Genomic DNA, 46,582 nt, shown 5'->3' with positions numbered 1-46,582 from the left:
TACGAACCGACCCTCAAGAACACCACGAACTACTTGACGTCAGTTAGGAACTCAATGCGGGCCGGGAGCGGCAATCGGGCTGCCGGGCAAGGCGTTGACCTGGTGGGCAGGGCCGTTTGTCAGTGCCGACCGATAGCCTGAGAAGGGCTTCGGCCCCCGGGAGGGAGGGGACTGTCCGGGGAACGTCCGGGAGCCTCCGGGGAACGCCAGCTCGGCGGACCGCGTCAGCCTTCACCCGGCAGATAAGGATCCCGCGTAGGCAGCCCGACGTCGCCCGGCAGCAGGCCGGCGATCCAGCAGTCCCGGCGGCGGCCCTTGTTCAGCAGGGCCGAGCGCAGGGTGCCCTCCAGTCTGAAGCCGGCCTTCTCGGCCACCGCGCGCGAGGCATGGTTGCCGACCGCGGCCTTCCATTCGATGCGGTCGACGCGCAGTTCTTCGAAGCCCCAGCGGGTCACGGCGCGTACGGCCTCGGTCATGTAGCCCTGGCCGCGGTGTTCCTTCACCGTCCAGAAGCCGATCTCGCGGGCGTTGCCGATGCGCTCCATGAGGCCGGTCACCGCGACGAGGCGGTCCTCCTCGTCGAGGACGGCGAAGCAGTACTCCTTGCCCTCGGTCCACGCCTGCGGGGCTATCGTCCCGGCGAACATCTCAGCGTCCTCGCGGCGGTACGGCGAGGGAACGGTGGTCCAGTGCTGGACCTCGGGGTCCTGGCAGGCGGCGTACACCGCGTCGATGTCCTGGGGGCCGAGGGGGCGCAGGGTCAGTCGGTCGGTGGTGAGTGTTGCGTGGTCCATTGCGGGATTGTCCATGGTTCCGGGCGGGGGCGGCCAGGGGATATCGTTCCGGCTCCGGCGGGCGGGGATGACCGGACTCCGGTGGACGGGGATGACCGGACTGCGGCAGGCGAGGCTGAGTTTCCGGCACCTTCCGGGCCTCCTGTCCGTTGGACCTACAGGTGGACCTCCCGGCGTGACGGTGTCCTCGCATACGATGGCCGTTGCGGTGGGGGGACACCTGCCGTGTCCGTACGACCGCAGAACCGCCAGACCACAGCAGAACAGCCCACCACACTCGACCGTCCCAGGCCCGACCGGCAAGGAGACCAGCCCTCGTGTCCGTCCTCACCAAGCTCATGCGTGCAGGCGAAGGCAAGATCCTGCGCAAGCTGCACCGCATCGCGGACCAGGTCAACTCCATCGAAGAGGACTTCGAGTCCCTCTCCGACGCCGAGCTGCGCGCGCTCACCGAGGAGTACAAGGAGCGCTACCAGGAGTACGTCGACAGTGACGGCAAGTCCGGCGACAGCCTCGACGACCTGCTGCCGGAGGCCTTCGCCACCGTGCGTGAGGCCGCCAAGCGCGTCCTGGGCCAGCGTCACTACGACGTGCAGATCATGGGCGGTGCAGCCCTGCACATGGGATACGTCGCGGAGATGAAGACCGGTGAGGGCAAGACCCTCGTCGGCACGCTGCCCGCGTATCTGAACGCGCTGTCCGGCAAGGGCGTCCACCTGATCACGGTGAACGACTACCTGGCCGAGCGCGACTCCGAGCTGATGGGCCGCGTCCACAAGTTCCTGGGCCTCGAGGTCGGCTGCATCCTCGCCAACATGACCCCGGCCCAGCGCCGCGAGCAGTACGGCTGCGACATCACGTACGGCACGAACAACGAGTTCGGCTTCGACTACCTCCGCGACAACATGGCCTGGAGCCAGGACGAGCTCGTCCAGCGCGGCCACAACTTCGCGATCGTCGACGAGGTCGACTCCATCCTCGTCGACGAGGCCCGTACGCCGCTGATCATCTCCGGCCCCGCCGACCAGGCCACGAAGTGGTACGGCGACTTCGCCAAGCTGGTCACCCGCCTGAAGAAGGGCGAGGCGGGCCAGCCGCTCAAGGGCATCGAGGAGACCGGCGACTACGACGTCGACGAGAAGAAGCGCACCGTCGGCATCCACGAGTCCGGTGTCGCCAAGGTCGAGGACTGGCTGGGCATCGACAACCTCTACGAGTCGGTCAACACCCCGCTCGTCGGTTACCTGAACAACGCCATCAAGGCCAAGGAACTCTTCAAGAAGGACAAGGACTACGTCGTCATCGACGGCGAAGTCATGATCGTCGACGAGCACACCGGCCGTATCCTCGCCGGCCGCCGCTACAACGAGGGCATGCACCAGGCGATCGAGGCGAAGGAAGGGGTGGACATCAAGGACGAGAACCAGACGCTCGCCACGATCACCCTGCAGAACTTCTTCCGCCTGTACAAGCGCCGGGACTACGACAGCGGCCTGTCCGGCATGACCGGTACGGCGATGACCGAGGCCGCCGAGTTCCAGCAGATCTACAAGCTGGGCGTCGTGCCGATCCCGACCAACCGGCCGATGGTCCGCCAGGACCAGTCCGACCTGATCTACCGCACGGAGAAGGCGAAGTTCGACGCGGTCGTCGACGACATCGCCGAGAAGCACGAGCACGGCCAGCCGATCCTGGTCGGCACCGTCTCCGTCGAGAAGTCCGAGTACCTCTCGCAGCAGCTCGCCAAGCGAGGCATCCCGCACGAGGTGCTCAACGCCAAGCAGCACGACCGTGAGGCGAGCATCGTGGCCCAGGCGGGCCGCAAGGGCGCCGTCACCGTCGCCACGAACATGGCGGGCCGCGGTACCGACATCAAGCTCGGCGGCAACCCCGAGGACCTCGCCGAGGCCGAGCTGCGCCAGCAGGGCCTCGACCCCGAGGAGCACATCGAGGAGTGGGCGGCCGCGCTGCCCGCCGCGATGGAGCGCGCCGAGCAGGCCGTCAAGGACGAGCACGACGAGGTCAAGGACCTCGGCGGCCTCTATGTGCTCGGCACCGAGCGCCACGAGTCGCGCCGTATCGACAATCAGCTGCGAGGCCGCTCCGGCCGTCAGGGCGACCCCGGCGAGTCCCGTTTCTACCTCTCGCTCGGCGACGACCTGATGCGGCTGTTCAAGGCGCAGATGGTCGAGCGCGTCATGGCCATGGCCAATGTGCCGGACGATGTCCCGATCGAGAACAAGATGGTCACCCGCGCCATCGCCTCCGCCCAGTCGCAGGTCGAGCAGCAGAACTTCGAGACGCGTAAGAACGTGCTGAAGTACGACGAGGTGCTCAACCGCCAGCGCGAGGTCATCTACGGCGAGCGCCGCCGCGTCCTGGAGGGCGAGGACCTGCACGAGCAGGTGCGCCACTTCATGGACGACACCATCGACGCCTACATCGCGGCCGAGACCGCCGAGGGCTTCGCCGAGGACTGGGACCTCGACCGGCTGTGGGGCGCGTTCAAGCAGCTCTACCCGGTGAAGGTCACCGTCGAGGAGCTGGAGGACGAGGCCGGTGACCGCGCCGGTCTGACCGCCGAGTTCATCACCGACGCGATCAAGGACGACATCCACGCGCAGTACGACGCGCGCGAGGAGCAGCTCGGCTCGGAGATCATGCGTGAGCTGGAGCGCCGGGTCGTGCTGAGCGTCCTCGACCGCAAGTGGCGTGAGCACCTCTACGAGATGGACTACCTCCAGGAGGGCATCGGCCTGCGCGCGATGGCGCAGAAGGATCCCCTGGTCGAGTACCAGCGCGAGGGCTTCGACATGTTCACCGCCATGATGGAGGGCATCAAGGAGGAGTCCGTCGGCTATCTGTTCAACCTGGAGGTCCAGGTCGAGCAGCAGGTCGAGGAGGTCCCGGTCGAGGACGCGAAGCCGTCCCTCGACAAGAAGGAGGACGCTGTGCCGGCTGGTGCCGGCCGTCCCGAGATCCGCGCCAAGGGCCTGGAGGCCCCGCAGCGCCGCGGCGGTCTGCACTTCTCGGCGCCGTCCGTGGACGGCGAGGGCGGTGTCGTCGAGGGCGACCTGGTCGAGGACGCCCCGGCCGGTCCGGTGCGCTCCGCCGCGGACGGGATGACCCGCGCCGAGCGGCGCAAGGCGCAGAGGAGTGGCGGCGGACGACGCCGCAAGAAGTAGTCCGCCGCAGGACGTAGCCCCCTCTGCAGGACGTAGCCCCCTCTGCAGGACGTGGTTCCGTCTGCAAGAAGTGGTTTCGTCTGCTGGTACGTGACCGGGGTCCCGCAGTGGTGCGGGGCCCCGGTCACGTATGTGCGGGCGCGGGGCGGTCCGGGCGCGGGGCGGTCCTGGCAGGCGTCATGCGGGTGCGCCGACCCGGGCGGGGGCGCTGCGCGGGTGGCCGACCTCGACGGCCGCGCACCTCCAGCGCAGGTCGGGGCCCTGTTCCAGACGGAAGGCCATGGCCCGTACCTGTCCGCCGGCCGTGATCCGGGCGAAGGCCTCGATCACACCGTCCTCGGGGCGGTGCTCGCCACAGGCACGCAGGACGGGGCGTGTGCCCGCCGCCCGCAGCGGGGTCAGCGGGGCGAGCACGGTGAGCTGCTCGTAGGCCTCGCCCACGGTGTGGCTCAGCATCCAGTGCACCGGCCGGTGCCCGCTCAGGACGGCGAGGAGCCGTTCGGCGAACCAGTAGCGGGGGAGCGCGGTACGCCGCTGTGCGGGGACGCGGCGGGGTTCGCCGGGGCGGCGGGAGTCCCTGCGGGTGTCCTGGCGTGCGTCTTGCCGTACGCCAGGGCGCGTGTCCCGGCCGGCGTCCCGGCGGGTGGCCGGGCCGCGAGGTGCGGGCACGCGGCGGGAGGCCGGGCGGGTGCTGCTCATGGTCATATCGGATCCCCGTTCTGCCTGGTCGGGCCTGGTTACCCGTCGGTAGCTCTCGGTGAACCTTGTACGGGGAGCGCGGGGGTCGGTGCAATGCGGGGCGCGGCGGCCGAGGGGTGCCGCGGAGGTTCACCTATCAGGGTGGCCGGGTCCTTCCACGGCGGGCGCAACGGCCTCGGTGCGGGGCGCCGGGTTGACGTCGTACGGCAGCCGGGCAGCAACTCGAAAGGGGACGCCCGCACGTATCCTGAGGGCCGTCCCGTACGCCACGGGAACCCCGAACCGATGACGAAAGCGGCGGCTTCATGCGTGTCTACGTCCCCCTGACACTTGCCTCTCTCGCGCAGGCGCACCACGCGGCCGAGCTCGGGCCGGGACCGCTGACGGCGTACGCGGTGACGCCCGCGCTGCGCGAGTGGTACGTCTCCGACGACATCGAGGAACTGGAGTACGCGGCGCTCAACCGGGCCGCGGCGGCCTCCCTGCGGCTGATCGCGGGAGATCCCGCTGCGGTGCCGCGCCGGGTGGTCGTCGCGGTGGACGTGCCGGACGCGGAGGCGGCCGTAGACCCCGACCGCGGGCTCGACCGCGGGGCCCTCGGCGAGGTGCGGCTCGCGCGCGCCGTGCCGCTGCGCAAGGCGGCGGCCGTGCACGTGGACGCGGACGATGCCGTGGGCGACATCGCGGCGGCGGCCTCGGCGCTCGGGGCCGCGGACCTCGGCGACGACGACGCCCAGTTCACCGTGGACGGGGCCGAGGACCACGAGCTGCTGTGGTTCGCCACCCAGGAGATCCCCAACCTGATCGGCTGAGGGCCGCCGCCCTGCACACGCCTCCCGGCCGGATTGTCGGTGGCAGTGGGTACCGTCGAGGGATGGGGAAGCAAGCGCACATCGTCTGGGACTGGAACGGCACGCTGTTCCACGACATCGACGCCGTCATCCAGGCCACCAACGCCTCGTTCGCCGAGATCGGGCTCCCGCCCATCACGCTCGAGCGCTACCGGGACCTGTACTGCGTGCCGGTGCCCAGGTTCTACGAGCGGCTGATGGGCCGGACACCGACACCGGCCGAGTGGGCCGTGATGGACGAGGCCTTCCACCGGCACTACTGGGCGTTCGCCGAGTCCGCCGGGCTCGCCGAGGGCGCCGGGCGGCTGCTCGCCGAGTGGCAGGAGGCCGGGCTGACCCAGTCGATGTGCTCGCTCGCCCCGCATGACCGGCTGCTGCCGATCGTACGGACGCATGGCATCGAGGAGCGTTTCCTGCGCGTGGACGGACGCGTGGGCGGTTCCACGGACGGCAAGGCCGGCCAGATGGCGCGGCACCTGGCGGCGCTCGACGGGGTCGATGCCGGGCGGGCCGTGGTCATCGGGGACGCCGTGGACGATGCGGTGGCGGCCGCGCATGTCGGTGCGCGGGCGGTGCTGTACACCGGAGGTTCGCACAGCCGGGCCAGCCTGGCCGCGGCGGGTGTGCCGGTGGTGGACAGCCTTGCCGAGGCCGTGGCGGAGGCGGAGCGGTGCGTGGCGTGAGGCGGAGCGTCTCGTGGGATGGCAGGAGAGCGGCCGGCGCCCATTACGCCCCCTGTGCTCCCCTCGTCTCTGTCCAGACTGTCAAAGTTCGCCCCCGTCTTTTCGGCCGAACCGTCCCATGACGGTCTCCGGTCCGATCGGGATAGCCTGTAGGGCGTGATCAGTGCGATAAGCCGCGGGGGCAGCGGAGCCCCCCGCCTTCGCCCGGCCGACCGCCGGGCGTGGGAGGCCACCGCCGAGAGCCCGTGCGGTACATCCGCGGGCTCCGAGATCCATGGGGGCGCAACCCGTTCTTCGGCCCATGGCGCCCCACGCTTCCAGGACCACGGCATACCGTCGACAGCAGCCCGGCACCCCGGGACGCGGCGCTCTGCCGTAAGCGTCATCAAGGGCAGTTTTCCCGATTTCTACGTCACGCAACGGCGCGCGACAGGAGCCAGAGGACATGCAGACCAAGCTGGACGAAGCCAAGGCCGAGCTGCTCGCACGGGCCGCCCGGGTCGCTGAGCACAGCCCGGTCGGAGGGCACCTCCCGACCGGCGCCGAAGGTGAGGACGCCCCCGACGGCGACACCGTCCTCACGTATCTCCAGCGCTACTACCTGCACACCGCGCCCGAGGACCTGACCGACCGCGACCCGGTCGATGTCTTCGGCGCCGCACTCTCGCACTACCGCCTGGCCGAGAACCGGCCGCAGGGCACCGCCAGCGTCCGGGTGCAGACCCCGACCGTGGAGGAGAACGGCTGGACCTCCAGCCACTCGGTGGTCGAGGTCGTCACGGACGACATGCCCTTCCTCGTCGACTCGGTGACCAACGAGCTGTCCCGCCAGGGCCGCGGCATCCACGTCGTGATCCACCCGCAGGTGGTCGTACGCCGTGATGTCACCGGCAAGCTGATCGAGGCCATCACCGACAGCGCGGCCGCGCAGAAGGCCTCCGAGGGCGCACACGACACGGTGGTCGAGTCCTGGATCCACGTCGAGATCGACCGTGAGACCGACCGCGCCGACCTCAAGCAGATCACCGCCGACCTGCTGCGCGTCCTGTCCGACGTCCGCGAGGCCGTCGAGGACTGGGAGAAGATGCGCGAGGCCGCGCTGCGCATCGCCGAGGACCTGCCGACCGAGCCGACCGCCGACGACCTGCGCGAGCAGGACATCGAGGAGGCCCGCGAGCTGCTGCGCTGGCTGGCCGACGACCACTTCACCTTCCTCGGCTACCGCGAGTACGACCTCACCGACGAGGACTCGCTCACCGCCGTGCCGGGCACCGGCCTCGGCATCCTGCGCTCCGACCCGCACCACACCGAGGGCGACGAGGCGCACCCGGTCAGCCCCTCCTTCAACCGGCTGCCCGCCGACGCCCGCGCGAAGGCCCGCGAGCACAAGCTCCTGGTGCTCACCAAGGCCAACAGCCGGGCCACCGTGCACCGCCCGAGCTACCTCGACTACGTCGGCGTGAAGAAGTTCGACGCCGAGGGCAACGTCGTCGGCGAGCGCCGCTTCCTCGGCCTGTTCTCCTCGGCCGCGTACACCGAGTCGGTGCGCCGCGTCCCGGTGATCCGCCGCAAGGTCGAGCAGGTACTCAAGGCCGCCGGCTTCTCGCCCAACAGTCACGACGGCCGCGACCTGCTGCAGATCCTCGAGACGTACCCGCGCGACGAGCTCTTCCAGACCCCGGTCGACGAGCTGCGCGAGATCGCCACCAGCGTCCTGTACCTGCAGGAGCGCCGGCGCCTGCGCCTCTACCTGCGCAAGGACGAGTACGGGCGCTACTACTCGGCCCTGGTCTACCTGCCGCGCGACCGCTACACCACCGGCGTCCGGCTGCGCATCATCGACATCCTCAAGGAGGAGCTCGGCGGCACCAGCGTCGACTTCACCGCCTGGAACACCGAGTCGATCCTGTCCCGGCTGCACTTCGTCGTCCGTGTCGCCCCCGGCACCGAGCTGCCGCTGCTCTCCGATGTCGACAAGGACCGTATCGAGGCCCGTCTGGTCGAGGCGGCCCGCTCCTGGGCCGACGGCTTCGCCGAGGCGCTCAACGCCGAACTCGGCGAGGAGCGCGCCGCCGAACTGCTCCGCAAGTACTCCGGCGCCTTCCAGGAGGGGTACAAGGCCGACCACTCGCCGCGCGCCGCGGTCGCCGACCTCGTCCACCTCGAAGCCCTCAACCAGAGCGACCAGGACTTCGCGCTCTCGCTCTACGAGCCGGTCGGCGCGGGCCCCGGCGAGCGCCGCTTCAAGATCTACCGCTCCGGCGAGCAGGTCTCCCTGTCCGCGGTGCTGCCCGTGCTGCAGCGCCTGGGCTGCGAGGTCGTCGACGAGCGCCCGTACGAACTGCGCACCAGCGACCGCAACACCGCCTGGATCTACGACTTCGGCCTGCGCATGCCGAAGCCGAACGGCAACGGCGACTACCTGGCGGACGACGCCCGCGAGCGTTTCCAGCAGGCCTTCGCGGCCGTGTGGACGGGCAAGGCCGAGAACGACGGCTTCAACTCCCTCGTGCTGCGCGCCGGTCTGGGCTGGCGGCAGGCGATGGTGCTGCGCGCGTACGCGAAGTACCTGCGCCAGGCCGGCTCGAAGTTCAGCCAGGACTACATGGAGGACACCCTCCGCAACAACGTCCACACCACCCGCCTCCTCGTCTCCCTCTTCGAGGCGCGGCTGTCCCCCGACCGCCAGCGGGCCGGCACCGAGCTGACCGACGGGCTGCTCGAAGAGGTCGACGGCGCGCTCGACCAGGTGGCGAGCCTCGACGAGGACCGGATCCTGCGGTCCTTCCTCACCGTCATCAAGGCCACCCTGCGCACGAATTTCTTCCAGGAGGCCGCGGGCGGCACCTGGCACTCGTACGTCTCCATGAAGCTCGACCCGCAGGCCATCCCCGACCTGCCCGAGCCGCGTCCCGCCTATGAGATCTGGGTGTACTCGCCGCGCGTCGAGGGTGTGCACCTGCGCTTCGGCAAGGTCGCGCGCGGCGGTCTTCGCTGGTCGGACCGCCGGGAGGACTTCCGTACGGAGATCCTCGGCCTGGTGAAGGCGCAGATGGTGAAGAACACCGTCATCGTGCCGGTCGGCGCGAAGGGCGGCTTCGTCGCCAAGCAGTTGCCCGACCCCGCCAAGGACCGGGACGCGTGGCTCGCCGAGGGTGTGGCCAGCTACAAGACCTTCATCTCGGCGCTGCTCGACATCACCGACAACATGGTGGCCGGCGAGGTCGTGCCCCCGGCCGACGTCGTACGGCACGACGAGGACGACACGTATCTGGTGGTCGCGGCCGACAAGGGCACGGCCACGTTCTCCGACATCGCCAACGAGGTCGCCGAGTCGTACAACTTCTGGCTCGGTGACGCCTTCGCCTCCGGCGGCAGTGCCGGTTACGACCACAAGGGCATGGGCATCACCGCCCGCGGTGCCTGGGAGTCCGTGAAGCGGCACTTCCGCGAGCTGGGCGTCGACACCCAGACCGAGGAGTTCACGGTCGTCGGCGTCGGCGACATGAGCGGTGACGTCTTCGGCAACGGCATGCTGCTCTCCGAGCACATCCGCCTGGTCGCCGCCTTCGACCATCGGCACATCTTCATCGACCCGAACCCGGACGCGGCCGTCTCCTACGCCGAGCGCCGCCGCCTGTTCGAGCTGCCGCGCAGCTCCTGGGCCGACTACAACACCGAGCTGCTCTCCGCGGGCGGCGGGATCTTCCCCCGCTCGGCCAAGTCGATCCCGCTGAACGCGCACATCCGCGAGGCGCTCGGCATCGAGACCGGCGTCGCCAAGATGACCCCGGCCGAGCTGATGCAGGCGATCCTCTCCTCGCCGGTCGACCTGCTGTGGAACGGCGGCATCGGCACCTACGTGAAGTCCTCCGCCGAGTCGAACGCCGACGTCGGCGACAAGGCGAACGACGCCATCCGCGTCAACGGCAGCGGCCTCAGGGTCAAGGTCGTCGGCGAGGGCGGCAACCTGGGCCTGACCCAGCTCGGCCGGATCGAGTTCGCGCAGCACGGCGGACGCGTCAACACCGACGCGATCGACAACAGCGCGGGCGTGGACACCTCCGACCACGAGGTGAACATCAAGATCCTGCTCAACGCGGTCGTCGCCAACGGCGACATGACCGTCAAGCAGCGCAACAAGCTGCTCGCCGAGATGACCGACGAGGTCGGCAGGCTGGTGCTGCGCAACAACTACGCGCAGAACACCGCCCTCGCCAACGCCATCGCCCAGTCCTCCTCGATGCTCCACGCCCAGCAGCGCTTCATGCGCACCCTGGTGCGCGAGGGCAGGCTCGACCGGGCCATCGAGTTCCTGCCGACCGAGCGGCAGATCCGGGAGCGCCTCGCGGGTGAGCACGGTCTGACCCAGCCGGAGACGGCGGTGCTCCTCGCGTACACGAAGATCACCGTGGCGCAGGACCTGATCGCCACCAGCCTCCCCGACGACCCGTATCTGCAGAGCCTCCTGCACGCCTACTTCCCGACGGCGCTGCGCGAGAACTTCACCGAGCAGATCGAGGCGCACGCGCTGCGCCGCGAGATCGTCACTACGGTCCTGGTGAACGACACGGTCAACGCGGGCGGTACGAGCTTCTTGCACCGGATGCGCGAGGAGACCGGCGCCTCGCTCGAAGAGGTCGTACGGGCGCACACCGCGGCCCGGGAGATCTTCGGGCTCTCCGAGGTGTGGGACGCGGTCGAGGCCCTGGACAACACGGTCGCCGCCGACGTCCAGACCCGGATCCGGCTGCACTCGCGCCGCCTCGTGGAGCGCGGCACCCGCTGGATGCTCAACAACCGGCCGCAGCCGCTGGAACTCGCCGGGACCATCACCTTCTTCAGCGAGGGCGTCCACCAGGTGTGGGCCGAGCTGCCGAAGCTGCTGCGCGGCGCGGACCTGGAGTGGTACCAGCAGATCTTCGAGGAGCTGACCGCGGCCGCCGTGCCGGAGGAGCTGGCGCAGCGCGTTGCCGGGTTCTCCTCGGTGTTCCCGACCCTCGACATCGTGCTGATCGCCGACCGGACCGGCAAGGACCCGCTCGCCGTCGCCGAGGTCTACTACGACCTCGCGGACCGGCTCACCATCACCCAGCTGATGGACCGGATCAGCGCCCTGCCGCGCGCCGACCGCTGGTCGTCGATGGCCCGTGCGGCGATCCGCGAGGACCTGTACGCGGCACACGCGGCGCTCACCTCGGAGGTCCTGTCCGTGGGCAACGGCGGCGCGTCGCCGGAGCAGCGCTTCAAGGCCTGGCAGGAGCAGAACGCGGCGATCCTGGGCCGCGCGAAGACGACCCTGGACGAGATCCAGGGCTCGGACTCCTTCGACCTGGCGAACCTGTCGGTGGCGATGCGCACGATGCGGACGCTGCTGAGGTCGCACAGCTGAGACGCCGTCGAGGTCGCACGACCGAGCGGACCGGTGGGAATCCGGTGAGGAGGGGCGGTGCCTTCGGGCGCCGCCCCTTCCGGGTTCACCGTCTCGCCCCGAACCGATGAGCGGTCGATACTGTTCGGGTGATGTACCCCGATGTGTCCGTTGTCGTGATCGTTCACAACGACGAGGCGCGCCTGCCCACCGCCGTGCGCTCCGTCCTCGGCCAGACCCTGCGCGGCGTCGAAGCCGTCATCGTGGACGACTGCAGTACGGACGGCTCGTACGCCGTGGCGCAGCGCCTCGCCGCGGAGCACCCGGGCCGGGTGCGCGCGTACCGGCTGCCGGAGAACAGCGGTGGCTGCGGAGCGCCCCGCAACCACGGCATCGGGCAGGCCCGCGGTGCCTACCTGATGTTCCTGGACAGCGACGACGTCCTGGAACGCAATGCCTGCCGGAACATGCTGGAGGCGGCACGGACCACGGACGCCGACCTCGTCTCCGGCCTGTGCGTACGGGTGTACCTCGACTCGCGGCACGGGAAGCAGTCCGAGTGGTACCCCTGGCTGTACCGGCGCACCCGCACCATCGACTCGGTCACCGAACTGCCGGACCTGCTCGTCTTCGACACGCTCTCCACCAACAAGTGCTACCGCCGCGCGTTCCTGCAGGAGGCGGGGCTGCGCTTCCCGGTGGGCATCCACTACGAGGACCTGCTCTTCTCCGCCCAGGCCTATGTGGCCGCGCGCCGCATCACCCTGATCCCCAACCGGGTGTACGAGTGGCGGGTCGTCGAGAAGGCCACGGCGAAGTCGATCAGCAACCGCCGTCACGAGATCGCCAACTTCGCCCACCGGATGGAGATCCACCGCCGCATCGACGCCCTACTCGCCGAGCGCGGCCTCACGGAGCTGAAGCTGGCCAAGGACGTCAAGTTCCTCAAGCACGATCTCGTACTGCACCTGCGGGACCTGCCGTTCCGTGATGCCGGCTACCGCGAGGAGTTCGCCCGGATCGCCCGCGACTATCTGGACACCGTGGACCCCGCGGCCGCCGAGCAGGTGCAGCCCCTGCAGGCCGTCTGCGCCTATCTGCTGAGCCGGGGCGACTGGGACCGGCTGCTGCCCGCCGTCGACAGCCTCACCAACCGCGACAAGATCTCCTCCCCGCTCGTCGAACGCGAGGGCCGCGTCTACTGGTGCGCCGAACACCTCGACGATCCCCAGGGCCGCAGGATCCTGGATGTCACCGAACTCGGCCACCACACCAAAGCCCTCGACCAGATGTTCCTGCGCAACGAGCTCACCGCCTACGAGGAGCGGGGCGGCGCGGTGCGGATGGCCGGGCGCATCACCAATCCGCTCGGGATCATCGGGCCGGGCGCACGGCTCACCGGCGAGCTCGAATTCCGCGCCCGCCGCCGCAGCCTGCAGTCCTTCCGCTTCCCGGTGGCTTCGCTGGCGCACGAGGGCGAGACGGTGGCCTGGGAGGCCACGGCCGATCTGACGAAGGGCCTGCGGCCGCTCGGCATCGTGGACGCGGTCTGGGACGTACGTCTCCACCTGAAGGCCGACGGCGTCCGCACCACCACCCGGCTCACCGCGGGCGAGCCCGGCCTGGCCGAGGGCCTGCTCCCGGTGCGGCCGCGCCTGACCCGGCTCGTGGCCGACCACATCGAACCCACGGTCTCCCGGCGCGGGCATCTGGCCTTCCGCCTGGTCGGCCGGAACGCCGTTACGGGCCGGGCGCGCGAGCTCATCGGCCGGGGCGTCCACGGAACCCCCGGACGACTTGCCAAAGCCGGCTACCGCCACGCCGAATCCCTGCGCGCGAAGGCGACCTCCGGCGAGGCCAAGGTCCGGCTCTACCGCGAGGTTTTCAGCCGGCTGCCGCTCAGGAAGGGCCTCGTGGTCTTCGAGAGCCACCTGGGCAAGCAGTACAGCGACAGCCCTCGAGCCCTCTACGAGGAGATGCGCCGCCAGGGCATCGACTTCGAGGCGGTCTGGTCGTACGCGGGCCCGAGCCCCCGGGGATTCCCCGAGGACGCCACCCTCGTCCGCCGCTGGTCACTGCCCTACCTGCGGGCACTCGCGCAGGCCGAGTTCTGGATCGACAACCAGAGCTATCCGCTGAAGCTCGCCAAACGGCCCGGCACCACGTACATCCAGACCTGGCACGGCTCCGCCCTCAAACGCATGGGCTTCGACGAGCCCGCCTGGAAGCTGAAGCCAAGGCCGCAGCGGGAGGAACAGCAGGCCACCCTCGACCGCTTCGACCGCTTCCTGATCCGTTCGGAGCACGACGTGCGCACCCTCGCCAAGGCCTTCCGGCTCAAGGAGAAGACCCTCCTGCGCGTGGGCTATCCGCGCAACGACGCCCTGGTGCGCGCCCGGGAGCGCGAGCGGGCCGAGGGCCGGCGCGAGCGCGGCCCGCTCGCCGCCGGACTCGGCATCCCGTACGACCGGCAGGTGCTGCTGTACGCGCCCACCTTCCGCCGGCACGGCGCCAGGAACGGCCGCTTCGAGCTGCCCTTCGACGTGGAGCGCTTCGCCGCGCAGTTCGGCGAACGCTTCGTGCTCCTGGTCCGCTCGCACTACCTCGACCACGTGGTGCTCCCGCCGTCCGTGCGCGGCCGCGTCCTCGACGTGTCCGCGCATCACGACGTGACCGAGCTGATGGAGCTGAGCGACGCGCTGATCACCGACTACTCCTCGGTGATGTTCGACTACGCCCTCCTCGACCGCCCGATGCTCTTCTTCACCTACGACTACGAGGAGTACGTGCACGAAGGCCGCGGCACCTACTTCGACCTCCTGGAGCGCGCGCCCGGACCGGTCGTCCGCACCGAGGACGAGCTGTACGCCGCGCTCGGCTCGCTGGACGAACAGCAGGTCGAGTACGCCGCAGGCCGCGAGCGGTTCGTGGCCGAGTTCGGCGAGTACGACCAGGGCACGGCCGCCCGCAGCATCGTCGAGCAGTTCTTCTCCCACCGGAGCCGCGGATGAGTACCCAGAAGGCCGCAGCGGACGGGCGGGCGGATGCTCTGCGGGACATCTTCATCGTCTCCAACAGCGTGGACGAGCTGGGCGGCGTCACCAGCTGGTCGCACCAGATGGCCCGCCTCTTCAGCGCGCGCGGCCACCGGGTCCATGTCATCGGCATCACCGCAGCCGCACAGCAGCAGGACATCGGCGGGAGCCTCCCGTACGCCACCACCACGCTGTACGACGTCCCCCCGCCGCGCATCGGACCGGCGCGCGGCGTCAAGGGGCGGCTCGACCTCGCCGGGCGGCGGCTGCGGCACGAGCGGCGGGCGGCGATGCACGAGCAGGCTGCCAGGCTCACCGCGCTGTTCGTACGGGCGAGGCCCGGCGCGGTCGTGATCGTCACGCAGGTGTGGGCGATGGAATGGGTGGCGCTCGCCGACACCTCCGGCCTGACGGTGATCGGCATGAGCCATGAGTCCTTCGCGTACTCGCGGGCCACCTCGCGCTTCGAACGGGTGCAGAAGTACTACAAGGACGTCGACCGGATGCTCGCCCTCACCCGCGAGGACGCCGATCTGTGGATCCGGCAGGGTATGGACAACGCCTCGTATCTGCCGAACCCGCTGCCCTTCATGCCCAAGGAGCCCTCGCCGCGCTCCGCGAAGGTCGTCACCAGCATCGGGCGGCTGCACGACCAGAAGGGCATCGACATGCTCCTGGACACCTGGGCCGAGCTCGCGCCGCGCCAACCGGAGTGGACGCTGCGGATTTACGGCTCCGGCGAGGACGAGGAGCTCCTCCGCAAGCAGTGCACCGCGCTCGGGCTCGACGGCTCGGTGCAGTGGATGGGGCGTACGAACGATGTCCCGGGGGCGCTGCGCGGTGCCTCGGTCTTCGTGCAGTCCTCACGCGGCGAGGGCTTCCCGCTCGCCCTGATGGAGGCGATGGCGATGGCGGTGCCCTGCGCCGCCTTCGACTGCGCGCCGGGCGTCCGCGAGATCATCCACGACGGCGAGGACGGGCTGCTCGCCGGCCCCGGCAACACCGGGGAACTCGCGCGCAGGCTCGACCTGCTGATGTCCGACCGGGAGCTGCGGGATGCGATGGGCGAGCTGGCGCGGCAGCGTATCCGGCGCTATACGCCGGGGGAGATCGTACGGCGCTGGGAGGAGCTGTTCGCGTTCCTCGAGCGGTGAGGGGCGCTGACGGTTCGGGGTGCCGAACCAGGTTGCCCCGAACCGGGGTCGCCCCGAGCTGAAGTTGCCCCGAGCTGAAGTTGCCCCGCCCCGAGTCCGGGCGCCCGGTGCTCACTTGCCCGTGAAGCGTTCGTACTCCTTCAGGACGTCGTCGGTCGGTCCGTCGAGGAGCAGTTCGCCCTTCTCCAGCCAGAGCACCCGCTCACACGTGTCGCGGATCGACTTGTTGCTGTGGCTGACCAGGAAGACCGTGCCCGCCTTGGCGCGCAGCTCGCGGATGCGCTGCTCGGAGCGCTTCTGGAAGCGGCGGTCGCCGGTCGCGAGGGCCTCGTCGATGAGGAGCACGTCATGGTCCTTGGCGGCACCGATCGCGAAGCGGAGCCGGGCCTTCATGCCCGAGGAATAGGTGCGCATGGGCAGCGAGATGAAGTCGCCCTTCTCGTTCACCCCGGAGAAGTCGACGATCTCCTGATGGCGCTCCCGCACCTGCTCGCGGGACATGCCCATGGCGAGGCAGCCCAGGGTGACATTGCGTTCGCCGGTCAGATCGTCCATCAGGGCGGCGTTGACCCCCATCAGGGAGGGCTGGCCGTCGGTGTAGATGCGGCCGTTCTCGCAGGGCAGCAGCCCGGCGACGGCGCGCAGGAGGGTGGACTTGCCTGAGCCGTTGGTGCCGATCAGGCCGATGGCCTCGCCGCGGTAGGCGGTGAAGGAGACGCCCTTGACGGCGTGCACCTCCCGCACGCCCGGACGGCCCCGGCGGCCGAGGATGCGGCTGAGCGCCGAGGTGGCGCTGCCGCTGCCGCCGCTGCCGCCGTTGACGCGGTAGACGATGTCGACGCCGTCGGCGATGACGGTGGGGGTGCGCTCCCCGGCCGGCTGGGCGGGGACGGGGGAGGCGGCCGCCGCGGGGGCGGTGGCCGGGGTGGGGCCCGCCGGGCGGGGCTCGGTCAGGGTGTCAGCCACGGCCGTAGGTCTCCTCTGCCTTCCAGAAGTAGATGAATCCGCCCACTCCGGCGAGCAGCGCCCAGCCGAGGGCCCAGCCCCAGACATGCTGCGGGAGCTGTCCCGCGTGGAAGCTGTCGATCAGGGCGTAGCGGATGAGGTCGATGTAGACGGCGGCCGGATTGTGCTCGAGGACGGCGTGCACCGTGGGCGGGATGTTCGCGCTGCGGGCGATGTGGTCGAGCGAGAACATCACGCCGGAGGCGTACATCCAGGTGCGCAGCACGAACGGCATCAGCTGACCGATGTCCGGGGTCTTCGCGCAGAGGCGGGCCATGACCATGGCGAGGCCCGCGTTGAACACGAACTGCAGCACCAGCGCCGGGAGCACGAGCAGCCACCGCGGGGTGAGGGGCAGACCGCAGACGAGGACGATCCCGGCCAGCGCGATCATCGAGAAGAGCAGCTGCTGCAGCTGCTGCAGGCAGAACGAGACCGGCAGCGCCGCCCGCGGGAAGTGCAGTGCCCGTACGAGACCCAGGTTGCCGGAGACCGCCTTGGTGCCCGCGAGCACCGAGGACTGCGTGAAGGTGAAGACGAAGACGCCGGTGACCAGGAACGGGATGTAGTCCGGCACGCCCCGTCTGACGTCCATCAGGACGCCGAAGATCAGGTAGTAGACCCCCGCGTTGAGCAGCGGTGTCATCACCTGCCACAGCTGGCCGAGCTTCGCCTGGCTGTACTGGCCTGTCAGTTTGGCGGTGGCGAAGGCGGTGATGAAGTGCCGGCGGCGCCACAGCTGGGCGGCGTAGGCCCCCAGCGGCGGCCGGGCATTGGAGACGCTCAGGCCGTGGCGCTCGGCCAGCTCCCGGGCGGAGAGGGTGTCCGGCCGGGAAGTCGGGGGTGCCGGTGGGGCAGCCAGGGCCTGACTCACGTATGACCTCGCCTTGCTTCGCTGTTACGTCGGGACGGACCCGTATCGTCGCAACGTGAGACTAGAGCGGATCGACGTCGGAACGCAACCGTTTCGTCGTGACGGACGTATGCTGGGCCGATGACGTCCTCGGCCCCCACCCCCGGTACCGACCCCTCCGCGCCCGGCGGCACAGGCCGGGCCAGGCCCGCCCGCCGCCGCGCCCCGGCCGGTGCCGCGGTGCTGCGCGAGGAGAAGACCGAGGCCATCCGCGCGGCGGTCTTCGCGGAACTCGCCGCGGTCGGCTACGGGCGGATGTCGATCGAGGGCGTGGCGCGCCGCGCGGGCGTCGGCAAGACCGCCGTGTACCGGCGCTGGCGCTCCAAGCTGCACCTGGTCCTCGACCTGGTCTCCGCGGTCGCCGTCCAGGGCCTGCCCGCCCCGGACACCGGATCGCTCGAAGGGGACCTGCGGCTGCTCTACGAGGTCACCGCGCGCGCCCTGCGGCACCCCGTGGCCGCCCAGGTCATCCCGGACCTGCAGGCCGAGGCGGCCCGCAGCCCCGAGATCCGCGATGCCCTGGACAAGGCGCTGCGCGAGGGGCAGCACTCGGTGGCCAGCGGCGTCGTCCGGGCCGCGGTGGCCCGCGGCGAGCTGAGCGAGTCCGTGGACGAGGAGCTGGCCCTCGACCTGATCTCGGGCCCGCTGTACTGGCGCTCGGTCGTGATGCACACAGCGCCCCCGAAGGGTTACCTCGACCGGCTCACGGCCGCGACGGCCGCGGGGCTGCGGGCGATGGAGGGGGCCGGTGTGATGCGGGGGCCGGGCCCCGGAACATGAGGCGGACCCCGCGCGGTCCCGCGGAGAACCGTGGGCATGTCCCACGGAGAACCCGGGGCATGCCCCGCAGGAACTCGGGGCGCGCCCCGAACGTCGTACGAACCACAGCAAACCGCTCGACCGAAACAGGGTGAACATGACCTGGCTGATCACCGGCGGCGCCGGATACATCGGAGCGCATGTCGTCCACGCCATGCGCGCGGCCGGCGAGCAGGCCGTCGTCTTCGACGACCTGTCCACGGGAGTCGCCGAGCGGGTGCCCGAGGACGTCCCGTTCGTCAAGGGCACGGTCCTGGACCGCGCCGCCCTGGAAGCGGCGATCGCCGAGCACGCCGTCACCGGCATCGTCCATCTCGCGGCGAAGAAGCAGGTCGGCGAGTCCGTCGAGCTGCCGCTGCACTACTACCACCAGAACGTCGAGGGCCTGCGCGTCCTGCTCGCAGCCGCGGCGGCCGGCGGGGTGCGCTCCTTCGTGTTCTCCTCCTCGGCCGCCGTCTACGGCATGCCCGATGTGGATCTCGTCACCGAACAGACGCCCTGCGCGCCGATCAACCCGTACGGCGAGACCAAGCTGGCCGGCGAGTGGCTGGTCCGCGCGACGGGCCGCGCCCACGGCCTGGCGACCGCCTCGCTGCGCTACTTCAACGTGGCGGGCGCGGCGCGCCCGGAGCTCGCCGACACCGGTGTCTTCAACATCGTCCCCATGGTCTTCGAGAAGCTCACCGAGGGCGCCTCGCCGCGGATCTTCGGCGACGACTACCCGACACCGGACGGCACCTGCATCCGCGACTACATCCACGTCGCCGACCTCGCCGAGGCCCATGTCGCCGCCGCCCGCAGGCTCGCCGCGGAGCCCGGCAGCGAACTGACGGTCAACATCGGCCGCGGCGAAGGCGTCTCGGTCCGCGAGATGATGGATCTGATCCGCGAGATCACGGGGTACCCGGCCGAGCCCGAGGTCGGCCCCCGCCGCCCCGGAGACCCGGCGCGCGTGGTGGCCTCGGCCGAACGCATCGAGGCCGAGCTGGGCTGGACGGCCCGCCGCGACGTCCGCGACATGATCACCTCGGCCTGGGCGGGCTGGACCCACCACCGCCCGCAGGCCGCGCGCGGCTGACCTTCCCGCCCCCGGAGTACGCGGCCCGGCGCCCACGCGGGCAGGCGCTTCACCGGATGCGAGCGGTAGGGCCCGTGCGACCGGTCGATCCGGGGGCCCGTCCGACCGGCCGATCCGGTGGGGACCCGTCCGACCGGCCGAGCCGGTAGGGCCGGCCGGTCGGGCGGGCCCCTACCCCTGCAGCACCCGCAGCGCCCGGTGGGCCCGCCGCCGCAGGACCCGGGCCACCCCCCGCACCCCGGGGGCGACCCGCACGGCGAGGTCCCCCCGGTTCGTCGCATACGGCTGCACGAGCCGCACCCCGTACCGCAGATCGCGTACGGCCGTCCGCCGCATCCCGGACCCGTCCACCGCCCGCGCCGTGGTCCGTCGGCTGGTGCCGTCCGCGAACCGCACCCGCAGCCGTACGTCCCACACCCCGGCCCTCGGGTCCAGCGCCCCCAGGTCGAACAGCACCTCGGCCGTCCAGCTCCCGTCCGGCGCCGGCGACCCCGCCTCCGCCCGCCACGCCGCCGTGCGCCGCACTCCGCGCGCCACCCCGGACCGGTCGCGCAGCTCGACCTCCACGGTGCTGGGCCCGGCCTCCGCGACCCGTCCGTACAGCTCGTACAGCCGGAGCCCGAGCACCGAGACGCGCGGCCGTGTCCGCAGGCTCGCGTCGACGGTGAGCGGGAGCAGCCGTACGGGGTGGCCGAGCAGCTGCCCGAGGTGCACCTGCGGCAGCTCCCCGGACCACACCGGCCCGCCGTCCCCACTCCGCGCGTACGGCGGGACGAGCCGGGCCGGGCGCGCGGCGAGCTGCTTGAGGCGCGGCAGGTCGACGGGCGGCGGCGAGGCCAGGATCACCTGCGCGGTCACCCTTCCGGGCGCCGCCGCACGCCCCAGATCGGCCTCGTCGAAGGTGGCGAGATACTCGCGCGTGAGCCGCCACCACTCGGCGCGGTACTCCGGGGTGCGCCGGTCCAGTTCCGTCACGTACATCGGCAGCTCGTGCTCGGCGAACTTCGCGCGTGCCGCCCGGGCCAGCTCCTGCTCGCCCGCCGTGGCGAGGATCCGGACGGCCTCGCGGTGCGCCGCCGTCCGTGCCTGCCAGTTGGCGATGTCCGCGCGGTCGAGCGAGAGGGACAGCTTCCGCGCCGAGCGCCGTACCTGCCAGACGTAGACCGGATCGGGGACCAGCGCGATCCGGGGCCCGGCGGCGAGCAGCCGCGCGCCGAAGACGAAGTCCTCGTAGACGAAGCGTCCGTCGGGGAAGCGGATGCCGTGCTCGCGCAGGAAGCCGGTGCGGTAGAGCTTGTTGACGCAGAGCGTGTCGTGCACCAGGCGCGGGCGCCGCCGCGGGTGCCCGACGACCGACGGGGTGCCGTAGAGCGCGGGCTGCCAGGGCACCTCGCGGCCCGAGGGCAGTTCGCGGCGCACGCACAGACCGGCCGCCACCTGGGCGCCGTGTTCGCCCACGGCCGTGAGCAGCGCGTCCACGGCGCCCGGCGGCAGTACGTCGTCGCTGTCCAGGAACATCACATACGGACAGGCGCAGGCGTCGATGCCGTCATTGCGCGGGGTGCCGCAGCCGCCGCTGTTGGTGGGGCGTGCGAGCACCCTGAGCCGGGGCTCCTCGGCGGCGAGCCGCCCCAGGATCTCGCGGCTTCCGTCCGTCGAGCAGTCGTCGACGGCGAGCACCTCCCCTACGGCCGCGCCCTGGCCGAGGGCGGAGCGCACCGCCTCGGCCACATGGGTGGCGTCGTTGTAGCCGATGACGACGACGCAGACCTGGGGTGTGGACGGCCGCGGGCTCTCCATGCGGACACATCGTAGTGACTAATTGTCTGCTTTGTAATCCATTGCGCCCTGAATCCAGTCCGCCACCCGCTCCGCCGCCCGCCCGTCGTCGAGCCCCCCGTGCGCCTGCCGGAAGGCGGCATAGGCGTCCGCGTGCCGGGCCGCAAGCGCGTCCAGATCGCGCAGCGCCTCGGCGACCTCCCCGGTGGAGGCGAGCAGCGGGCCGGGGGCGGCCGTCTCGAAGTCGAGGGTGAAGCCGCGCACGGTGTCGCGGTAGTGCTCCAGGTCGTAGGTGTGGAAGAGCATCGGCCGGCCCGTGTGCGCGAAGTCGAACATCAGGGAGGAGTAGTCGGTGATCAGCACGTCGGCGATGAGGAGGAGCTCGGAGGCGTACGGGTAGGCGGTCACATCCCGTACGAACGGGGCCCGCGCCCCGGGCAGCCGGCCCGCTGTGAGCGGGTGGCGGCGCACGAGGAGTACGTGGTCCTCGCCGAGGGCCCGTTCGAGGGCCGGGAAGTCGAGCGCGGCCTCGTGCCGGAAGCGGCCGCCCGGGTGCGGGAGATGCTCGCGGCAGGTGGGCGCGTAGAGCACGACGCGGCGCTCGTCCTCGGGCGCGAGGCCCAGCTCGGCGCGTACCCGCTCGGCGAGCTTCTCGCGGTCCTCGGCGAACAGCACGTCGTTGCGCGGCGATCCGGCCTCCAGGACCGGGCCCTCGTAGGCGAGCGCGCGCGGCAGTACGGAACCGGCGTGCCGGCCGGGGGAGACCAGGAGGCTCCACTGCGCCGAGCGGCGGGGCAGGGCGGCGAGCTCACAGTGGTCGGCGTAGAGGGTGCCGGTGAGATCAGCGCCCAGGCGCTTGAGCGGCGTGCCGTGCCAGGTCTGCACGACCTGCTGGCCCGCGCGCCGTTCGAACCACTCGGGCAGCTGACCGTCCGTGATGATGATCCGGCTGGTGGCCAGCGCCTCGTACCACGCGGCGCTCGACTCGGCGACCGGGCGGGCGGCGGGCGGTACGAGGGTCTGCTCGTCGCGGGTGACCCACAGGTGCTCGAACTCGACGGAGCGCCTGAGAAGTTCCTCGTGCACGGCGCGCGGCGAGTCGCCGCCGGTGTGCCCGGCCGTGGAGCCGCCCGCGAGGTGGTTCGTGGGACCGCCGCCCGCGTACAGGACCGCCTCGCGCAGCGGCAGCGCGCGCCGCGCCGCGTAGTGCGTGGCGCGCAGCCGGGCCTGCCGGTACGCCCCGCGCTCGGCTGCGGTGAGGGCGGAGCCCGATTCGATCAGGAGCCGGTCGCCGAAGCGCCGGGCGAGGGTGAACTGCCGCCCCGCGCCTCCCGCGCCTCCCGCGCCTCCCGCGCCTCCCGCGCCTCCCGCGCCTTCCCGTCCCGTGTGCTCCCCGTCGGCAGGGAGCGCCGCACCCAGCGAGGCGAGCACCCGCACCGGAACCCCTTCGCCCGCCTCGTGCCTCTCGCGCAGGAACAGGTACCAGCAGCCCTCCGGCAGCGGCCGTCCGCCGTGCGCGGTCGAGGGGCGGAACGCGGCGCGGAACCGGTCCGCCGAGCGCGCGAGCGGGACGGTCACCTCGGCGAGGTCGGCCCCGTGCCGCAGCACCAGTTCGGCCGGGCCCCAGCTGTCCTCGGCCGCCGTGCCCTCGACGAGCAGGACACCCTCGTCGAGCCAGTGCGCGGTGTCGACGACGGGCTGCCGGCTCAGCTCGATCACCAGCTCCCCGCTGTCGTCGGCGGTGGCGCAGACCTCGCGCCCGACGGCGTACCGGGCGCGCCCGGTCGCATAGCGGCCGGGCGGCAGACCCGCGCGGGCCGCGAGCGGCCTGAGCGCACCGCCGGGCAGTACGAGACGGGCCTGCCAGCGGTCGCCGTGCCGCGGTTCGACCTCCTTGGGAGCGCGGTGCGGACTGGGCGGCACCTGCTCCAGATCGTCCAGCGGCACCCGTACGGCGAAGTCCTCGCCACTCACGTCCATCGGATAGTCGTACGTGTGCTCCCGGTGGGTGAGCCGCAGCGCCTCGGGCCGCGTCCCGTGGTGCAGCCGCCCGCGTAGCACCATGGCGTCGTCGTCCCGCTCATGGGCCTCCACCCGCGCCGCGTACTCCTGGATCCGCAGCACGAGCCGCCCCTGCGAGTAACCGAGCACCAGAAGCATCCCGTCGCCGAGTTCCCGTACGAGGGACTGCGTGGCCGGGCCGTCCGGGGCGCGCACCGCCGCGCACTTCACCAGGCCGTGCCCGGCGACGACCACCCCGAGCAGCCAGGTGCCGGGGCGCCAGCGCCCGCCGGTCCGCAGCCGCGCGGGATCGATGCGCATCTCGAAGCCCGCCTGGTCGTAGCAGTGCAGCTCCTGGCCGGAGGCGAGGGTGGCTTCCGGGCGCGGGACGGTGCGGGTGGGGACGCGGCGCAGCCGGGTGCGGCTCTGCGCGGACTTGAGGAGGCCCGCCTTGACCGAGTGCCCGGGGCGGGTGGCCTCCAGGTTGCGGACGTACGCGTAGCCGCTGATCCGCAGCAGCCCGTCCGCGCCCCAGCGGGCCTCCTCGACCCGTGCCACGGCGGGCAGTTCACGCCGACCGAGCCGGGTCAGGCGCCGTGGCACCCCCGCGATGCCAGGGAAGACGGCCCGTCTGCGCAGCGGGCCGCCGCGCACCGCGAACGTGGCCTTGTTGCGCTGCTCGTGCGACAGGAGCGCGATCAGGTCGTCCTCGAGCCCCTCCCGTACGAGCTGCCACTTGAGCCGCAGACCGACCGGCAGTTCATGGATCAGCGCGGGCCCGGCGCGCTCGATGAACGCGGCGGCCGAGGAGAGGAACGCGGTGCGGTACTCGGGGCCGCCCAGCGGCAGTCCGTCGAGGAAGTAGAGGAAATCGTCGCGCAGGCAGGACAGGTCGTAGGTCCGCCGATGGCGCGGGAAACGTTCCGCCAGGAAGCGGCTCACGCTCTCGCAGGCGGCGAACCGGTCGCGTACGCCCCTGACCTCCGTACGCCGCCGGGTGATCGAACCCTCGCGCACGCGCCAGTAGTAGACGTGGCCGTCGAGGACGTCGACGGATTCGGCGAGGAAGTGTGCCGGGATCATCACCGGGGTGTCCTCGTAGAGCCTGCCCTCGGGGAAGGTGAACTCGTGCGCCTGCCAGAAGGAGCGCCGGAACACCTTGTTCCATGCCACCCGGTCCGCGAGCAGCGCGGGATCGCGGGTGATGTGGGTGCCGGTGCGCGGCCGGGTCAGCCACTTGTACTGCCAGGCCTGCTGCCGGCCGCGCTCGCCCAGGCGCCAGACGTTGCCGCTCGCGAAGTCCGAACCGGAGGCGTCCAGGCTCGCGGTCAGCCGCTCGTACGCGTCGTGCGGCACGATGTCGTCGCTGTCCGCGAAGGCCAGGAACTGCGTACGCGGATCCGCCGCGCGCACCCCGGTGTTGCGGGCGGCGCTCAGGCCCGCGTTCTCCTGCCGCACATAGCGGAATCGCGGATCGCGGGCCGCGAAGGTGCGGGCGATCCGCGGGCTGTCGTCGGTGGAGCCGTCGTCGACGAGGACGACATCGAGCTCCTGGAGGGTCTGTCCCGCGATCGAGCGCAGACAGTCGGCGAGGTGGTCCTCGACGTTGTGGACGGGGACGACGACGGTGAGGCGGGGGAGCGGAGCCGTGGGGCGCGGGCGTGGGGCGGCAGGACGGTGGCTGTGCTGCACGGGGCGGGCCTTTCTGCGATGAGCGAGACCGGTGGTGCCGTGTCCGCCCTGTTTGCCCGCTTACCTCCCTCCGGCGTCAACTTCCCGCCGCTGATTCCCTGTAACGAGTGATGGAGGGGGCGCCTGTTGTCGCATTAGGCACACCGCAGCCGGATGCCCGAGTCGAGCCCCGGCCCGCACTCGGCGGCATCCGGGCCCGCACCCGGCGGCATCCGGGTCCGCACCCGGTGGCGTCCAGGTCCACGCCCGGCCGGCCCCCGGCCCGCACCCGGCGGCATCCCGGCCCGTACGCCCGCCGGGCGGAGATCCCTCCGGTCTTCGACACCGTCCGCACCGGTGGCTACCTTCGTCCGGTATGGCCCGTTTCTCCGTTGTCGTACCCGCCCATCGTGTCCAGGGCTACCTGCGGGAATGTCTGGAATCCGTGCTCGCCCAGTCCTTCACCGACCTCGAACTCATCGTCGTCGACGACTGCTCACCGGACGCCTGCGCGGCCATCGCCGCGGAATACGCGGAACGCGACCCCCGGCTCCGCCTCATCCGCCTCGCCGAACACAGCGGCACCGGAGCCGCCCGCAACACCGGCGCGGAGCACGCCCGCGGCGAGTTCCTGCTCTTCCTCGACGGCGACGACCTGCTGCTGCCCGGCGCCCTCGACACCCTCGACGCGTCCCTGGACGCCACGACCGACGTGCTGATCTTCGGACACGACAAGATCGACTGGTGGGAGACCGTGGAGCCGGGTGGCGACCGGCTCACCGAAGGCGCCGAGCCGCTCGCCGTGACCCCCGCCGTCTGGAACCGCGTGCTGCGCCGCTCGTTCTGGCTCGCGCACCGCCTCCGCTTCGACGAGGGACCGTACGACGAGATCGTCCCCGTCCATCGCGCCACCCTGCTCGCCGCCGACCGGCAGCGGCTGCGCCTGCTCGACCGGGCCTGCGTCCGCTGGCGCCGCCGCCGCGGCAGCAGCCACTCCACCACCCCCGGCCGCGCCCACTTCACCCTCGTCGAACGCTACGAACGCCTCCTCGACTCCCCGTCCGGCCCCCGCCTCTTCCCGTACGCCGTCGACCACCTGCTCGCCGTGCTCGCCGACCCGGGCCGCATCCGCCCCGCCGACCGCGCCGACTTCTTCCGCGCGGCCGCCCGCCTCCACCGCACCTACCGGCCCGTCGACCAGGAACCCGCCGGCGAGGCCGCACGCGCGCTCGCCACCGGCTCGTACGCCGCCTTCGAAACCCTCCGGGCCGCGGGCGGCCGCATCCAGGCGGCCCGCTCGGCCCTCACCCGGCACCACAAGCGGCTGCGCGGCGCCGTCATGAAGCTCGCCTACCGAGCCGACCGCCGCCGCGCCCTCGACCCGAACCTCGCGGTCTACAGCGCGTACTGGAACCGCACCCCCTCCTGCAACCCCCTGGCCGTCTACGAGAAGGCCCGCGAACTCGCCCCGCACATCAAGGGCGTCTGGGTGGTCGCCGGCCGCCACCGCCACCGGGTCCCGGCGGGGCTGCCGTACGTCATCGAGGGCTCACGCCGCTACTGGCAGGTCATGGCCCGCGCGACCTACCTGGTCAACAACGCCTCGTTCCCCGGCGGTTTCGTCAAACGCCCCGGCCAGGTCTATCTGCAGACCCACCACGGCACCCCGCTCAAGAAGATGGGCCTCGACCAGCGCCGCTACCCCGCGGGCACGCACGGCATCAGCTTTCAGAAGGTCCTCGACCACACCGACCAGTGGGACTACAGCCTCTCCGCCAACCCGCACTCCACCGAGGTCTGGGAACGCGTCTACCCCTCCTCGTACCAGGCCCTGGAGCTCGGCTATCCCCGCAACGACGTCTACGCGCACGCCACCACCGAGGACCGGGCGCGCATCCGCTCCTCGCTCGGCATCGGCGCGGACCGCACCGTCCTCCTCTACGCCCCCACCCACCGCGACTACCAGAAGGGCTTCCTGCCCCGCCTCGACCTGCCGCGCCTGGTCCGCGCACTGGGCCCCACGTACGTCCTCCTGGTGCGTGCCCACTACTTCTACGGCGCCACCGCATCGCTCGCCGGACACCCGCAGATCCTCGACGCGACCGCACATCCACGCGTCGAGGAGCTCTGCCTCGCCTCCGACGCGCTGATCACGGACTACTCGTCCCTGATGTTCGACTACGCCTGCCTGGACCGCCCGCTCATCACCTACGCCCCCGACTGGCAGGCCTACCGCCTCGCCCGCGGCGCCTACTTCGACCTCCTGTCCGGCACCCCCGGCCAGACCCCGGGCGCGATCGCCACCGACGAGGACGAACTGATCTCCCTGCTCCGGGACGGCGGCTGGGACACCGAGCGGACGACGAAGCTGCGGGAGGCCTTCCGGGCGCGCTTCTGCCCGTACGAGGACGGGCGGGCGGCGGAGCGGGTGGTTCGGGCCGTGTTCGGGGTATGACAGGGGGGGGGACGCGCCCGGCGCGCGTCACACGCGCGGACCCACCCGACGCGCGCCACCGGGCACCGTTCATACGGCATTCCCTCAACTGCCGCATTCGGCGTAACCGACCGCGCTCCGCGCGAGTTAGGCGCTGATGCCTCGAACAGCCGGAGTTGAAAGGTTCCCGATGCCTCGTCTCAGCATCATCGTGCCCATCTACAAGGTCGAGCCGTTCGTGCGCGAATGCCTTCAGTCGCTCGCGGACCAGAGCTTCACGGACCTTGAAGTGGTCATGGTGGACGACGGGTCTCCGGACGCCTCCGCGGACGTCGCCGTCGAGTTCGAACGGCGGGACTCCCGCTTCCGGCTGATCCGGCAGGAGAACGCCGGTCTCGGCGCGGCCCGCAACAAGGGCATCGCGCACATGGACCCGGCCGCGGAGTTCCTCGCCTTCGTCGACAGCGACGACATCGTGCCGACCGAGGCGTACCGGCTGATGATCGAGGCCCTGGACGCCTCCGGATCCGACTTCGTCACCGGCAACGCGCACCATGTGAACTCCGCCCGCACCTGGCAGGTGCCGATGCTGAGGATGCTTGCCCGCGAGGACCTGCGGCGCACCAGCATCCGCGAGCTGAGCTCCCTGATCGCCGACCGCATCGCCTGCAACAAGGTGTTCCGGCGCAGCTTCTGGGAACGCAACGGCCTGAGCTTCCCCGAGGGAATGCTGCACGAGGACATCCCCGTCGTGCTGCGCGCGCACTACCTCGCCGAGGCCGTCGACGTCGTGGCGGAGCCCTGCTACCTGTGGCGGCTGCGCACCCTCGCCGGGGAACAGTCGATCACCCAGCGCCGCGGGGAGCCCGCCGCCATCCGCGGCCGGGGCGCCGCAGTCCTGTCCGTGAGCCGCTTCCTCGCCGAGCGCCCGGAGCCGGAATTCGCCGAGTACAAGGCGCAGTACGACCTCAGCGTCCTCAAGGACGACTTCCGAAGCTATCTGATGCTGCTGCCCGATGCCGGTGAGGAGTACCGGCAGGCCTTCATGGAGGAGACCGGGCGCTTCCTCGACCAGGTGGACTGCCGGGCGGTCCTGCCCCGGCTCGGGCTGCGGGCCCGCGAGCAGTGGCTCGCCGTGCGCGCGGGCTCCCTCGACGCCCTGCTCGCCTCCCTGGAGGCGGCCTCGCGCAACACCCCCGTGCAGGTACGGGGATTCTGGCGGCGCCGGGCGCACTTCCCCGAGCTGACCCGCACCGGACGGGTGCCCGCGAAACTGCTGCGGCTCGACAAGGAACTGCGTTTCCACAACGCGGCACGCACCGTCGAATGGTCCGACGGCAAGCTGCTGATCCGCGCCGACGCCTGGATCAGCATGGTCGACGCACCCACCCGCCGCAGCCAGGTCAAGATGGCCTACCTTCACCGGGCGGGCTCCAAGCGCCCGCTGCCGCTGCCCGTGCGCCAGGTGTACCAGCCGGAGCGCACCGCCCGCTCCGGCGGCTACGGGCACACCTACGACTGGGCGGGCTACGAGCTGGTGCTCGACCCGCGCAAGCTGAAGACGAACGGCCGCTGGGCCGAGGGCACCTGGCAGCTCGGCATCGCGGTGGCGGCGCCCGGGGTGTTCCGCCGCGGACCGATCCGCACCGAGAGCAAAGGACACCCCGCCGGCACCCCCGAACCCCGGTGGGTCGACGAGCACCACCGGGTGCGCGTCTACGCCGTCGACAACCGGCTGTACGTGGATGTCGAACGGGTCCGCGCCCATGTCACCGGATACCGCCTCGACGGCGAGCACCTGCTCGTCGAGGGCGAGTTCCGCGAGCCGCTGCCCGCGGGCGCGCACGCCGCGCTGCGCCTGAGGGTGGCCGACTCCGACGCCACCACCGACTACCCGGTCGAGACGGCGGACCGGAGCTTCGCCGTCCGGCTGCCGCTCGCCGAGATCGCCCCCAACCAGTACGCCGAACCCGCACCCGACGAGGAGACCGCCGGGCGGCATCACGTCTGGGCCACCCGGCTCATCATCACCCGCGCCGACGGCTCGCAACACGACTGCGCCGCCGTGCTGCCCGACGGCCTCACCGGCGCCGAGTTCCCGCTGCCGCGCGGCGAGATCGCCGTGACCTCCCGGCACACCGGCGAGCTGAAGCTCTGGAGCCGGCCGCCGCACGCCGTCCTCACCCGCCTCACCTGGACACCGGACGGCGAGCTGCGGCTCGCGGGCCGCACCCTGCACCACCTGGAGCGGCCCCAGCTCGTGCTGCGCAGCACGGGCCGCGCCGAGGAGAAGGTGCTGCCCGCCCGGTACGTGCGCGAGGACGACGGAAGCGGCCGCTTCGAGGCCGCCGTCTCACCCGCCCAGGTGCCCACGGCGGCGGGCCTGCTGCCGCTCAGGACGGGACGCTGGCGCCTGCTGCTGCGCTGCGCCGCCACGGGGCTCGACCTCCATGTGAAGATCGACCGGACGGCCGTACGGGAGGTCGACCAGACCCCTGTGGAGTCCGGCGGGCGCCGCTTCCAGACGGAGATCCACCACTACGACACCCCGGAAGTCTTCTCCCACTCGGAGCTGGAGCTTTCCGAGCGCGGCGCGTACCGCCAGCTCCAGCTGCAGCGCCAGGTGTACGCACCGTTGCGGGACACCCCGCTGCGCGAGAGCGTCGTCTACTTCAGCTACAACGGCAAGCAGTACTCGGACAGCCCGCGCGCCATCCACGAGGAACTCGTGCGCCGCGAAGAGGACCTCGAACACCTGTGGACCGTGCGCGACGGACAGGTGAAGCTGCCCGCGAGCACCGCACCCCTGCCCATGTGGGGCACCAAGTGGTACGAGGCGCTGGCGACCTCGCGCTATGTGGTCACCAACGCGCATCTGCCGGACTGGTTCCGGCGCCGCGAGGGCCAGATCGTCGTGCAGACCTGGCACGGCACCATGCTGAAGAAGATCGGCTTCGACATCGCAAAGCCGCAGTTCGACCGCCTCTACCGGGACAAGCTGCGCCGCGAGACCGGAAACTGGAGTCTGCTGGTCTCGGCGAACTCCTTCAGCACCCCCATCCTCAAGCGCGCCTTCGGCTTCGACGGGGAGATCCTGCAGGCCGGCTATCCGCGCAACGACTGCCTGTACGCCGCGGACCGCGCAGAACGCGCCGCCGAGATCAAGGAGCGGCTGGGGCTGCCACAGGACAAGAAGGTCGTGCTGTACGCGCCCACCTGGCGCGATGACCTCACCCACGGTGGCGGCAACTTCAAATTCGACCTCCGGCTGGACCTCGCCGAGGCCCGCCGGCGGCTCGGCGACAGCCATGTCCTGCTCGTACGGCGCCACTCCAACGTCGTGGACAGCGTGCCCGGAGCCGGCGAGGGCTTCGTGTACGACGTCTCCGAGTACCCGGACATCGCCGACCTCTACCTGGTCAGCGATGTCCTGATCACCGACTACTCCTCGGCGATGTTCGACTACGCCAACCTCGGCCGCCCCATGCTGTTCTTCACCTACGACCTGGAGCACTACCGCGACACCCTGCGCGGCTTCTACTTCGACTTCGAGGCCGACGCGCCCGGCCCGCTGCTCGCCACGAGCGACGCGGTGCTCGGCGCGCTGCTCGACATCGAGGCCGTCAAGGAGAAGTACGCCGACTCGGCCGCCCGGTTCCGGCGCCGCTTCTGCGACTTCGGAGACGGGGCGGCGGCGCAGCGGGTCGTGGACCGGATGCTGGAACTGGGGGCTCAGCCGCCGAAGACGATGTCCAGGACGTGAGACATCCGCACGTCATAGACGTGCGTCCCCGGCTTGACCAGGCCCTCGCTGCGCTTGTACTTCCAGCCGTTGTTCACCCCCTGGTAGTGCCGGTGGTGGATCCGCTCGCTGTGCTCGGCGCCCGCGCCGACGACTCCGTGCACCCGCCACTGGGTGGTGTGGTCGTCCTGCATCCCCGGCAGGACGGTCCACTTCACCGTCGTGGTCCCCGGTGCCCGGTGCCGGTAGTCGACGAAGCGGCGCTGGCGCAGCGGGCTGAGTTCCTTCGTGGTCGCCTTGGCGATCCAGTGCCCTGCATACGTCACCGCACCCGTCTCCGACTCCGCCGCATGCGCGAACACGCTCCGGGCGTCGTCGGTGAGAACCAGTTCGTCGATGTCGGCGCTGATCACCCCTGCCGCCTTGGAGAGGTAGCGGAAGCGCCCGTGTTCGAGGAGCGAGTACTGGCAGTAATCGGAATCCCAGACCTTGTTGGGGCCGGCGTTGGGGCCCCACGGGTAATTCCAGGGAATGATGACCGCCGTGGTGATCCCGTCGACCGAGGCGATCGCGTCGGCGACATCGCGGGCCGTGTACCGGGTGGAGTCGTTGTCGTAGAAAACGACCCCGGTGACGCCGTGCACGATGTGGTAATACCGCAGGAAATCCTTGATCCAGACGAGATCGTTGTCCTTGGATTTCGTGATGATGGTGCGCTGGTCCGCGAACAGTTCGGAATCGTCCGGCGCGATCACCGAGCGGAACTTCTCCTCGCCCACCGAGAGGTTCAGATGGCGTCCCGCGCCCGCGCCCACGATCCGTGAGCGCTGCGTACGGCCCCAGTCGCGCAGTGACACCGCCGCACCGACATCGACGCCGTCGACCTGCCAGTCGGCCGCCTCCAGATCGGCGCGCAGGTTGTTGAGCGGGGGACCGGAGAGCCATACGTCGTCCCCGTGCCGGAAGGCGTCGTAGAACAGCGTCCGGGCATCGAACTTCTCCAGGTAGTCGGCCTGCCGGTCGGCCGGATCGCGGGGCGGGTCGCGGCGCAGCGGGGAGCCGGACGGCAGGATCATCCCGTTCGGCCGGACCACCTTGACGGTCCGGTGCGCGGGCGTGGTCGAGCGGCGCAGCTCCCAGTCCTCGCGGGCCTCGCGGATCGGCCGCAGGAACTCCTCCAGGGTCGGGGTGCCCGAAGCCCGGGCGATCCGCTCGTTCTCCGCCTCAAGACGGGCGACCCGGTGGCCGAGCCGCGCCACCTCCGCCCGCAGGTCCTCGGTGGATTCCCGCGCGGGCAGCACGTCCGCCTGCCGGGTGGCATCAGATGTCATCCTCGCTCCTCGGTGCGTTTCTGGTCACGGTCACTTCTGTGCGCTCTCGCTGTTGATGACCAACGAACAGCTGGGCGGAAAGCCACGAGCCGGACCCCGGGTGAATAACCAAGGCGGCCCCCGAGTCGTTGAGTGGAACGGCGAGCTGTCCGACCTCGGCGCGCCCTCCGACTCGTGTTTCAACTCAGCCTCTGCCCAGGAGAGTTCATGAAAATCTTCAGAAGATCCACCACGAAGCCGAAAGCCGCCGAGCAGACGGCGAAGGTGCCCGCAGAGGTGGACACCGACCAGATCATTCGTTCGCTCAAGGAACAGACCAGGACTCTCAACAACGCGATCACCGGAATCCGCAAACAGCTGGAGCACCAGCCTTATGTGGTGGCCGAGTTGATGCGCCGCTACGAGTACCTCATCGACAGCCCCATGCCGATGCCGGTGCTCGGTGCCAACTGGGCCGCGATCGCGCCCACGGTCCTGTTCATCGTCGACGAGGTGCTCGGCCGCGACGGCCGCCGCACCATGCTGGAGTGCGGCTCCGGGGCCTCCACCCTCTGGACGGCGGCGGCGCTGCGCAAGTGCGGCGAAGGGCATGTCACCTCCGTCGAGCACGACAGTGCCTTCGCCGAGGCGACCCGGCAGCGGCTCGCGGACCACGGCCTGGAGGAGTGGGCCACGGTGGTGGACGCCCCGCTCGTCGACACCGATGTCGCCGGCCTGGGCTCGCGCCAGCCCTGGTACGACCTGTCCGGGCTCGGTGACCTCGCCGAGGTCGACCTGCTCTTCGTCGACGGGCCGCCCCGCCCCACCGCCTCGCTCGCCCGCTACCCCGCCCTTGAGCAGCTGCTGCCGCGCCTGGCCAAGGGCGCCCTCGTCGTCCTCGACGACACCAACCGCAAGGACGAGCGGGACATCATCAGGCTGTGGACGGCCGAAGGCGCATTCGACCGTCGCGTCACCTTCGTCAAGGACGTGGCCCGCTCCACGGTCCTCGAAATCGACTGAGCCCGGTCGCTCAGCTGCCGGAGGTCTCCGGGGTGCTGGTGCGCATCGTGGCCAGACGCGGGTCGTTCGGCCGCGGCGGCGCGACCGGCGACGGCGGGTCGGTCGGCAGCGGCGGGGCGACCGGTCTCGGCAGGTCGACCCGCGAGGCGGCCGCCGGTACGGGCGTGCGCTCCGCGAGCGGGATGATCTCGGGCAGGCCCGCCGGCTGGCCGAGGAAGACATGGCGTACGACGCGTTCGGCGGCGCGCCCGTCGTCGTAGGGGCAGAAGCGTTCGCGGAACGCGCCCCGCAGCTGCGCCGAACGCGAGCCGCGCCAGTGCCCGGTGGCGAAGATGTCGATCAGCTCGTCCTCGCTGCGGGCGACCGCACCGGGCGGGAAGGCGCGCAGGTCGAAGTACGTGCCGCGGGCCGCCTCGTAGGCCTCCCAGTCGTCGGCGTAGATGACGATCGGGCGGTCGAGGTTCGCGTAGTCGAACATCAGGGACGAGTAGTCCGTGATCAAAGCGTCGCTGGCCAGGCAGAGGGTCTCCACGCTGGGGTGGCCGGAGACGTCCACGAGCCGGGCGGCGGATGCGGCCAGCGGCGTGTCGTAGAAGTAGTGCGCGCGGGTCAGGACCGTGAAACGCGGTCCCAGTTCCCGCAGCATCCGCTCCAGGTCGACGGGGGGCTTCTGGCTGCCGCGGTAGTCGCGGTGCGTGGGCGCGTAGAGGATCGCCACGGAGCCCTCGGGGATGCCGAGCGTCTCCCGGATCCGGCGGATGTCCTCGTGGCTCGGTCCCTGGAAGCGGTCGTTGCGCGGATAGCCGTATTCGAGCACCTGGTACGAGGAGGGGTAGACGCGCTCCCAGACCAGGGTCGAGTGCCGGTTGGCGGACAGGACGTAGTCCCAGGTGTCGACCTTGGACATCAGCCGGTGGAAGTCCATCGCGCGCGCGGCCGCCGGACGCTCCATCAGGTCGAGGCCCATGTGCTTGAGCGGGGTGCCGTGGTTGGTCTGGATCATGATCTGGCCGGGGCGCTTGACCATGCGGCGTTCGAAGTTCACGTTGTTGACCAGGTACTTCGCCCGCGCCAGCGCCGTCCAGTACGCCATCGTGCCCGGGGTGAGGCGGCGGGTGCCGGTCGGCACCTGGTGCTGGTGCTCCGGCCTGGCGATCCACGCGGTGCGGATCCCGGGCGCCAGCTCGCGCACCTTCGCCTCGATCGCGCCCGGATTGCAGGCGTACCCGCGGCCCCAGTACGCGGAGAACACCGCCTGGTCCGCGCGCACCGGCAGCCGCAGCTGGATGCGGTAGTGCAGCCGCAGCAGCGCGCCGCGCGCCAGGCGCTTCGCCGTGCCCGCCCAGCTCCGCAGCCTCCGTCCCCGGCGGCGCAGGGAGCACAGCAGCCGGTACATGGGCAGAGCGCCCGGCCTGACCAGCGCCTGCCGCAGCCGCAGCCGCGGCGGGACCCGCTCGCCCGCGGGGCGGTGGCGGAGCAGATGCTCTCGGGTGCGGCGAAGGAACTCGGCGCGGTCCGAGCGCGGCAGGCGGCCGCGGCGGGTGAAGACGACCCAGTAGTGATCGGCCATCCGCCGGTGGATCACCGGCCGCCAGTGGGCGAGTTCGGGCCGTGCGTCGAGGAAGGCGAAGACCCGCTCGTACTGGTCGAAGACATCGAAGTGCCTGCGGCTGGTGCTGCCGAGGATCGAGCCGCTGCGGCGCTGGCGGTAGTGGACGCACACCCGGTCGAGGACCGCGAGCGAACCGGCCGCGAGGAGGGCCGGATACGTCCAGGGGGTGTCCTCGTAGTAGCCGGGCGGGAAGCGGAGCTGCTCCCGCTCGACGAACTCGCGGCGGTACGCCTTGTTCCAGGCGACCTGGAGGACGTTGAGGAGCTCCGGCCGGTCCGTGAGGCGGAACGAGGCCGGGCCCTCCTCGTGCAGCAGCCGCGCGAGGGTGTTGCGGCTCACCTCGCCGTGCCAGTACGTGCGCGCGTAGTCGTAGAGGAGGACGTCCGGGCTGTCGGTCTCCTTGAGGCGCTCCGAGATCGCGCGCAGCGCGTCCGGGGTGAGGGTGTCGTCGCTGTCCAGGAAGATCAGGTACTCGCCGCTCGCCTGCGCCATCCCGGCGTTGCGGGCCGGTCCCAGGCCCACGTTCTCGGGCAGGTGCAGGGTCCGTACGCGCGGATCGGCGGCCGCGAAGGAGCGGGCGATCTCGGCGGAACCATCGGGGGAGCAGTCATCGACGACGATCAACTCGAAGTCGGTGTATGACTGTTGGAGTACCGAGGAGAGGCAGTCGTGCAGAAAGGCCTGCACCTTGTACACGGGGATGATCACACTGAACCGGGGCAAGGCGCATCCATGGGTCGGCGCGGGCGGACGGCCGTGAAACGGCCCTTGACGCCGTGGGGTTACGCCGGGCGTGGCATACGGGGGAACTTTCGGCAGCCGTGACGAGCGCCCCGCAGGTCAGTGGGGGCGCTCGTCAACTCCGCGTGGGCGTACGCCTACTTGACGGCACCCGCCATCACCCCGGAGACGAACTGCCGCTGGAAGGCGAAGAACACCGCGAGCGGGATGATCATCGAGAGGAAGGCGCCGGTCGCGAACGTGTCGATGTTCTGGCTGAACGCCCTCGACTGGCGGGCCAGGGCGACCGTGAGCGGCTGGGAGCCGACGTCGGAGAAGGTGAGCGCCACGAGCAGGTCGTTCCACACCCACAGGAACTGGAAGATGCCGAGCGAGGCCAGGGCGGGCCCGCCGAGCGGCATCACCACGGTGAAGAACAGCCGCACCTCGCCCGCCCCGTCAAGACGGGCGGCCTCCATGAGCTCCCGGGGGATCTGCGCGAAGAAGTTCCGCAGCAGGAACACCGCGAACGGCAGCCCGAAGCCCACATGGAAGAGGATCACGCCGAAGGTCTTCCCGAACAGGCCGATGTCCCCGAAGAGCCGGGCCAGCGGGATCAGCGCGATCTGCACGGGCACCACGAGCAGCGCCACCACGGAGACGAACCACCAGTCGCGGCCCTTGAAGTCCATCCAGGCGAACGCGTAACCGGCCATCGCGCCGATCACGACGACCATGACCGTCGAGGTGACTGTGATGTAGACCGAGTTGAGCAGCGCGTCGGTGATCTCCCGCTTGCCGAGCAGGTTCTCGTACGCCGCGGTGGTCAGCTCGGAGGGAGCGGTGAGCGCCGTCCACCAGCCCGATTCGGCCATGTCCGCGGGATCGCGGAAGGAGGAGACGAGCAGACCGACGGTGGGGGTGAGCCAGACCAGGGCCATCACGAGCAGGAACACCCGCAGCGCGCCGCCCGCCGTGCGGCCCGCGATCCGCGAGCCCAACGAAGGCTTGGCCGGGGCTGCGGCGGGTGCGGCCGTGGACCGGGCGGGTTCGGTGGCTGCGGCGGGTTCGGTGGCTGCCGAAGAAGCCGATGCGTCCGTCACCGTCGTCCCTCCTTGCGCAGGCGGCGGATGTTGACGATCATCACCGGCAGCACGAGCACCAGCAGGATGACGGAGATCGCGCTGCCGAGCCCGTGGTCGCCGCGCGGCCCGAAGGCGACCGTGAACAGTTCGAGGGCGAGGACGTTGGCATCGTCCTGCACCGGCTCCGGGGCGATGATGTAGACCAGGTCGAAGATCTTCATCACATTGATCATCAGCGTGATGAGGACGACCACCAGAACCGGTGCGAGCAGCGGCACCGTGATCCGCCGGAACACCTGCCACTCGTTCGCGCCGTCGACCCGCGCCGCCTCCAGGAGATTGCGGTCCACGCCCGCGAGCCCCGCCGCGATCAGCACCATCGCGAAGCCCGCCCACATCCAGGCGTACGCCCCGATGATCGACCAGGTCGCCAGGTTCGGGCTCAGCCAGTCGATGCCGTTGTACGGCGCCGCGAAATTCGAGGCCGGAAGCCGCAGTTGGGCACCCTCGGCCCGTGCGGGCAGCGTGAACGTGCCGTCGCCGCCCGCCGTGGCCGTGGCGACCACCTCGCCGTCCTTCACGGCCTCGACCTTGACACCCGGCAGCGCCTGCTCGCCGCTGTCGACGACGCCCTTCGTGCCCCCGCCGCCCAGCTTGAAATCAAGCCATACGGTGCCGCTGATGCCCTCCCCGGAGGGTTCCGCCGACTTGGCCGGGCCCGGATCGCCGGGCACCTTGCCGGGCGCGATGCCCACGAGCGGAAGCAGCGCCGGCTGCCCCGCGCGCGCCGCCGTCCGGGTGGTGAACGCGCCGCCGCCGGAGGCCACCAGGTCGCCGCCCGCGGCCGGGCGTGCCCTGGGGTACTGCGAGGACTCGGCGAAGGTGTCATGCACGCCCACGACCACGGCATTCGCCACGCCCTGCTCGGGATCGGCCTCGTAGACCATCCGGAAGATGATGCCCGCGGCCAGCATCGAGATGGCCATCGGCATGAAGATGATCATCTTGAAGGCGGTCTGCCAGCGCACCCGCTCCGTCAGCACGGCGAAGACCAGACCGAGACCCGTGACCAGGGCGGGGGCCACCGCCACCCAGATCGCGGTGTTCTTGAGCGCGGTGAACGTGGCGTCGTTCGAGAACACGTCGCCGTAGTTGCCGAGTCCGACGAAGGACGAGCCGTCCGCGCCGTAGAGACTGCGCCAGACCGAGTACCCGATGGGGTAGACCACGAGTGCGCCGAGCAGGACCACGGCGGGCAGCAGGAAGACCGCCACCAGCCAGGGCCGCGAACCCAGTACCCTCCTGCGCGGTGGAACGGGGGGCACCGGCAGCGCGCCGGCATCCCCCGGACGGGGCTTTGGCGTGGACATCGCGCGCCGTCAGTCCTTGTAGGCCTTGGCCGCCGCGCTCTCCAGCTGCTGCTGCATCCCCGCGACGTCATCGGGGTTCTTCAGGAAGTCCTGCAGGGCCTTCCACTCACCCTGGCCCTTCGTGCCGCCGAAGGCCGCCGGTGCCTGGTCGGACATGTCGAAGCGGAAGTCGTCACCGGCGTCGAGCAGCGCCTGGGCGATCTCGCGGGTGATGTCGTCCTTGTACCGCGTCATGTCCACGGACTTGTTGGGCGAGATGACGCCGCCCTGGGCCACCCAGATCTCGGCCGCGTCCTTCGAGGCCAGCCAGGTCAACAGGGCTTGGGTGCCCGCGTCGTCCTTCAGGCCCACGGCCACGTCGCCGCCGCTGACCACCGGGGAGGCCTCGCCGACGGCCGGGAACGGGAAGACCTTGGCGTCCGTGCCGAGCTTCGCGTCCGTGTCGGCGTTGATGTTGGCGGCGACGAAATCGCCCTCGTAGACCATCGCGGCCGGGGTGTCACCGGAGAAGGTCTGGGTGACCGACTTCGGGAACTCGGTGCGCAGCGCGCCCTCCGCGCCGCCCGCGATCAGCTCGTCCCTGCCCCAGAGTTCGGCCAGCGTCTCCAGAGCCTGGGCGACCGAGGGATCGGTCCACTTGATCTCGTGCCCGGCCAGCTGGTCGTACTTCTCGGGTCCCGCCTGCGAGAGATAGACGTTCTCGAACCAGTCGGTCAGCGTCCAGCCGTCCTGGCCGCCGATCGAGACGGGCGGCGAGCCCGCGTCGGACAGGGTCTGCGCCGCGTCCAGGAAACCCTTCCAGTCCTTCGGCGGCTCGCTGAGCCCCGCGGCTTCGAAGGCGGCGGTGTTGTACCAGACCAGGGACTTGTTGGCGGCCTTCGCATAGACGCCGTACTGGTTGCCCTCGTAGGCGCCGAGTTCCTTCCAGCCCGCGCTGAAGTTCTTGTCCAGCTGGGCCTGTGCTTCGGCGCCGAGGGGCTGTACCCAGCCCTTGTCCACGAACTGGTGCAGCACGCCCACCTGCGGCAGGAAGCCCACGTTCGGCGGGTTCTTGCCCTCGATCCTGGTGCCGAGGACGGTGGCGGTGTTGTCGCCGGTGGACAGGAAGTTCACCTTGGCGCCGGTGCGCTTCTCGAACTCGGCAAGGACCTTGCGGAAGTTCTCCTCCTCGGGGCCGGTCCAGGGGCCGGAGACTTCCAGCGTCTGCCCGCCCAGCTGGGGTAACTGCACGGACGCGGCGGTGTCCTTTCCGGTCCCGGTCCCCTTCCCGCCGCCCGGCTCGTCCCCGCTGTCGTCACCGCAGCCGGCGAGGGCCAGCGCCCCCACGGCGGCGAACACGACCGCACCCCTGCGTGTCCGAAGAGCCCTGCGCATGATGTGCCCCGCCTCTCCCGATTCCGCTGTCCGTGGCTACGGTCTACGCCCACGGGATGCACTCGGCAAGAGCGCCTGCGGTGTCAACTCCGGGATCGTGATGGGGTTTTTACCGAGCCCGGCCGCCCGCCCGAGCCCGGCCGCTCGCCCCGGGGCGGGTGCCCACTACGCCGTGGACTCACCCCGGGGAGTACTCACAGCAGCGACGGCACCTCGCGGGCCGCGACCGAGCGTGCCGCGCGCTCCAGGGCGCTGGCGAGCAGGGCCAGGTCCGTGGGGCCGTTGCCGAGTTCGCGGACCGGGCGGAGGGCCGGGGGATCACCCATCCGTTCCCATTCGAGCGCCACCGCGGTGGGCCGCAACGTGGCCGTACGGGGAATCCGCCCCGTGACCCGCCCCGCCTGGAACGGCACCACGCGCCCGTCGGCGAACAGCACCCGCCCCCGCCCGGGCGCCGGATCCTCCGGCGCCGCGGAGGGCGCGGCGAGCACGATCCGCACCGCGGCCCCCCGATCCGGCAGGGACTGCGCGGTCCGCTCCGGCCGGCCGCTCGCGGCCACGAGATGCACCCCGAGCCGCTCCCCCTCCCGTACGACGGCTTCGAGCGCCCGCACCACCGACCCGGCCGACGGACGCCCCGGCGCGCCGAGCGCCGGGGAGACCAGCGCGTCCACATCGTCGACGATCACCACGAGCCGCGGCAGCGCGGTCTCCTGCGAGTAGGCGACCGCACCCTCCGGATTCCGCGCCCCCGCACGCAGTTTGAGCGTCGAGCTGGGCGGTGCCTCCAGATCCGCGGACCCCTCCGCACCGCCCGGACCGTCACCGCGCACGGCCCCGGGGCGCTGCGCCCCCGACCGCTGCGCCACCATCCGCCCGGCCACCGCCCGCCCCGTATGCCACTCGGCGAAGCCTTCGAGCCCGAGCAGCTCACCGCGCCGCTTCAGCTCGGCCGTGAGCGACTGCGCGAACTCCCGCATCCGTACGGGATCACTCGCGGCCAGATGCGTCGTGACATGCGGCAGATCCGTCGCGGGCCGCAGCCCGCCGCCGCGCTCCGCGCCCGCCCCGTCCACGAGGACGAGCCCGAGCCGGTCGGGCCGTTCGGCCGAGGCCAGCGAGGCGGCGAGAGCGCGCAGCAGCTCGGTGCGCCCGCTGCCCGCCGGGCCCTCGACGAAGACATGCGGTCCCTGTGCGACCAGATCCGCGCAGACCGGCCCGCGCGGCCCCGCGCCGAGCACCGCCCAGGCGCGCCCGCCGGGCGAATCGTGATCGTCCGCGGCCGCCGCCCAGCGGGCGAGCAGCGAAGGGGGCGTGGCCCGCGCGAGGCCCAGCTCGTCCAGGAGCCGGGCCGCCTGCGGCAGCGGCGAGGAGAGCCGGGCGGCCTGCGGCCCGCTCTCCGCCGTACGCAGCGGCGCGAGCGCCCGCGCGAAACGCTCCGCCCAGGCCGCCGAGACCGCGTCCACCGAGGCGACGGTGCCGTGCCCGGCGAGCTGCCCGCGTGCCGTTCGCAGCAGCCGCAGGGCCGTGGCCACATCGCCGCTGAGCAGCGCCACCGCGCCGCAGGAACGGAAGGCGGGCTGGGCCGTGCAGGCCGCCTCATACGTCACCGAGACCGGTGAGGACGGTGATGCGGCCGGGGTCTCGGCGAGACACAGCACATGTATTCCGGCCTGCGGCCCCTCCTCGGCAAGCCGCACCGTCGCCGCCCGCAGTGCCGCCGAACCCGGATCGCCGTCCACGACGAGCAGGGTGCGGGGACCCGCGGGGCCTGCGGTGCCGGCCTCGTCGAGTCGTTCGTCGAGCTGTTCGTCGAGCTGTTCGTCGATCCGCCGCAGCAGCTCGTCGGTGCGGGCCGCCGCCTGCTCGCGGTCGTAGGCGAGGAGCAGCCTGCAGTCCTCGCCGCGGGCCGGCCGCAGATGCGGCAGCCAGCCCAGCCAGGACCATTCGGCGAGCCGCTGCTCAAGAGGCCGCGAACGGTCGGTGCTGAGCAGCACGATCTCCAGATCGGCGGGCGCGTGCAGCGCCGCCAGCTGCGCGAGCACGCAGCGGGCGAGCCCAAGGAGCCGTGACCGCGGGCCCGCGAGGCCCAGACCGCCTGCCTCCCGCAGCCCCACTGTGACCGGTACGGCAGGGAGCAGCGCGCTCGCCTCGGTGAGCGGCCGGTCGACCGTGCCGAGCCGCACCGCCAGCGCCTCGGGGTGCTCACGGCCGCGCTCCCACAGGCGCGGGCCCGGGCCCAGCGCGGTCAGGAGCAGGGTGGCCGGATCGGGCCAGGTCTCGGGCGGCGCGGGGGCCGGTTCGGCACGACCGGCCGGCCGCGCGGCGGGCTCGCCCGCGGGTGCTGCCTGCTCGCCGCGCCCGCCGGTGAGCCGGCGCGCCCAGGCGCCGATGCCGCGGCGGCGCAGCTGGCGCGGGACGGTGGTGCCGCGGGCCGGTGTGCCCGTCCGCCCGTGCTCCCTCGGCTCCTCGCCCCCGCCCGGGGCCGTGGCGGCCAACTCGGCCTGCCCGTAGGTGTGATGGGTGTGCTCGGCGGGCGGTACGGCACCTGGCGGGCTTTGCGCGGGGACGCGGGGGCGTTCGGGGTGAGCGCCCTGGGGCGTCCCGTCCCGGGGGCCGGGTGCGGGGGTGCCTGGTGTGTGAGCGCCTGGGGGGTGGGCGGCCGCGTCATCCCGTACGAGAGGGGTCGCACCTTCGTGTACGGGGCCGGGCCCCGGGGCGTGCACCGGGGCGGCCGTCACGGTTGTCACGGCTGTCCCGGCCGTCACCCGAAGATGCCCCTCCCCGTCCGGCGCCGTGGTCAGCGGACCGGGGTCCGCCGACGTGGACAGGCGCAGCGTCGACTCGCCGATGCGCAGCAGCGCGCCGGGGGTGAGACGGCGCGGGCGGTCGTGGACCGGGGTGCCGTCGAGGCTCGTGCCGTTGGTGGAGCCGAGGTCGGCCACCGAGACGCGGCCGTCCTCGGCGAGGGTGACCGCGCAGTGCAGCCGGGAGACGTCGGGGTCGTCGAGCGGGACGTCCGCGTCGGCGGAACGGCCGATGGTGATCCGGCCGCCGTGCAACAGGTGGATGCCGCCCGCGTCCGGACCGGCGATCACATGCAGCCTGGCCTCGGCGCTCTGCACGGTGGGCGCGGGCTCGGCGGGGGAGTGCAGGGTGAGGACCGCGCCGTCGATCAGCGGGGGCTCGCCGATCAGGCAGTTCCCGGCGTCGAGCCGCTCCGGCCCCGCGTACAGCACGACGGGCCCGTCGGCGGCGCCCGTCGCCGCGGCCAGGCCGGAGGCGACGGCCGCGAGTGCGGTGCCCGCGGGCGCTGTGACCAGCACGTCCCGGGCGCTGTGCGCGCGCGCCGACTGCGCGCTGCGGCCACCCTCGGGACCTGCCCTGAGCGGCCCGATAACGGTCAGCCGGATCTGCATCGCCGTCAGCGGTCCCTTCTGCGCGGGTGCCCGGCGGGGATCCGTCTCCAACGGGAACGTGGCCCCCACCGCACACGGCATAGCTCCGTGCCGTAGGCATCTTCGCACCCGCCACCGACAACACGCCCGTCGACCACCCGTAAGTGATCTTGATTGATCGAGTTTTCCGTCTTTGGTGTCCAAAACGCCCTCGTCGGTGCGGAATTGGGGAGGCGCGGGTCGGGCGCGCGGGTCGGGCGCGCGCGGGGCGGGCGCGCGCCGCGGCAACCAACCGTCCGGGACCTGCGTCTTCCCCCGGAACAGGGCGTACGGGGGCGTACGGGAGCGCGGGGCCGAGCGCACACCGGCGCCCCGCTCGGCCGGACTACAGTGGGGCGGAAGACCGATCGACCACCAGATCGACCAACAGGGAGCGCGACGTGCGGCCGGTAGGCAGTAAGTACCTGCTCGAGGAGCCGCTCGGACGCGGAGCCACGGGCACCGTCTGGCGGGCCCGTCAGCGCGAGACGGCGGGCGAGGAGGCGGCCGTCCAGGGCCGTCCCGGCGAGACCGTCGCGATCAAGGTGCTCAAGGAGGAGCTGGCCAACGACGCGGACGTCGTGATGCGCTTCCTGCGCGAGCGCTCCGTGCTCCTGCGTCTGACGCACCCCAACATCGTGCGCACCCGCGACCTCGTCGTCGAGGGCGACCTCCTGGCGCTGGTCATGGACCTGATCGACGGCCCCGATCTGCACCGGTACATCCGGGACAACGGCCCGATGACCCCGGTCGCCGCCTCCCTCCTCACGGCCCAGATCGCCGACGCGCTCGCCGCGAGCCACACCGACGGCGTGGTCCACCGCGACCTCAAGCCGGCGAACGTGCTGCTCAAGGAGGACGAGCACGGCATGAGCCCGATGCTCACCGACTTCGGCATCGCCCGCCTCGCCGATTCGCCCGGCCTGACCCGTACCCATGAATTCGTCGGCACGCCCGCGTACGTCGCCCCCGAATCCGCCGAGGGCCGACCGCAGACCTCCGCAGTCGATGTCTACGGCGCCGGGATCCTGCTGTACGAGCTGGTCACGGGCCGTCCGCCGTTCGCCGGCGGCACCGCCCTCGAAGTGCTGCACCGCCACCTCGCCGAGGAGCCGCGCCGCCCCGGCGCGGTGCCGGAACCGCTGTGGACGGTCATCGAGCGCTGCCTGCGCAAGTCCCCCGAGGAGCGTCCGAGCGCGGAGAACCTGGGCCGCGCGCTGCGCGTCGTCGCCGAAGGCGTCGGGGTGCACGCGAGCGGCGAGCAGATCGCCGCGGCCGAGGGCGTCGGCGCACTGCTCGCGCCCGACCCCGCGCCCGCGAGCGTCCCCCCGGTGCCGGGTTCCGCCGACCCCACGCAGGTACTGCCGCAGGGCGCCGGTTCCTATTCCTACGACCCGAACGCGGCAACCAATGTGATGCCGCACACGGCGAACCCCTCCGGCGCCCCCGGTGCTCCTTCCGGCCCGGACGCGGACCCCACCACGGTGATGCCGAACCGTGGCGCCGCCGATCCGACCGCCGTGATGCCCCCGGTCCCGCCGGGCGCCCCGCAGACCGGCGGCGGCCCCGACGACCCGCACCCGTGGCAGAACCAGATGCGCGCGGCCCGCGACCGCAACGAGCAGACGCAGGTCCAGTACCTCGACCCCGGCGAGGACCCCCTGCGGCGCCGCCCGCAGCGCCAGGTCCAGCGCGGGCAGGGGCACCGCGGCCAGCAGCAGCGGCCGGCTCCCCAGCAGGGGGCACCCCAGGGGTACGGATATCCGCAGCAGCACCAGCAGCAGTACGCGCCCCAGCCGCAGCAGCCCCAGCCGCAGCAGCCCCAGCCGCAGCAGCCCCAGCCTCAGCAGCGCCAGCCCCAGCGGTACGCGCCGGCTCCGCAGCCCCAGCCCCAGCCGCAGCGGTACGCGCCCCCGGCGCAGCAGCAGCCGCCGCAGCCGCCCCCGCAGCAGCCGCGGGCGCCCCGGCAGCGCAGCGCCAATCCGATGCGGATCCCCGGGCTCGGCTGCCTCAAGGGCTGCCTGTTCACGATCGTCATCATGGTGGTGGCCGCCTGGCTGATCTGGGAACTGACCCCGCTGCAGGAATGGATCGGCCAGGGCCGCTCCTTCTGGGACCAGATCACGCACTGGTACGGGAACGTGTCCGACTGGATAGGGGATCTGGGCGGCGAGGAGTTGCCTACCGGCGGCGGCCAGTAGGCGATCCGGGCTCCGCGCGCACCGCACTCCCTCGGCGCCCCAGCGTCCCGGCCGCACCACGGCCTCGTAGATTTGTCGACATCCGGCGAGTGATTTCCCTGCGGAAGGCAGGCGTCGGCGCCGAAGCCGCGTAGCTTTGTCGGCAACTGGAGCCCGTAGGAGCAGTCTTGGCACGGAAAATCGGCAGCCGGTACACCGCCCACCAGATCCTGGGACGCGGCAGCGCCGGCACGGTCTGGCTCGGCGAAGGCCCCGAGGGGCCCGTCGCGATCAAAATGCTGCGCGAGGACCTCGCCGCCGACCAGGAGCTGGTCGGCCGTTTCGTGCAGGAGCGCAGCGCGCTGCTCGGCCTCGACCACCCGAACGTGGTCGGCGTCCGCGATCTCGTCGTGGACGGCAACGACCTCGCGCTCGTCATGGACCTCGTCCGCGGGACCGATCTGCGCACCCGGCTCGACCGCGAGCGCAGGCTCGCCCCGGAGGCGGCCGTCGCGATCGTCGCGGACGTCGCGGACGGGCTTGCCGCGGCGCATGCGGCGGGCATCGTGCACCGGGACGTGAAACCGGAGAACGTGCTGCTCGACATGCAGGGCCCGCTCGGCCCCGGCGGCTCGCACCCGGCCCTGCTCACCGACTTCGGCGTCGCGAAACTCGTCGACTCGCCGCGCCGCACCCGGGCCACGAAGGTCATCGGCACACCGGACTACCTGGCCCCCGAGATCATCGAGGGCCTGCCGCCCCGCGCCGCCGTCGACATCTACGCCCTCGCGACCGTCCTCTACGAGCTGCTCGCCGGCTTCACCCCCTTCGGGGGCGGGCACCCGGGCGCGGTCCTGCGCCGCCACGTCACGGAGACGGTCGTACCGCTGCCCGGTATCCCGGAGGAGCTGTGGCAGCTGATCGTCCAGTGCCTGGCGAAGGCGCCCGCCTCGCGGCTGCGCGCCTCCGAGCTGGGGGTGCGGCTGCGCGAACAGCTGCCGCTGCTCGCGGGGATACCGCCGCTGGACGTCGACGAACCGGAACCGGAACACGCCGAGGAACCCGAGGCCGGGCCCCCCGCCGCCGAGCCGGAGGCTCCGCGGCGTGGCGCGGAGCCGCTCGTGCCGGGCTCCACCCCCGATTCCAACCGGGACACGCATACGTCGATGCGGGTGCCGGCGCCCGATGAGCTCGCGGGCGGCGCACGCGGCACGGCCCGCGCGCCGCGCGCGAGCTCATCGGGCGCCGGCACCCCCA

25 protein-coding genes are annotated in these 46,582 nt (G+C 71.7%); 13 read left to right on the top strand and 12 right to left on the bottom strand.

All coding sequences use genetic code 11. From position 1 onward, the window contains the following. Positions 1-224: 224 nt before the first annotated feature. Entirely contained in the window at positions 225-794 is a 570-nt protein-coding gene (locus ACLF6P_RS21020) for a GNAT family N-acetyltransferase (RefSeq protein ID WP_415952155.1), read from the bottom strand. A gap of 317 nt (positions 795-1,111) precedes the next feature. On the opposite strand from ACLF6P_RS21020, the gene secA reads away from it, so the two are divergent. Further along, on the top strand, positions 1,112-3,979 hold the full coding sequence (secA, locus tag ACLF6P_RS21015; protein ID WP_415952154.1) for a preprotein translocase subunit SecA: 2,868 nt from the start codon (positions 1,112-1,114) through the stop codon (positions 3,977-3,979). 177 nt (positions 3,980-4,156) lie between these two features. Here secA and ACLF6P_RS21010 read toward each other — a convergent pair whose 3' ends face one another. Beyond that, the gene (locus ACLF6P_RS21010; protein WP_415952152.1) at positions 4,157-4,678 is read right to left on the bottom strand and encodes an Rv3235 family protein; all 522 of its coding nucleotides are present in this window, start codon (positions 4,676-4,678) and stop codon (positions 4,157-4,159) included. Positions 4,679-4,983: 305 nt separating this feature from the next. On the opposite strand from ACLF6P_RS21010, the gene ACLF6P_RS21005 reads away from it, so the two are divergent. The 5 genes from ACLF6P_RS21005 to ACLF6P_RS20985 all read left to right on the top strand — a co-directional run bounded on the left by ACLF6P_RS21005 (position 4,984) and on the right by ACLF6P_RS20985 (position 15,772). Further along, a complete protein-coding gene (locus ACLF6P_RS21005) occupies positions 4,984-5,490 on the top strand; it encodes a DUF6912 family protein (protein ID WP_415952150.1) in 507 nt (168 codons plus the stop codon). Between the two features lie 62 nt (positions 5,491-5,552). Further along, positions 5,553-6,212 (top strand): HAD family hydrolase, encoded by a 660-nt coding sequence (locus tag ACLF6P_RS21000; protein WP_415952148.1) that lies wholly within the window; start codon positions 5,553-5,555, stop codon positions 6,210-6,212. Between the two features lie 445 nt (positions 6,213-6,657). Then, complete coding sequence (locus tag ACLF6P_RS20995; RefSeq protein ID WP_415952147.1) at positions 6,658-11,604, top strand: NAD-glutamate dehydrogenase; 4,947 nt, start codon at positions 6,658-6,660, stop codon at positions 11,602-11,604. 131 nt (positions 11,605-11,735) lie between these two features. Continuing rightward, positions 11,736-14,594 carry a bifunctional glycosyltransferase/CDP-glycerol:glycerophosphate glycerophosphotransferase gene (locus ACLF6P_RS20990; protein ID WP_415952145.1) on the top strand — a complete coding sequence of 953 codons (2,859 nt, stop codon included), beginning with the start codon at positions 11,736-11,738 and terminating at the stop codon, positions 14,592-14,594. Continuing rightward, positions 14,591-15,772: a glycosyltransferase gene (locus ACLF6P_RS20985; RefSeq protein ID WP_415952144.1), complete on the top strand. Its 1,182-nt coding sequence runs from the start codon at positions 14,591-14,593 to the stop codon at positions 15,770-15,772. The genes ACLF6P_RS20990 and ACLF6P_RS20985 overlap by 4 nt, the downstream gene beginning before the upstream one ends. A 111-nt stretch (positions 15,773-15,883) precedes the next feature. Here the strand turns inward: ACLF6P_RS20985 and ACLF6P_RS20980 are convergent, their stop codons facing one another. Then, positions 15,884-16,738, bottom strand: coding sequence for an ABC transporter ATP-binding protein (locus tag ACLF6P_RS20980; protein WP_415952142.1), 855 nt, complete (start codon positions 16,736-16,738; stop codon positions 15,884-15,886). Continuing rightward, positions 16,731-17,651 carry an ABC transporter permease gene (locus tag ACLF6P_RS20975; protein ID WP_415952140.1) on the bottom strand — a complete coding sequence of 307 codons (921 nt, stop codon included), beginning with the start codon at positions 17,649-17,651 and terminating at the stop codon, positions 16,731-16,733. The genes ACLF6P_RS20980 and ACLF6P_RS20975 overlap by 8 nt, the downstream gene beginning before the upstream one ends. 120 nt (positions 17,652-17,771) lie before the next feature. Here ACLF6P_RS20975 and ACLF6P_RS20970 point away from each other — a divergent pair, with 120 nt between their 5' ends. Both ACLF6P_RS20970 and galE read left to right on the top strand, forming a co-directional pair. Continuing rightward, positions 17,772-18,470 (top strand): TetR/AcrR family transcriptional regulator, encoded by a 699-nt coding sequence (locus ACLF6P_RS20970; protein WP_415952139.1) that lies wholly within the window; start codon positions 17,772-17,774, stop codon positions 18,468-18,470. A gap of 136 nt (positions 18,471-18,606) precedes the next feature. Beyond that, complete coding sequence (galE, locus tag ACLF6P_RS20965) at positions 18,607-19,587, top strand: UDP-glucose 4-epimerase GalE (protein WP_415952138.1); 981 nt, start codon at positions 18,607-18,609, stop codon at positions 19,585-19,587. A 171-nt stretch (positions 19,588-19,758) separates the two neighbouring features. On the opposite strand, the gene ACLF6P_RS20960 is transcribed toward galE, so the two are convergent. Further along, on the bottom strand, positions 19,759-21,387 hold the full coding sequence (locus tag ACLF6P_RS20960) for a glycosyltransferase (protein WP_415952137.1): 1,629 nt from the start codon (positions 21,385-21,387) through the stop codon (positions 19,759-19,761). 18 nt (positions 21,388-21,405) lie between these two features. Beyond that, positions 21,406-25,059: a bifunctional glycosyltransferase/CDP-glycerol:glycerophosphate glycerophosphotransferase gene (locus ACLF6P_RS20955; RefSeq protein ID WP_415952135.1), complete on the bottom strand. Its 3,654-nt coding sequence runs from the start codon at positions 25,057-25,059 to the stop codon at positions 21,406-21,408. 355 nt (positions 25,060-25,414) lie between these two features. Between ACLF6P_RS20955 and ACLF6P_RS20950 the strand changes: the two genes are divergently transcribed. Both ACLF6P_RS20950 and ACLF6P_RS20945 read left to right on the top strand, forming a co-directional pair. Further along, positions 25,415-27,493 (top strand): bifunctional glycosyltransferase/CDP-glycerol:glycerophosphate glycerophosphotransferase, encoded by a 2,079-nt coding sequence (locus tag ACLF6P_RS20950; protein ID WP_415952134.1) that lies wholly within the window; start codon positions 25,415-25,417, stop codon positions 27,491-27,493. A gap of 169 nt (positions 27,494-27,662) precedes the next feature. Further along, positions 27,663-31,235 (top strand): bifunctional glycosyltransferase/CDP-glycerol:glycerophosphate glycerophosphotransferase, encoded by a 3,573-nt coding sequence (locus tag ACLF6P_RS20945; protein ID WP_415952133.1) that lies wholly within the window; start codon positions 27,663-27,665, stop codon positions 31,233-31,235. Here the strand turns inward: ACLF6P_RS20945 and ACLF6P_RS20940 are convergent. Then, positions 31,205-32,545 (bottom strand): capsule biosynthesis protein CapZ, encoded by a 1,341-nt coding sequence (locus ACLF6P_RS20940; protein ID WP_415952131.1) that lies wholly within the window; start codon positions 32,543-32,545, stop codon positions 31,205-31,207. The genes ACLF6P_RS20945 and ACLF6P_RS20940 overlap by 31 nt on opposite strands. A 207-nt stretch (positions 32,546-32,752) precedes the next feature. On the opposite strand from ACLF6P_RS20940, the gene ACLF6P_RS20935 reads away from it, so the two are divergent. Further along, on the top strand, positions 32,753-33,547 hold the full coding sequence (locus ACLF6P_RS20935) for a class I SAM-dependent methyltransferase (protein ID WP_415952130.1): 795 nt from the start codon (positions 32,753-32,755) through the stop codon (positions 33,545-33,547). A gap of 10 nt (positions 33,548-33,557) precedes the next feature. Here ACLF6P_RS20935 and ACLF6P_RS20930 read toward each other — a convergent pair whose 3' ends face one another. From ACLF6P_RS20930 to ACLF6P_RS20910, 5 genes are all read right to left on the bottom strand, one after another. Continuing rightward, entirely contained in the window at positions 33,558-35,882 is a 2,325-nt protein-coding gene (locus tag ACLF6P_RS20930; RefSeq protein WP_415952128.1) for a bifunctional glycosyltransferase/CDP-glycerol:glycerophosphate glycerophosphotransferase, read from the bottom strand. A 155-nt stretch (positions 35,883-36,037) separates the two neighbouring features. Next, positions 36,038-36,982 carry a carbohydrate ABC transporter permease gene (locus ACLF6P_RS20925; RefSeq protein ID WP_415952127.1) on the bottom strand — a complete coding sequence of 315 codons (945 nt, stop codon included), beginning with the start codon at positions 36,980-36,982 and terminating at the stop codon, positions 36,038-36,040. Further along, positions 36,979-38,334, bottom strand: coding sequence for a carbohydrate ABC transporter permease (locus tag ACLF6P_RS20920; protein WP_415952126.1), 1,356 nt, complete (start codon positions 38,332-38,334; stop codon positions 36,979-36,981). Before ACLF6P_RS20920 ends, ACLF6P_RS20925 begins: the two co-directional genes overlap by 4 nt. Positions 38,335-38,343: 9 nt before the next feature. Next, the gene (locus ACLF6P_RS20915) at positions 38,344-39,708 is read right to left on the bottom strand and encodes an ABC transporter substrate-binding protein (RefSeq protein ID WP_415952125.1); all 1,365 of its coding nucleotides are present in this window, start codon (positions 39,706-39,708) and stop codon (positions 38,344-38,346) included. Between the two features lie 194 nt (positions 39,709-39,902). After that, positions 39,903-43,127 (bottom strand): FtsK/SpoIIIE domain-containing protein, encoded by a 3,225-nt coding sequence (locus tag ACLF6P_RS20910; RefSeq protein ID WP_415952156.1) that lies wholly within the window; start codon positions 43,125-43,127, stop codon positions 39,903-39,905. Between the two features lie 419 nt (positions 43,128-43,546). Between ACLF6P_RS20910 and ACLF6P_RS20905 the strand changes: the two genes are divergently transcribed. Next, complete coding sequence (locus tag ACLF6P_RS20905; protein ID WP_415952124.1) at positions 43,547-45,346, top strand: serine/threonine-protein kinase; 1,800 nt, start codon at positions 43,547-43,549, stop codon at positions 45,344-45,346. 167 nt (positions 45,347-45,513) lie between these two features. Next, a partial coding sequence (locus ACLF6P_RS20900) for a serine/threonine-protein kinase (protein WP_415952123.1) occupies positions 45,514-46,582 on the top strand: 1,069 nt, incomplete at its 3' end.

The organism is Streptomyces lothianensis (assembly GCF_047779955.1).
In the GTDB taxonomy this organism is placed as follows: Bacteria; Actinomycetota; Actinomycetes; order Streptomycetales; family Streptomycetaceae; genus Streptomyces.
Note: the sequence above shows the minus strand (reverse complement) of the source record. Positions and strands in the feature narration are given on the sequence as shown.

Bases quoted from the DNA above. Each gene is read 5' to 3' on its own strand.
- ACLF6P_RS20915 (WP_415952125.1), bottom strand. From the start codon at position 39,708: ATGCGCAGGGCTCTTCGGACACGCAGGGGTGCGGTCGTGTTCGCCGCC.
- ACLF6P_RS21010 (WP_415952152.1), bottom strand. From the start codon at position 4,678: ATGAGCAGCACCCGCCCGGCCTCCCGCCGCGTGCCCGCACCTCGCGGC.
- ACLF6P_RS20995 (WP_415952147.1), top strand. From the start codon at position 6,658: ATGCAGACCAAGCTGGACGAAGCCAAGGCCGAGCTGCTCGCACGGGCC.
- ACLF6P_RS20940 (WP_415952131.1), bottom strand. From the start codon at position 32,545: ATGACATCTGATGCCACCCGGCAGGCGGACGTGCTGCCCGCGCGGGAA.
- ACLF6P_RS21005 (WP_415952150.1), top strand. From the start codon at position 4,984: ATGCGTGTCTACGTCCCCCTGACACTTGCCTCTCTCGCGCAGGCGCAC.
- ACLF6P_RS20910 (WP_415952156.1), bottom strand. From the start codon at position 43,127: ATGCAGATCCGGCTGACCGTTATCGGGCCGCTCAGGGCAGGTCCCGAG.
- ACLF6P_RS20990 (WP_415952145.1), top strand. From the start codon at position 11,736: ATGTACCCCGATGTGTCCGTTGTCGTGATCGTTCACAACGACGAGGCG.
- galE (WP_415952138.1), top strand. From the start codon at position 18,607: ATGACCTGGCTGATCACCGGCGGCGCCGGATACATCGGAGCGCATGTC.
- ACLF6P_RS20935 (WP_415952130.1), top strand. From the start codon at position 32,753: ATGAAAATCTTCAGAAGATCCACCACGAAGCCGAAAGCCGCCGAGCAG.
- ACLF6P_RS20960 (WP_415952137.1), bottom strand. From the start codon at position 21,387: ATGGAGAGCCCGCGGCCGTCCACACCCCAGGTCTGCGTCGTCGTCATC.
- ACLF6P_RS20950 (WP_415952134.1), top strand. From the start codon at position 25,415: ATGGCCCGTTTCTCCGTTGTCGTACCCGCCCATCGTGTCCAGGGCTAC.
- ACLF6P_RS20945 (WP_415952133.1), top strand. From the start codon at position 27,663: ATGCCTCGTCTCAGCATCATCGTGCCCATCTACAAGGTCGAGCCGTTC.
- ACLF6P_RS21000 (WP_415952148.1), top strand. From the start codon at position 5,553: ATGGGGAAGCAAGCGCACATCGTCTGGGACTGGAACGGCACGCTGTTC.
- ACLF6P_RS21020 (WP_415952155.1), bottom strand. From the start codon at position 794: ATGGACCACGCAACACTCACCACCGACCGACTGACCCTGCGCCCCCTC.
- ACLF6P_RS20985 (WP_415952144.1), top strand. From the start codon at position 14,591: ATGAGTACCCAGAAGGCCGCAGCGGACGGGCGGGCGGATGCTCTGCGG.
- ACLF6P_RS20920 (WP_415952126.1), bottom strand. From the start codon at position 38,334: ATGTCCACGCCAAAGCCCCGTCCGGGGGATGCCGGCGCGCTGCCGGTG.
- ACLF6P_RS20970 (WP_415952139.1), top strand. From the start codon at position 17,772: ATGACGTCCTCGGCCCCCACCCCCGGTACCGACCCCTCCGCGCCCGGC.